Source organism: Micromonospora phaseoli (genome assembly GCF_900109115.1).
GTDB classification, from domain to species: Bacteria; Actinomycetota; Actinomycetes; order Mycobacteriales; family Micromonosporaceae; genus Micromonospora; species Micromonospora phaseoli.
The window spans coordinates 679,833-737,503 of the sequence record NZ_FNYV01000001.1 but is presented as its reverse complement, the minus strand read 5'-3'; the positions used below and the strand labels follow the sequence as shown (position 1 = coordinate 737,503).

Genomic DNA, 57,671 nt, shown 5'->3' with positions numbered 1-57,671 from the left:
CCGGCCGTGGCGTGGGCCCGACGAAGCTCGGCGTGTACCTCGACTTCACCGACGCCATCGACCGGCTGGGTCGAAAGGCCATCGAGGCCAAGTACGGCAACCTGTTCGAGATGTACGAGCGGATCACCGGCGAGGACCCGTACGAGGTGCCGATGCGGATCTACCCCGCCGTGCACTACACGATGGGCGGCCTCTGGGTCGACTACGACCTCCAGTCGACCATCCCCGGCCTGTTCGTGATCGGCGAGGCCAACTTCTCCGACCACGGCGCGAACCGGCTCGGCGCCTCGGCGCTCATGCAGGGCCTCGCCGACGGCTACTTCGTGCTGCCCAACACGGTCGCCAACTACCTCTCCGCCGGTCCGTTCGAGAAGATCGACGGCAGCCACCCGGCGGCGGTCGAGGCCCGTCGGGACGTCGAGGACCGCATCCAGCGGCTGCTCGCCGTCGACGGCGACCGGACCGTGGACTCGTTCCACCGCGAGCTGGGCCAGATCATGTGGGAGCACTGCGGCATGGAGCGCTCCGAGGCCGGGCTACGCAAGGCGATCGACGAGATCCGCGCCCTGCGTGACCAGTTCTGGCAGCGGGTACGGGTGCCCGGCGACGGCGAGGGGCTCAACCAGTCGCTGGAGAAGGCCGGTCGGGTGGCTGACTTCTTCGAACTGGCCGAGTTGATGTGCATCGACGCCCTGCACCGGGAGGAGTCCTGCGGCGGCCACTTCCGGGCCGAGCACCAGAGCCCCGACGGCGAGGCGCAGCGCGACGACGAGCACTTCGCGTACGTCGCGGCCTGGGAGTTCACCGCCACCGGCGAGCCCTCGGTGCTGCACAAGGAAGACCTGAACTTCGAATACGTCCACCCCACGCAGCGGAGCTACAAGTGAACCTGACCCTGCGCATCTGGCGCCAGTCCGGCCCCGAGGACAAGGGTCGGATGGTGAAGTACCAGGTCGACGACGTCTCACCGGACATGTCGTTCCTGGAGATGCTCGACGTGCTCAACGAGCGGCTCATCCTCGCCGGCGAGGAGCCGGTCGCCTTCGACCACGACTGCCGCGAGGGCATCTGCGGCATGTGCGGCCTGATGATCAACGGCGACGCGCACGGCCCGCAGCGCGGTACCACCGCCTGCCAGCTGCACATGCGGCAGTTCTCCGACGGTGAGACGATCGACATCGAGCCCTGGCGGGCACGCGCCTTCCCGGTCATCAAGGACCTGGTGGTCAACCGCAACGCCTTCGACAAGATCATCGCTGCCGGCGGATACATCACCGCACCCACCGGCAGCGCACCGGAGGCGCACTCCGTGCCGGTCGCCAAGGCCAACGCGGACTCCGCCTTCGAATCCGCCGCCTGCATCGGCTGCGGCGCCTGCGTGGCCGCCTGCCCGAACGGCTCCGGCATGCTGTTCACCGCCGCCAAGGTCACCCAGCTCTCGCTGCTGCCGCAGGGCCAGCCCGAGCGCTACACCCGGGTGATCGGCATGGTCGACGCGCACGACGAGGCCGGCTTCGGTGGCTGCACCAACGCCGGCGAGTGCACCGCGGTCTGCCCGAAGGGCATCCCGCTGACCACCATCGGTCGGCTGAACCGCGACTACCTGGCGGCGACCACCAAGCAGGGCGACACCCCGGGCACCTGAACGCCCGCGACCTCCGACCCACGGGCCGGCCGCCGCCCGAGCGGGCCCGGCGGCCGGCCCGCCCACCCTCCGGCGGACCCGCCGCCGGCCACCCTCACCCACCACCACCACCGCGTGGTAGGCCGGTCCGTGGCCGGTTCAAGCGCTCGGAGACGGGTAGCAGTCGAGCTACCGGACATCGGAGGAGGGGTCGGCATGCGGGCATTGACCTGGCAGGGTAAACGGGACGTACGGGTCGAGGAGGTGCCCGATCCCCGGATCGAGGAGCCGACCGACGCGATCGTGCGGGTCACCTCCACCGCCATCTGCGGCTCCGACCTGCACCTGTACGAGGTGCTCGGGCCGTACCTCAAGCCGGGCGACGTCCTCGGCCACGAGCCGATGGGGGTGGTCGAGGAGGTCGGCCCGGGGGTGACCCGACTCAAGCCCGGCGATCGGGTGGTGGTGCCGTTCAACATCTCCTGCGGATCATGCTGGATGTGCCAGCGGCAGCTGTACGCGCAGTGCGAAACCACTCAGGTCACCGCGGAGGGCAAGGGCGCCGCCCTGTTCGGCTACACCTCCCTCTACGGCTCGGTGGCCGGCGGGCAGGCGGAGTACCTGCGGGTGCCGTACGCCGAGTTCGGCCCGATCAAGGTGCCCGACGACGGCCCGGACGAGCGGTGGCTCTACCTCTCCGACATCCTCCCCACCGCCTGGCAGGCGGTGAAGTACGCCGACACCCCGCCCGGCGGAACCCTCGCGGTCCTCGGGCTCGGCCCGGTGGGCCAGTTCTGCGCCCGCATCGGTCGGCACCTCGGCGCGGAGCGGGTGATCGGGCTGGACCTGGTGCCGGAGAGACTGGCGATGGCTCGCCGGCACGGCGTGGAGGTGCTCGACATCTCCCAGCTCGACGACGTGCCCGGCACGCTGATCGACCTGGTGGACGGGCGCGGGCCGGACGCGGTGATCGACGCCGTCGGCATGGAGTCACACGGCGCGCCGCTGGGCAAGGTCGCCCAGGCCGCTGCCGGGCTGCTGCCCGACAAGCTGGCCCAGCCGATGATCGACAAGGTCGGGGTGGACCGGCTGGTCGCGCTCAAGGCCGCGGTCAAGGGTGTCCGGCGTGGTGGCACCGTCTCCATCTCCGGTGTGTACGGCGGCGAGGTCGACCCGCTGCCGCTGATGGAGATGTTCGACCGGGGCATCCAGCTGCGGATGGGCCAGTGTCACGTACGCCGCTGGACCGACGACATCATTCCGCTGCTCACCGACGAGGACCCGCTCGGCGTGGCGGACCTGCGGACCCACCGGTTGCCACTGGACCAGGCGCCGCAGGCGTACCAGATGTTCCAGCGCAAGGAGGACGGCTGCGTCAAGGTCGTACTCGCCCCGTGAACGCATCGACGGGATCACACGCCTCGATGAGTCGGCCTAAGGTGTCCGGAGGACACGCTCGGCGACCGACGGGAGAGACGAGTGACCATCCGGATGAACCGCAGGGCAGCGCTCGGCCTGGGCACCATCGCGACGGCCGGGACTGTGCTCGGCACAGCGGTGCCGGCCGGCGCTGACCCCGGGCGCGAGGCGGCGGCCGAGGTCGGCGCGGCCACCGACGACCGTGCCCGGGTCGCGTCGCGGATCGCCGGGGTGTACGAGCGACTGAGCGGCCAGGCTGGCGGGAACTGGCAGTCGTACGTCAGCCTCGCCGGCCAGGGCGGCGCCGCTCCCCTGGTCGCGGTGAGCGAGTCGGCGGACCAACGGATCGAGGCGTACAGCGTCAACAAGATCGCGGTGGCCGCCGCGGTGTTGGACAAGGTCGACCGGGGCCTGCTCACCCTCGACCAGCAGGTGGAGGTGACCGACGCGATCGTGGTGCCCGGCGGCGACGGCATCTTCAGCCTGGACGGCGCGTACCCCAGCCTGGTCACTCTCGGCCACGCGTTGGCGAACCTGCTCACCGTCTCCGACGACACCGCGGTCCGGCTCTGCGGGCTGGTCTGCCCGGCCGCCGAGATCAACCAGATCCTGGTGGCGAAGGGCTTCCCCAACACGCAGGTGCAGCCGGTGGCCAACCCGAACCGGTTCTTCCTGGGCACCAGCACCCCGAGGGAGACCCACGACCTGCTGCGCGCCCTGGTCGGCGGCGTGCTGCTCTCCGCCGCCTCCACCGAGTTCGTGCTGCGGCTGCTGCGCTCGCCGGTGGCCTTCACCGACGGCGTACGGCGGGAGATGTCCTCGGCCGAGCGGGCCCGGATCGCCACCAAGGCCGGCTGGTTCGCCGACGCCCGGCACGAGGCCGGCGTGATCTTCGACACCACCGGGGCGCCCCTGGTGACGTACGCGCTCTTCGCCGACGGCCAGTCCGGCGCGGACGACTTCGGCGCCACCCACCCCGCGGTGCAGGCACGGGCCCGGTTCGGCCGCCGCGTTCTCGGTCTCACCGACGGTCTCGGCGGCAGCGGCACCGCTCACCGCGAGCATCTGTACCGCCCCAGCAACGGCGGCTGAACCAGCCAGCGGCGGCTAGCGTGGACCCCGGGGATCAGGTAGAGGGGGGACCATGCGGGCATCGAAGGAGCCGACCGGTCCGGCCACTGGCCGGCGGATCAGCGGATCGGCGGCCAGCCTGGCCGCGTTGGCCGCGTTGGCCGGGCTGGCCGGGCTCGCCTGGGCCGCGCGGAACATACCCGCCGCCCTCGGCGGTCGACTGGCCGGCGCGCGAGCCGAACGGGCCGCCCGGTCGCCCCAGTTCCGTGACGGCACGTTCCACAACCGCGCGGGTACCCGGACGATGGTTCCCGCGCCCGACCGCAACCTGTTCCAGGAGCTGATCTTCGGTAAGCAGAAGCGACGGCCGACCGCACCGGTGCCGCTGGTCCGACCCGCCGCCGAGACCGGCATCGAGCCGACCCGCGAACTGAACGTCGTCTGGTACGGCCACGCGTCCACCCTGATCGAGATCGAGGGGCGGCGGGTGCTGCTCGACCCGGTGTGGAGCGACCGGTGCTCTCCGTCGGCGGCGGTCGGTCCGCGCCGGCTGCACGAGCCGCCGGTACGCCTCGACGAGCTCCCCCGCGTCGACGCGATCCTGATCTCGCACGACCACTACGACCACCTCGACATGGCCACCGTGCGGGAGCTGACCGCCCGGCAGTCGGCGCCGTTCCTGGTGCCGCTCGGGGTGGGCGCCCACCTCGACCGGTGGGGTGTGCCGGCGGAGCGGATCATCGAGTTGGACTGGTCGCAGACCCACCGGGTGGCCGACCTGGAGATCACCTGCACCGCCGCCCAGCACTTCTCCGGTCGTGGCCTGCGTCGCAACGGCACCCTGTGGAGCTCCTGGGTGGTGGCCGGAGAGCATCGGAAGGTCTACTACACCGGTGACTCCGGCTACTTCGGCGGGTACGCCGAGATCGGCGCGGAGCACGGGCCGTTCGACGTGACGCTGATGCAGATCGGCGCGTACGACCGCTCCTGGCCGAGCATCCACATGTTCCCCGAGGAAGCCGTCACCGCCCACCTGGACCTGCGTGGCGGGCTGTTCGTACCGGTGCACTGGGCGACGTTCAACCTCGCCCTGCACGACTGGTCCGAGCCGGTGGACCGGCTGTGGGCCGAGGCCAAGGCACGCGACGTCCGGCTGGCCGTGCCACGCCCCGGCGAGCGGGTGGTGGTGGACGACCCGCACCCGGTCGACGGCTGGTGGCAGGGCGTCGCCTGACGCTCGCATCTCAGAGCACGAAGGCGTCGGTCCAGAGGGCGCCGGAGCGGCCGGAGAGTGCGTCGAGCATCGCCACCGCCTGCCCGTCGGTCAGCTGCGCCACGAAGTCAACGATGGCCCGGCCACGGGCCTTGCCGAGCCGGTCCACGGCACGCGGGTGCAGCTCCGCCTCGGCCAGCTCCACCAGGTCGTGCAGTCGCCGGGGCAGCCGGGACTCCTCCTCCGGGTCGAGCAGCCACTCCAGCAGCGCCTCGACCAGGGTGCCGAGCAGCCGGGCCTGGCCCCGCTGGTGCAGCGCCAGGTCGGGGCGGGCCAGCACGAACCGGTGGTGGACGAACTTGAGCACCTGCACCTCGTGCCACTGGGCCGGGGCCAGCAGCACATGCCCGGAGCGCACCGCCGGCTGCTCCACCACCGTGATCGAGTCGACGAAGCGGGTGGTCCACCGCGCGGAGAAGCGCGCCACGTACTGCTCTGCCTCGATCGAGCCGTCGAACGGCAGGGCGAGCAGGCCTTCGACCAGCTCCTCCCGGACGTGCTCGACGGCGGCGGCGAACGCGTCGTCGTCGGCGACCCAGCCGTCCTTGTGGTGCAGTTGGCGGCGCAGCCGCTCGATGGCCGTGCCGGGCCGGCGGGCCGAGGTGTGCAGCGCCGCGTCGGTGATGGCCCGCAGGTGGCCGCCCTCGCGCTGCCAGGCCATCAGCTCGGCGGCCACCGCGCCCTGCTGGAGCACCCCGACCCGGTAGAAGTCCTCCACGTCGTGGATGGCGTAGGCGATGTCGTCGGCGGTGTCCATCACCGACGCCTCGACGGTCTGCTGCCAGTCGGCGATCCGGCCGGCGAACGGCGCCCGGGCCTGCCGCAGGTCGTCCAGCTCGGTGCGGTACGCCCCGAACTTCACCGAGCCGCTGTCCGGGTCGGCCGGCGGTGGGGTCGCCCCGCGCGGCGGCGGGTCCATCAGGCGGGGGTGCGGGTCGGGATGGTCGAGCCGGGTCCACGGATATTTCAGCATCGCCGCCCGCACCGCCGCGGTCAGGTCCAGGCCGGTGGTCGCCGCGCCGCGGATCTCGGTCGAGGTGACGATGCGGTACGACTGCGCGTTGCCCTCGAACCCGTCGGTCAGGCCGAGCCGGTGTCGGGCCAACCGGTCCAGCACCCGCTCCCCCAGGTGCCCGAAGGGCGGATGGCCGAGGTCGTGGGCGAGCGCGGCGGCCTCCACCACGTCCGGGTCGCAGCCGCCCAGCTTCTCCACCAGGTCACGCTGCCACCCGTCGGCGGTGAGCCGCTCGGCGATCGCCCGGGCCACCTGGGCGACCTTGAGACTGTGGGTGAGCCGGTTGTGCACCAGCAGCCCGGACCCACCCGGGCTGACCACCTGGGTGACGCCGCCCAGCCGGGTGAAGAACGGCGAGGAGACGATCCGGTCCCGGTCGGCCCGAAACGGGCTGGTCGCGAGGTCGCCGAGGGCCCGGGCGCTGCCGCCGAAGAGCCGACGCGCCCGAGGCTCCACAGGTGCTTCCATGATCGCCACGCTAGCCGGGCACAATGCAGGGCGGAACCCACTCCCGAAGGCGGACCTAGATCGTGACCCTCTCTGTTCATCAGCGGATCGCCGAGGAGCTCGGCGTCGCCGAGCGCCAGGTACGCGCAGCCGTGGAGCTGCTCGACGGCGGCGCCACCGTGCCGTTCATCGCGCGCTACCGCAAGGAGGCCACCGGCCTGCTCGACGACACCCAGCTGCGCACCTTGGAGGAACGCCTGCGGTACCTGCGCGAGCTCGACGAGCGGCGGGCGGCGGTGCTGGAGTCCATCCGTAGCCAGGGCAAGCTCGACGAGGCCCTGGAAGCGCAGATCATGGCGGCCGACTCGAAGTCCCGGCTGGAGGACATCTACCTGCCGTACAAGCCGAAGCGGCGGACCCGGGCGCAGATCGCCCGCGAAGCCGGCCTGGAGCCCCTCGCCGAAGGGCTGCTCAGCGATCCGACACAGGACCCGAAGGCGGCGGCGGCTTCTTTCGTCGACGCCGACAGGGGCGTGGCCGACGCCGCCGCCGCGCTGGACGGGGCGCGGGCCATCCTGATCGAACGGTTCGCCGAGGACGCCGACCTGATCGGCACGCTGCGCGAGCAGATGTGGTCGCGGGGCCGGCTGGTGTCCCGGGTACGCGAGGGACAGGAGAGCGCCGGAGCGAAGTTCGCCGACTACTTCGACTTCGCCGAGCCGTACCCGAGGCTGCCCTCGCACCGCATCCTGGCCATGTTCCGGGGCGAGAAGGAGGGCGTGCTCGACCTGACCATGGATCCGGAGGCCGACGGTGACGCCGACGCGCCGGTCACCGGCCCCACCCGGTACGAGGCCGCGATCGCCGGCCGGTTCGGGGTCAGCGAGGCCGGTCGGCCCGCCGACCGCTGGCTCGCCGACACGGTGCGCTGGGCGTGGCGTACCCGCATCCTCATCCACCTCGGCGCGGACCTACGAATGCGGTTGTGGCAGGCGGCCGAGGATGAGGCGGTACGGGTCTTCGCCACCAACCTGCGTGACCTGCTGCTCGCCGCGCCGGCCGGAGCCCGGCCCACCATGGGGCTGGACCCGGGCCTGCGTACCGGGGTGAAGGTTGCCGTGGTCGACGCCACCGGCAAGGTGGTCGCCACCGACACCATCTACCCGCACGAGCCGCGCCGGCAGTGGGACGCCTCGATCGAGACCCTCGCGCGGCTGGCCGCCGCACACCAGGTCGAGCTGGTGGCGATCGGCAACGGCACGGCCAGCCGGGAGACCGACAAGCTCGCCGGTGAACTGATCAAGCGCTTCCCGCAGCTGAAGCTGACCAAGGTGGTGGTCTCCGAGGCTGGCGCGTCGGTCTACTCCGCCTCCGCGTACGCCGCACAGGAGCTGCCCGGGATGGATGTGTCACTGCGCGGCGCGGTCTCCATCGCCCGCCGCCTGCAGGACCCGCTCGCCGAGCTGGTCAAGATCGATCCGCGTTCCATCGGTGTCGGGCAGTACCAGCACGATCTGTCCGAGGTGAAGCTGTCCCGGTCGCTGGACGCGGTGGTGGAGGACTGCGTCAACGGTGTCGGGGTGGACGTCAACACCGCCTCCGCGCCGCTGCTGACCCGGGTCTCCGGCATCGGCGCGGGGCTGGCCGAGAACATCGTGCTGCACCGGGACGCCAACGGGCCGTTCCGCACCCGGGCCGCGCTGAAGAAGGTGGCCCGACTGGGCCCGAAGGCGTTCGAGCAGTGCGCGGGTTTCCTGCGCATCCCCGACGGCGACGACCCATTGGACTCCTCCAGCGTGCACCCGGAGGCGTACCCGGTGGTGCGCCGGATCCTCGCCACCAGCGGTCAGGAGCTGCGTTCGCTGATCGGGAAGTCGGCCATCCTGCGTGGCCTGCGCGCGACCGACTTCGTCGACGACACGTTCGGCCTGCCCACCGTCACCGACATCCTCGCCGAACTGGAGAAGCCGGGCCGGGACCCGCGCCCGGAGTTCAAGACGGCGACCTTCGTCGACGGCGTGGAGAAGATCGGCGACCTCACGCCCGGCATGGTCCTGGAGGGCGTGGTCACGAACGTCGCGGCGTTCGGCGCCTTCGTGGACGTCGGGGTGCACCAGGACGGCCTGGTACACGTGTCGGCGATGTCCCGCACCTTCGTCAAGGATCCCCACGAGGTGGTGAAGTCCGGCGACGTGGTGAAGGTCAAGGTGCTCGACGTCGACGTGCCGCGCAAGCGGATCTCACTGACCCTGCGGCTGGACGACGAGCCCCCGACCGGAGGACGCCCGCAGGGCGAGGGTGGCAGGCGCGAGCACAGTGGCCAAGGCGGCGGGGCGCAGGGCGGTCAGGGCGCGGCGGGACGCGGTGAACGCGGCTCGCGAGGCGGCCCCCGGCAGGGGCGCGGCGGAACGCCACCGCCGGCCAGCGGCCCGATGGCGGATGCGCTACGCCGCGCCGGCCTGGCCTGAGCGACGCCCGTGACGTCCGGCTCTTCCACCTGCGGAGGGCCGGACGCTCGTCACCGTCCGGATCAGGCAACGCCACCCGCGTGCGAGCGTCTGACCCGCGTACGGTGGCGGACATGACGGACGACGGTCTGGATTGGCGGGAACGGCAGCGGCACGCGGTTCGAGCCCACGCCGAGGCCGACGCGCGGCAGCGTGCGGCGGAGCACGCTGAAGCGGCCGAGCTGGTGTCGTGGTTCGTCGCCGAGGCGACCCGGCGCGGGCTGCCCACCACCCGGTTGGTCGCCCACTCCTACGACGGCCGCTCGCGCTACCGCACCAGGCTCACCGGCTGGTACGTGGATCGGGCATGCACCCGGGCGGTCGACGTCGAGGGACGTTTCCATCTGCTGACCGTGCCGGCGAGCTTGCAGTCCCGCCTGTTCGGCGCGGATCCGCAGCCCGGCCCAGCGCCGCTCGTCATCGGCCGCGGCGGCCGGGACGGGGAGTCGATTCCCTTGCGCGACCTGCTCACCCGCCGTCTGGCCGCCGGTGACAACTGGAGCTGAGAAGCATCGCCACCCGGCACGGAGGGCAGTGCTACCAACGACACCGCGCGTGCCGCGAAGGCAGTTGACGCGAGCCGGAGACATGAGCCGGAATACCATCCTCGACGTGGGCAAAACCGACGTCTCGCTGCATCGTTGACCCTCTCGAATACTGCGGGAGGCCTGCCTCCCGACGACGACGGGGGCTACAGATGGCCGTACGTGAACAGCCCGCCGATTCGCCTTCGATGGACGGCACGGCAGACCGGATCCTGCTCTCGCCACCGGACGTCGGGCCGCTGGAGGAGTCATACCTGTTGCGCGCGCTGCGATCCGGCTGGGTAGCCCCGGTCGGCCCCGAGGTCGAGGCGTTCGAGCGCGAAGTTGCGGCAAGAGTGGGCCGCTCGCACGCGGTGGCACTCTCCTCCGGCACCGCCGGCCTGCACCTGGCCCTGATCGCGCTCGGCACGCGACCCGGGGACGCGGTGGTGGTGCCCACGTTGACCTTCGTCGCGACCGCCAACGCCGTGGTCTACACCGGTGCCGAGCCGGTCCTGGTCGACTGTGATCCGGAGTCCGGCAACCTGGACCCGGCTCTGCTGGAACGGACGCTGGACGAGTTGCGTCGGGCCGGACGGCGGGTGGCAGCCGTGCTGCCAGTGGACATGTTCGGTTCCTGCGCCGACTACGACCGAATCCTGCCGATCTGCGCGGCGGCGGGCGTACCCGTCATCGAGGATGCCGCAGAGGCGCTCGGCGCGGTCCGCGACGGCCGGCCGGCCGCCTCCTTCGGTCAGGCCGCCGTGCTGTCGTTCAACGGAAACAAGATCATCACCACCTCCGGCGGCGGGATGCTCGTCTCAGACGATCATGACCTTGTTGCGCACTGTCGCTACCTGTCCACCCAGGCCCGTCAACCGGTCCGGCACTACGAACACACCGACACCGGATACAACTACCGGCTGAGTAACCTGCTCGCCGCGCTCGGCCGGGCACAGCTGCGTCGGCTGGACGGCATGCTGGCTCGGCGTCGCGCCCACCGGGAGCGGTACGCCAAGCTCTTCGCCGCCACGCCCGGCGTACGGCTACTGGGAAGTGGCGACATCGGCGCCAACTGCTGGTTGACCAGCATCGTGGTCGATCGAGCGGCGGCCGGATGGCAGGCCGCAGAGCTCGCCCGCCACATGGACGCCCACGAGATCGAGACCCGACCGATCTGGAAGCCCATGCATCTGCAGCCGGTCTTCGCCTCGGCTCGCACCGTGTTGAGCGGGGCCGCCGAGCGGCTGTTCGCCAGCGGCCTGACTCTGCCCAGCGGCTCCGCCATGACTGACCAACAGCTAGACCGGGTGGCCGCCACGATCGCGGACTTCCTCGACCGCCGATGACCGGATCCGCCCCGACCCCAGGTGGCTGTCGATGAGACTCGAGATTTGGGATGCCCGAAACCCGAGCGACGAGGCACGTTGGCGGGCCGTGCACGAGGGGTGGGCCGACCGCGAGGTGTGCGCCCACCCCAGCTACGTGCGACTCTTCGCCGGCCAGGCCGAGCAGCCGCTCGCCGCGTATGCGCGCACCCGCCACGGCTTCGTCCTCTACCCGTTTCTGTTGCGCCCCATCGACGCCCCGCACCTGCGGGACGCCGCGGCGCAGAGCTTCGACATCACCAGCCCGTACGGCAACGGCACCGGTGGCGCCTTCCAGGTGGGGGTGGACGACGTCGAGGCGAAGCAGTTCTGGTTGGCCTTCGACGAGTTCTGCCGATCCAATCGGGTGGTCAGCGAGTTCTGCCGGCTGCACGTCTTCGCCGAGCAGCGTCTGGCATACCCGGGACGCATCGAGCCACGGCTGGTCACCGTGGTGCGCGACCTTGCCACCACGCCGGAACAGATGTGGCGAGAGTTCGAGCACAAGGTCCGCAAGAACGTCAACAGGGCCCGGCGCAGCGGAGTCACCATCGAGGTCGACGAGGCGGGCACGGACCTCGCTGAGTTCCTCCGGATCTACGGGTCGACGATGCGGCGACGGAACGCAGCCGAGGCGTACCACTTTCCCGACGCTCTCTTCGCCGCACTGCTGGCAGAGCTCCCGGGCCAGGCGGTTCTGTTCCACGCTCGACACGAGGGCCGGGTCGTCTCGACCGAACTCGTGCTGGTCTCCGGCCGGAACATGTACTCCTTCCTCGGTGGCACCGACGAGGACGCGTTCCACCACCGCCCGAACGACCTCCTGAAGTACGAGATCTTCCAGTGGGGTCGGGAGCACGATCGCCGATGGTTCCTGCTCGGCGGCGGATACGCCCCGGACGACGGCATCTTCCGCTACAAGCGCGCCTTCGCGCCGCACAGCCTGCTGACGTACTCCACCGGCACCCGGGTGTTCGATCCGGCCCGCTACGACGCGTTGGTCCAGGCGCACCACGCCGAATCACGCCGCCACGATCCGAACTGGCGCCCTCAAGCAGCCTTCTTCCCGGAATATCGCCAGCCTCCCCAACCAAAGTGACGTTGGCACCCCCAAAGCGTTCGTGGTTAGTCCCGATAGGAAGCAACGATGTCTGAAGTCCTGCAAAGAGGAGCAAAACGAGTGCTCGACATCGTCGTCGCTCTCCTACTCCTCACCCTGTCGGTGCCCATCCTGGCCATCGCCGCGCTGCTCGTCCGGATCCAGCTGGGTTCGCCGGTCTTCTTCGTCCAGGAACGCACCGGCCTCGGACAACGGCCGTTTCCCATCGTGAAACTGCGCACCATGTCCAACGAGCGCAACGCCGGCGGCAACCTGCTGCCTGACGGGGTCAGGTGCCGCGGTGTGGGCCGCGTACTGCGCCGACTGAGCATCGACGAGTTACCTCAACTGGTGAACGTGCTCCGGGGCCAACTCAGCCTGGTCGGTCCGCGGCCGTTGCTGCCCCGCTACGACGCCTGGTACACCGAACGGGAACGACGCCGGTTCGATGTGCGGCCGGGAATCACCGGGCTGGCCCAGATCAGCGGACGCAACGGCGTCCCATGGGAGGAACGTCTCGCCCTCGACGTACGGTACGTCGAGCAGTGGAGCCTCTGGTTGGACCTGCGGATCCTCGCCGCCACCGCCGGCAAGGTGTTCCAGGGCAGCGGCGTCGCGGTCGACCCCGCGGCCCAGATGCTCGACCTGGACAAGGAACGGCAGACGACGTGCGTCTCTTCCTGACCGCCGCCGAGATCGAGACGCTCGACGATCCACAGGACCCCGCGCTCGGCGACACCGCCGACCTGCTGGCCACCTCCGTTCCGCCGGGGTGCGCGGGACTGGTGGCATACCATGCCGACGGCTACCAATCGTTCCTTGCCGCAGCGGTGACACCTCCGCGTACCGCTCGCACCCTGATCCTGCGCGCGATACGCGGCCCCGGGGGCCTGCGCGCCGTCGCGGACTGGCGGCTGCTACCCGGACAGCTGTTCCTCAACGGAATCGCGGTACGCGGCGACGAACGCGGACAGGGCCTGGGCAGTCGGCTGCTCCACGACGGACAGGAACTCGCCCGGCGGCTGGGCTGCCGGGCCATGCTGCTCGACGTGTCCCTCGACAACCCGGCCGCCCACCGGCTATACCTGCGCCACGGCTTCACGGAGGTATCCCGCTCCAGGTGGCACGAGGTCGTCGGGGCGAGGACCTCGGGGCCGATCAGCATCCGGTTGGTGAACTGGCCGGCCTTCGCCGCGCACCATACCGCGTACGGCTTCGGTGATCTCACCGTCCGCACCACCTCGGGAGAGGAGTTCGGCATCAGGGTGGTCGGCACCGCGGTCCGCGTGCCAGCCGAGCCCGTCGCGGGGCCCCTCGCCGCCGCCGTGAGCCCACTCCTTGGCAGCGACAGGTGCTTCTGGGCAGAGGCCGTCACGGATCAATGCCCGACGAGCACCGCGCCGGGGCTGGCGGAATTCGTCAGGATGCGTCGCGAACTGGCAGACACGTCGGGATGACCGTCCCGCTACCCGGGCCCCCGTACACCGATCAGGACAGCGGTCACCGACCACTGCCCCGGGGCCGGCCGGCGATCTTGTGCAGCATGTCCTCGATCTGGTCGACGCCGGCGGACAGCGACATGCGCTCCTGGTAGACCTGCCGGGCCCGAGCGCCCATCGCGGCACGCTCCGATTCCGGCAGGTCCGCCGCAGCCGCGAAGGTCTCGGCCAGCGCACGCCAGTCCTCTGGCGGGCACGACAGCCCGATCCGATGAGCGTCGACCAACCGAACCACGTCGCCGGGCGCGGCGGCCACCACCGGCCGGGCACAGGCCAGAGCGGCTTGCAGCTTCGACGGCATCGTGCCCCGCAGGGCCGGCAGGTCACGCAGGCACACCAGCTGGAAATCCGCCACCGCGTAAAGTGCCGCCATCTCCTCCGGAGGGTGCCGATCGAGAAACCGTACGTTCGTCGCACCGAGATCCTCGGCTATCCGCCGGGCTCGTGGCTCCTCCACGCCGGAGCCGGCCAGCACCAAGTCGATGCGGTCCGGGACTGCGGCGGCGGCCCGGACGGCCGTCTCGATCCGTTGGAAGGGACCCATGTTGCCGGCGAACATCACCAGGCAGCGACCCCGATGCCCGAGAAGCGCGCGCGCCTGCGGGGTCACCGGGACCGGCCGGAAAAGGTTCTCCTCGGTCCAGTTGAAGACCACCCGTACCGCGCCCGGGTCGGCACCGCGCTCGACCACCAGCTCAGCCATTGACGGTGAGAGCACGGCGATCGCGTCGGAGGCCTGGTAGACGCGCCGCATGGCGGCCGAGAGGACGCGATCCAGCAGACTGCCCACCAACCCGTCGGAGATCATCGCCGATGCCGTGACGGACTCGGGCCAGATGTCCTGCACATGAAGAAGCACGGGGGTACGGCGCAGCAGGCGCGGCAGCACGGCGGCCGTGAACGCCGTCGCGGGAGGATGGTAGACGTAGATGGCGTCCAGCCCGGACAGAAAGCGGATCGCGGCAAGCGAGCTGCTGGTGGCGTACGAGACGTAGTTGAGCACGCGGCCGACGGCGGAGCTGTCATGGCTGGGATAGACCGGCACCCGGCGGACCTGGCACCCCGCGTGGTTCTCCACGGCTCGCCACCGTTGCCGGTAGCCGGGATAGATGCGGCCGCCCGGGAAGTTCGGGAAGGCGGTGAGCACCCGCACTTCATGGCCACGCGCGGCAAGTTGGGTAGCCAGGCCACCGGTGAGGAATGCCGGCTCCGGTGGGAACCACTGCGAAACGATGCCGATCCTCACGCGCCCACCGCTACCCGGCTCGGGCCCACCTCCACCGGCTCCGGATAGGTGTCCGGGCGCTCGGGGTCGAAGATCTCGTTGGTCCAGAACATCGTGAGCAACTCCTCCGGACCCGTGTTGACGATCCGGTGCGCCCACATCGTCGGCATATCCACCGCAACCGGGTCGGCACCGTCGACGGCAAACCGGGTCACGCCCTGTTCGCCGATTCGCCGCAGGCTGATCTCCGCCCGGCCCCGAAGCACCACGAAGCGCTCGACCTTGGCCAGATGGAAGTGCTCACCCCGGACGACGCCGGGGTGGGTGGTGGAGCAGAAGGTCTGACCGGGACCGGCGTGGGCCTTCACCGACTCCACCAGTTCGCCGCGATGGTCCGCACGCCGTGGCAGGGGAATCAGAGAACGCTGCGGGAAGCAGTGCGAGCGGTATGTGTTGAACAGCCGCACGGCGTGGCGATCGTCGAGGGCGGGGATCTCCCCCCGGCGGTAGGTGGCCGCGTATCCGGCGAGCCGATCCGCCAGCTCGCCGACTTTGGTGTGCAGCGCCGGCATTCCACTGTCCCAGACCCCGGTGGCCGGCGCGCCCACCAGTGCGGCAGCCGCGTCGGTGACATGGACCAGGCTGAGGTCGCGGTCCTCGTGAATGTCGGGCGCGCCGTCGTCGGCCAACAGCCGGCAGAAGGTCCCGACGACCGAGTTGTAGTGCGGACGACCGTGCTCCCCGTACAGGTTGGGCAGACGCAGATCGACCAGTCCGAGGCCGACATCGGCCAGTGTGGCCGCCGCGGACGCCTTCGAGTCGCCGTAGGGCGTGCCGTTGCCGGCCTGGACGGAATTGGCGAAGACGATCCCAGCCGGCGGATTCGGACTCCGGCGCAGGCCCCGGGCAACGGCCGCAGCGAGTTGGACGTTCCCCGCTGCCACGTCGGCCGGGTCGCCGCGGTTGACCCCGGCCAGGTGCAACACCCGGTCGACGCCGGTCACCCGATCCGCCACGGTGGCCGGATCGGTCAGATCGTGCGCGGTGATCCGGACTGGCTCCGGCCAGCCGAGGGCCCGCAGCAGCACTCGGACGTGCCAACCGAGGAAGCCGCCGGCACCGGTGATCGCCAGCCTCAGCACGCCAACACCGGGTCGCGCAGCGCCAGCTCCGCCCGTACCTCTGGCAGGGCCAGCAGAACATCCATGATCTGGGGTACGTCCAGCTGCGGCGCGTTCGACGAGTCGAAGTCCTCCGTCGGCGCCTCGACCACGTCGCCCTCGGACACATAGGCCGCGTAGTTCAGGTTGCGGGAGTCAACCGGCACGCGGAAGTAGTTCCCGAAGTCGTCGGCTCGGGCGAGCTCCTCACGACTGGCCAGCGTCTCGTGACGCTTCTCGCCGTGCCGCATTCCGATCACATCCAGCTTCACCGGCGCGTCGAATAGCCGGCAGACCGCCTCGGCCAGGTCGCTGACCGTACTGGCCGGGGCCTTGCGGATGAAGATGTCGCCCGGGCGGGCGTGCACGAAGGCATGTTCGACCAGCTCAACGGAATCGGTGAGAGACATGAGAAAGCGGGTCATGCCCGGATCGGTGACCGTCGGGGCCCGTCCCGCCTTGATCTGCTCGATGAAGAGCGGAATGACCGATCCGCGGGAGTACATGACGTTGCCGTACCGGACACAGGACACCACGGTGCGGCCACCAAGATCGCTGCGTGCGTGCGCTTGAGCGACCTTCTCCATCAGGGCCTTGCTGATCCCCATGGCGTTGACCGGAAAGACGGCCTTGTCGGTGCTCAACAGCACCACCGAGCGGACTCCGTTCCGCTCGGCCGCCTCGATGACGTTGGCGCTGCCGAGAATGTTGGTCCGGACCGCCTCGAGCGGAAAGAACTCACAGGACGGCACCTGCTTCAGCGCGGCGGCATGGAAGACATGGTCGACGCCATGAGCCGCACGCATCAGCGAGTCGCGATCCCGGACGTCGCCGACGTGATAGCGGACCCGCTCGTCGCCGATCGCCCGACGCATGCTGTCCTGCTTGGCCTCGTCACGACTGAATACCCGCACCTCGGCCACATCGCCGTCGAGCAGGCGGCGCACCATCGTCTGACCAAACGAGCCGGTCCCACCGGTGATCAGAACCCGGCGCCCGGCGGCCACGTGAGTCACGGACACCATTCCTCTCGCTGCGCGTACGATCTCTTGGGCCTAACGACGCAAATAACCCGAAGATTCGCTAAATACGTATAAAGCACGCTATGCGCGCAAGACGGCGCGGCATCAGCGGCGGATGCCCGCCCAGTCGTGGTGTCGGCGGACGGTGGACAACACAAAGTCGACCACCCGGCGCGAGGTGTCCGGCAGCAGATAGTCCGCCGGGCAGGGCACCCCGTGGGCGACGAACTGGTCGACGACGACCCGGACGGCCTCCACCACGCCTGCCGGGTCGAGACCGGTCATGATGATGCCGCCGGCGTCCAACGCCTCCGGGCGTTCGATCGACTCACGCAACGTCACTGCGGGGAAGCCCATGATGGCCGCCTCCTCGCTGATCGTGCCGCTGTCGGACAGCGTGCAGTACGCCATCGTCTGCAGATGCACGTAGTCGAACAATCCGAACGGCTCGCTGAAGACGATTCCCTCCAGCGCGGTCGCGTCCGGAGCCAGCGCCTCAAGCCGCTTGCGAGTACGCGGGTGCGTCGAGACCAGCACCGGGAAGTTCCAGCGATCGCGTACCGCACGTAGGCAGTCCAGCAGCCGGGCAAGCCGATCGGGACGGTCGACGTTCTCCTCCCGGTGCGCGCTGACCAGGAAGTAGCGGCGCGGGGTCAGCTCCAGTTGTCGCAGGATCGTGGAGGAAGCGATGTCTGACCGGTAGTGCTCCAGCACCTCCCGCATCGGCGAGCCGGTGTGCAGGATCCGTCGAGGGTGCAATCCCTCCGCCAGCAGGTTCCGCCGGGCATGCTCGGTGTAGACCAGGTTGAAGTCCGCGACGTGGTCGACCAGGCGACGGTTCGTCTCCTCCGGCACGTTGAGGTCGAAGCAGCGATTGCCGGCCTCCATGTGGTAGACCGGCACCCGCATCCGGCGCGCCATCAGTGCTGCGATGGCGCTGTTGGTATCCCCGAGCACCAACAGCGCGTCGGGCCGGCTCTCCTCGATCGCGGCTTCCATGCCGACCAGAACGCCGCCGAGCACGCGGCCGAGCGAGGACGTGTCGACCCGGAGAAACCGGTCCGGCCTGCGTAGCCGCAACTCGGTGAAGAACACGTCGGACAGCGCGGTGTCCCAGTTCTGCCCGGTGTGCACCAGCAGGTGGTCCACCGTCTCGTCGAGTCGGGCGATGACCCGGGACAGCCGAATAATCTCGGGTCGGGTGCCGACCACCGTCATGATCCGGGTCATGCCCGTCCTTTCCCGTTCTGGACAGCATTCGGACAGCATTCGGAGCAACGAGCGAGACCAACCTCCAGAGACGTCAGAAAAGCGGGTTTCGTGGCGAAACAGCGGGAACTACGCTGCGATCAGCGGGAAGCGGTATTCCCGCCTGATGCTCGCCGGCCGCCGTCGCGGGCAGGGCGCCGCAGAGGCGGGCCAACTGGTCGATGACCCTCTCGGGCTCGTCGAACGGGTCCAGCTCGCCGAGCTCCGGGGGATCCAGTACGGGCACGGTGACGTGCGAGATCAGCGGATGCAGCGGGCGGTGGTCTGATTCGCCCTGCCCCAGCAGGTCCTCGTGCAGCTTCTCACCCGGCCGCAGTCCGGTGTAGAGGATCTGGACCGGGCTGCTCGCCTGGGCGACCAGGCGGCGCGCCAGGTCGTCGATGCGGACCGGTTCACCCATGTCCAGCACCAGGGCCTCCCCGTCGCGGCCGATCTGCGCCGCCTGGAGCACCAAGTGCACCGCTTCCTGGACCGTCATCAGGTACCTGGTCACGTCGGGGTGAGTGACCGTCAACGGCTGGCCGGACTCGATCTGCCGCTGGAACGCGGTCACCACCGAACCGCGGCTGCTCAGCACGTTGCCGAACCGGACGCTGAGAAACGTGCCCGGGTAGTTGGCCGCCGCGTGCGCGGTGAGCATCTCCGTGATGCGTTTCGAGTAGCCGAGCACACTGATCGGGTTCGCGGCCTTGTCGGTCGAGATATTGACGAAGCGGGCGACATCTCGACAGGCGTCGAGGACGGTCAGGGTTCCCCACACGTTCGTCTTGATCGCCTCCCCCGGATGCCGCTGAAGCAAAGTCAGGTGCTTCAGCGCCGCAGCGTGAAAGACGATCTCCGGCTGGCGTTCCTGCATGATGCGCCGGATGCCCTCATCGTCACGCAGGTCGGCGAGGATCAGTTCGGGGCCGTCCAGCAACGCACGCCCGGTCAGCGACATCTGGAGGCCGTGGAGGGCGGATTCATCCCGGTCGAGCATCATCAGCTCGGCGGGGTTGGCCCGCATGATCTGGCGACACAGCTCCGAGCCGATCGAGCCCCCGGCACCGGTGACCAGGATGCGCCGGCCGGTGAGTCCGTTGTCGTCCAGCGTCAGGTCGCCAACGACCTGGCGTCGGCCGAGCAGATCGCCGATCTGAACATCCCGCACGTCGTTGACGGTGATTCGATGATCCACCAACTCTCGGACCGGCGGAAGAATCTTGAATGCGGCGCTGGCGCGGAGGGTGGCCTCCCGGATCTCGCGGATCAGCGTGGCGTTCGCATTCGCCACAGACAGAATCACGGTGGTCGCCCCGGTACGGCGGACGGCATTGCCTAGCTCCTCCCGGCTGCCCAGCACCGGCACGCCGGCGATGCGTAGGTCACGCTTACCCGGGTCGTCGTCGAGCGCGCCGACCGGCAGGTACCGGCCTTTCGGGTCGCTCAGCATCGCGCGCACCAGGCCCTGACCGGCCTCGCCGAGACCGAAGAGCAGTACGGGGGCCGCCGAACGGGCGTCCGGACGCAGGGCCCGGTCGCGCCGGTGCCGGTGCAGAAGACGGAGGCTGAGCATCAGCAGCAGGGCCAGGGCGCCGCCGATCACGGGGGCGCTGGCGGGCAGGGGCCGCTCGTCAAGCGCGAGAATGGTGAGCAGTACTGCGGCTGCCGTGACCACCGTGGTCCCCGCCAACCCTCGAACCTCCTCGATACTGCCGAGCGGAGGTCGCCCGGACCGGATTCGGCGTACCGCGCTGACGCCGACGTGCAGGACCGCAGCCGCACCGCCGAGCACAGCAGCATTGAAAGCCTGCTCGACGGTCACCCCGAGCTCGTACCTCGCCCAACTGGCGACGATGAAACCCCCGACCCAGGCCGACGCGTCGGCGACCAGGTACATGATGGTTCGACGGTTCGCCCTGACCCGCTCGGTGGCAGTGCCCGCTGGTGGTACACGCTGTAGTTCCGGCGACATGTCTTACTCCCTGTCCCGTCGTAGCCTGCGTTGACCAATGGCAGGTCAGGGCCACGTTCGCTCCCGAACTGCTTATCGAAGGAGCGGGCCGCACGCCCAGGTTTTCGATTTTTTGGCAGAAATTTGACTATTCAACGTGGACGAGGGGCTTGAATCTCATAGCATCTCACCGAGGTTAATAACATTCACTTCATCCCGAGTAACGTGAGGAATGAAGGCCGCTCGCAATCCACTCGGACCGAGTCCGGGCGGGAATTGTCGACCTCGCCCCACGGAGGACTGCCCTGACCGCGAGAAGCTCGCCTCCACGGTGGTGCAGAAGTTCCACTCGGCACGGCTGCGGACATGCTGGCCGTAGCCGACCGCGCCGCGACCGACGGCTGGCCAGCAGTGCGCCAGGCAAGGATCTCAGGCAGACAGGTGAGGGTCTGCCCCAGCGCCGTGATCGTGTCGGGTTCGCCATGCCCGGTCGGACGAGTGTCCCGCCACCGCAGAGGATCGTTGTCCCCTCCGTGCGGGATTTTCACTTCTCTCCGGTCAACAGGAGAATGAATGAATGAATGGGCCTGTCCCGCTGGTGATACGGAGAAACAGAAACGTGATCGTGTTTGCCTGAACGCTTCGGGCCGACCATTGCACCGACGCAGCGGGCTCACCCGGGCAGTCCGCTCCCAGGCGCGGCCCCGACGAGCGGGCACCTTCCGCGATACAGAGGTCGTCGCGACGGCGGTGCGGGACACGTTCGCGAGTCATCCGAAACACCTGTAGTGCCGACGCTGCGGGCCCTGACTCATTGCGAGCCGGGGCCGGAGCGTCGATCGGAAAGAGATTCATAATTCGACCGAGGATTCAGAGCGATCTTTCAAATCAGATATGTTGAGTTCGACAATTCTCAGCCAAGGTTTCGTGGTTGCATCGATGCGGCGACAGGGACGACGGGAGTGCGATGACTCTGAGCGGCACGGAAACACACACGGGCAATGACGGCGTGGTGCGCACCATGCGGCGGGGCGTAGCACTGCTTGATGAACATTCGCGGCGGCACTACGTCCTCGCGGCACCGGCAGCCCTCATCATCATGATCCTCGAGCTTGTCGGCTTCATCGCGCTGGCCGCCGTGGTCCAGGTGCTGACCACGCCCGCGCTGCTGACCAGCGCCGGGCCGAGGAGCCTTATCGGCCTCACTCAGGGCGTCGTGGGGGCGAAGTCACCCACGACGTACGTCGCCGTCGTAGGTGCGTTCGCGGTTGGCCTGCTCATCGCCCGGGGCGCGTTCGCGTCGGTCGTGGCGTGGTGGCAGGCCGGCGTGCTCGCACGGGCGGAGGCGGCCCTGTCGACACGGTTGTTCCGGACGTTCGTCACCGCCGACTACGGGTTTCACCTGGAGCACCACTCGGCCGACCTCACCCGGACGGTCGCCCAGTCCGTCCGGTTGCTCATGGCCCGAGTCCTGCTGCCCGGGACCAGCGTCGTCATCGAGGGCGCCCTCATTGTGGGGCTCGGCGCTGCGCTCCTGGCCATGGAGCCGTTGCCCGCGCTGACCTCGATGACCACGCTGGGCCTTGCGATGGCCCTCTACCTGGCGGTGGTCCGACGCAAGTCACGGCGCATCGGTATGGACGACGAGCGTCTCGGCGCGCAGGACCAGCGCATCATCCAAGAGGGTCTCGGTGCGGTCAAGGTGCTCACCATCCTCGAGCGGCGCCGGCACGTCGTCGCCCGCTTCGACGTGTCCCGCCACCAGCACACCCAGGCCCTGCGCGGTCTGCTCTTCATGTCAAGTCTCTCGCGCTACTACCTGGAAGCCGTCGTCCTCGTCGTGGCCGCCGCGATCGCCATGGCGGCACTCTCCGACGGCAAGGCCGGGGCACTCGGATCCATCGGCGTCATACTCGCCGGGTCCATGCGCCTGCTGCCATCGGTCCAACGGCTGTTGGTGGCGCTGAACAACATCAGAGCTGGCGCCAGCAGCATCGACACGATCGAAAGGGACCTGTCGCTGGCCGCGGCCGATGAACCCGACGAGCCGCAGAGAACGCCGTCAACAGCCGTCCCATTCCACGACCGCATCGAGTTTCGCGACCTGACATACCGGTATCCGTCCGCGTCGACACCGGCGTTGCACACCATCAATCTGGTCATCCGGTATGGCGAATCAGTGGGCATCACCGGAACGTCTGGCTCGGGCAAGACAACCCTCGTCGACGTGCTCACCGGCCTCCTGACGCCCGCCGACGGCGGCGGGATCTACGTGGACGGCGTGAAAATCACCCGGGCGAACCTGGCTTCCTGGCGTACTCAGATCGGCTACGTTCCGCAGGAAACCGTCATCGTGGACGACAGCATTCGGCGAAACGTCGCGCTGGGGCTCGATGACGAGGACATCGACGACCAGGCGGTGTGGCGGGCGCTGGAGCAGGCACAGTTGCGGGGCCTGGTCGAAGGGCTTGCGGACGGATTGGACAGCCGGCTCGGCGAACGCGGCGTGCGTATGTCGGGCGGACAGCGGCAACGCATCGGGATCGCCCGTGCCCTCTACCACAGCCCGCGCGTTCTGGTGCTCGACGAGGCGACCGCCGCACTTGACGACACGACGGAAGGCCAGATCGTCTCCACCATCGAACGCCTGCACGGCAAGGTCACCATCGTCATGATCGCGCATCGACTCAGCACCGTCGAGCGCTGTGACGCGCTCGTGCTGCTTGAACACGGGCGGGTCGAGACGATCCGTACCTTGCCCGCGTCGGCGTCACACCCGTCACCGCACCATGCCCTGACCAGAGCCCCCGCGACCAGCTGAGAGTGAGCGGTACTCGTGAGTTCAGATATTGCCACCGGCCGCCCGATGACGGTCGCGGTCGTCACCCCCTGGTATCCCGAACCAGACCGGCCGTGGGAGGGCACCTTCATCGCCAACCCGTGCCATGCGCTTCGGAAACTCGGCGTACGTATGCGGGTGTTCAAGCTGACCGGGCGCCCCCCTGCGGTGAGAGTGAACGAGATCGACCCGGATACCGGGAGGGCCATCGCTCCGTCCGGAATCCTGATTCGCAGTTCGCGCCACCTCGCGTCTGTCATCAACAGTGGCTGGTTGTGGTCCGAATCCTGCGACGTCGTCCTGGTCGAAGAGGTGTGGACGAGCATCTTGCTGCGCAAGGCCAGGACGCCACCGCAGGTGGTAGTACTGCACGGCCGGCAGCCGATGACCACTTCGGGCGCCCGTACCGACCCGATCCGCCGAAGCATCATCGCTGCCTCCCTTCGACGTGCGTCGGCGCTGATCGCCGTCGGCGCCGGCATTCTCGAAGATCTGCCCCCCGACCTGCGGCAGGTCTGCACCGTCGTACCGAACGGAGTACTGCTCGACGCCTTTCCCCGGCGCGCCGTGTCAGCGTCCGAGCGGGTACGGGCCGCCGACTTCCCCCGCCTCGTCACGGTTGGGAACGTGGACTCGAACAAGAACCAGGAAACCGTGCTGCGGGCCTTCGCCTCGATCCGGGACACCTGGCCTACGGCCAGTTGGTCGGTGGTTGGCGACGGGCCCGAGCGGCGCCGTCTGGAAGGACTGCGCGACCAATTGGGCCACCACGACCGGATCCGCTTCACCGGTCGGGCCGCACCCGCGCAGGTGGCGGCGATATTGAACCGGTCGGATCTGTTCGTGATGCCATCACGCATCGAGTCGTTCGGCTGCGCCTACCTGGAGGCAATGGCCGTGGGCGTGCCCACGATCGTGCCCCGATCTGCCGGCCTTGCCGCCCTCATCGATGACGACCGGTACCTGCATGATCCAGACAACGGTGCGGAGATCGTCGCAAAGGCCAACGCGATCCTGTCGAGTCCGACACAGTACGAACAGGCAGTCGCCTTCGGTCTGGCGCTCGCCGAGCGGTGGACCTGGCAAGCCCACGCCGAATCCCTGGCCGACGTGCTCAGAAAATCCGTGGCGGTAAGAGAGGCGGTGCCGACACCATGATGCTCACCGTATTCGGACCCGGCAGCCGACTTGCCGAGAGCACGACAGTGCGTCGCGCGGCATCCGACACGGCCCCGGCCAACACGCACGAGGCCATCAATGGATAGTGGCGTTGGCTTCGCCTGGGACATTGCGCTGGCGGGCGCAATCGCGCTCTTCACACTCAGTCTGCTGCACATACCGGCCACGGCAACAGTCAGCATATCGGTCCTTCTTCTTCTGTCCTCGTCGACATCCTTTGATCCCGGCGACAACGCCGGACTGTCCGCGGCAGTCCGGATCGCCAGCGTCCTCTTGCTGGCGCGGTTCATGTGGAGTTCGGTCGCCGCCCAGGTGCGGGCCGAGGAAGTCAGCGTGCTCGACAGATGCAACCGCTTTGTCGGCGTGCTGGCCGCCGCGATCTTCGCCTACCTGGCGTACGCGACCCTCGGACACGGAATGTACCTGGAGCCACTGCTCTACGGTGCGGGCGTGTTGCTGGCCGTGGTGTACGGGAAGACGCTCGCTCAGCGGATCGCCGGGCCAGACCTCCGTAACGGGATCCTCCTCGCGCTCCTCGTCGCCGTGTTGGGCAGCGTCGCCCTCGGGCTCGTTGGGGCGGGCGACAGCATCATCGGCGACCGGCTCAGAGGGATCGCCGGCAATCCGAACCTGCTCGGGTTCTACACGATTCTCGTCCTCGCGCTCCTCCTGTCGTACCGGAGACTCGGCCTCTGGATGCTCCCCTTGGGCGCGGTGACCATTGCGGCGCTGGTCTGGTCGGGAAGCCGAGCGGCACTCGTAGCGGCGGTACTCGTGGTGACGATGAACTTCGCGCTTCGGCAGAGCCCACTGCGGACCCTATGGATCCTGCTCGGAGCGACGACCCTCGTGCTCGCACTGATCAACCCGGATTGGATGACGGGCATCGACCTGCCGATCTTCCGGACCAACAACTCACGGCAAAGCTCGTACGAGTACACCTTGCAGGTGCTGGCAGACACCAGGTGGCACGGCGTTGGCTTCAAGGCTGAGGCCACGGAGGTGGCGAGCACGCCACTGCGTGCCCTGACCCATGCCGGGCTCGTCGGTGGCGCCGCAGTTCTGATGATGTACGCGGTGATCCTCTACTACTCGGCAAAGATCGGCCGGCGGACCCTGGTGTTCGGCGGCGCGATGGTCGTGCACAGCCTGTTCGAGGGCTGGCTCCTGTCGCCTGTCGGACCGATGACTATGTGCTTTGTGGCCACCTGGTGCGCGTTGGCGAAGTGCGAAGCGCGCTCGTCCACACCCGGCCAAGAGGCGCGCTCGCCGGTACCGGTTTCGGAGGAACATCTTCATGTCGTCACGTGACACAATTGTCTTCTGGCAGAACGTGCCGTCTATACACCAGGCACCGCTGATGCGTACGCTCGCCCAGCACGCCCCCGGTCCGGTCGTCGTCATCACCGAGTTCGACCTGCCACCCCAGCGCGAGAAGTCGGGATGGCACCGGCCAGATTACGGTCCGGCGACACTGATCGCCGCACCGAGCGTGGCCGAGCGCGAGCGACTCGAAGCGAGCCTGGCCGGCGGCGTTCACATCTTCTCCGGCGTTGGCGCCTATCGCGCGACCACAGGTTCCCTGCTTTCGATACGGAGCCGTGGCGGTGCCCTCGTCGGTGTCTACACCGAGCCCTGGAATCCGGTGAGCTGGCGAGGTTGGCTGCGGTCGCTGCGCACCCGGATGGCGGCACGGCGTCTACTCGGAGACGTCGATTTCCTGCTCACCACCGGGCCGGTCGGAGAGCGGCAGTACGTCCGGATCGGCTTCCCCGCCACCCGCGTATTCCGCTTCGGGTACTTCGTCGACCCCCACGAGCGGGTGGACGCGGATGTCACTGGATCGACGGAAGGCGGACCGATCCGTCTTGTCTTCGTAGGCTCGGTGGACCGGAGAAAGCAGCCGGAGTTGCTGCTCACCGCCCTGTCCCGGTGTGAGCGCGACTGGACCCTCGACGTGGTCGGTAATGGGCCGCTGCTCCACCGCGCTATGACGCTCGCCAACAGGCTCGGCATCGACAGCCGAGTTCACTGGCAGGGGCACCTGAGCAACACCGCGGCACGGGACGTCATCGCGGCAGGTGACATCCTCGTCCTTCCAAGCCGGCACGACGGGTGGGGCGCGGTGGTGAACGAAGCGCTCATGGCGGGCACCCGGGTCGTGGTCAGCGACCGCTGCGGCGCCCAGGATCTCGCCGTCTCCGACAGTCTCAGCCGGCTGTTCGATGGCACCGACGTGACCTCGCTGACCCGCGCGCTGTCCGCGACGATGTCGTATGGACGGGTCGGGGCTGACGAGCGAGCCGCCCGGGTCCGCTGGGCAGCGGCGCACCTCGCTCCGGAACGAGGTGCAAAGTACCTGCTCGACCTCGTCGCCCACGTGCGGGACGGATCACCGAGGCCGGCGCCGCCCTGGAACAGCACCGGCGCTGGCGCGGAAAAGACTGCTCAGTAGGTGCGGGTGTCCGCCGATCCGCTGACCCTGGCTCGACGGTGGTACATGGTGAGGTGTTCGGCCACTGCAGCGTCCAGGGAGAACACACTGCTCTCGAACCGAGCGACCGCGCCGGCCCGGTCGTGCGTCCCGGACGTGCCGAGCACGACGCGGACGGCTGTGGCCCACACCTGTGCTGCCGCGTCCTGGTCGATGAGGGTGATCCCGGGCAGTCGGTCAGCGATGAACCGTGCTCCGGGAAGGTCGGTCGAGACCACCGGCGTACCGACGGCGGCCGCCTCCAGAACGGATCCCGGCAGACCCTCCAAGATTGAAGGAGCGAGGACGACGTCCGCCTGACGTAGCAGCCCTCCGATGTCCTCGCGCGGGCCGAGCTGGTGAATACGATGGCTCACCGCGAGCCTGTCCGCCTCGGTGTGCACCAGAGTGTCGGCGGCAGCATGTGACGGTCCCACCAGTACGGCATGGGCATCGATGCCCGCCTGTAGCAGTGCCACGATCACCGACGGTAGGAAGTGTGTCCTCTTCTCCCTGGAGGCCCGCCCCACGGTCAGGCAGATGACCGCGTCGCGCCCGGCGCCGATGGCCGCGCGCAGATCGAGGTCGGACGGACGGAGTAAACGATCGAGATCGAGTCCGTTAAGGACCACCCGACACCGCGGATCACTCGGCCAGGACGGAGAGTATCCGCAGGACAGGGCGCTGGGCGAGACTCCCAGCACATCGGTCGCGGACATGTCGACCAGCCGACGGAGGAGTACCCGTTGCATGCGCCGGCGAGGGGAACGCCGCCAGGTGTCGTCGCCTCGAAAGTGGGCTACCCGGGTCGGCACCCCGGCGACCGCCGCGAGAGCGAGCAGCGCCCCGGAGAAATTCCCGAGGTCGGCGTGCACCGCCGTCGGGCGTAGTTGTCGAAGCAGCCGCAGGAAGCGACGGGGGAATCGCCGATCCAGGGCAAGCGGGTACACGCTGCCGCCGTACCGTCGGACCGTGGGCGCGAGCGGTCCGGGGCCGACGTTCTCGCAGAGGGTCACCAGGTCGACCACGATGCCGGCGTCCGCCAGACGCGGCAGCAGTTCGACGGTGCGCATTTCCGCGCCGCCGAAGTTCAGCATGCCGACGACACGGATGACGCGGATTACCGGCGGGCGCCCCCGGGTGGCCCGGAAGATGTGCTGTTGGTGGTGGGACATCGTCTTCCCCCGATCGTCACCGGCTCGGCATGGTCACCATCACGGGCCAGCCGGCGCGGGCTGCGGAGCTTCCTCTACGGTGGCCGGACGCAACCCGAGCAATCGGGTGAAATAGGCTCCGCGTTCGAACGCATGCGGTTCGGGGACAACATCCCGGTTCAGCCCGTCGAGCGCGTCGGTGAGACTGTCGATGTCGGAGAGTCGGTACGGCACGAGCGCGTCGCCGGCGATCTCACGCGTCTGACCGGTCTCCGGAGCCAGCACCGGCAGCCCATACACGCGCGCTTCCGCCAAGGCGTAGCCAAACGACTCCAGAACACACGGGAAGAAGACGCCCGTCGCTCGTCGCCAGTGCTCGGTGAGTTCATGGTGGGGCAGCCGCCCCAACAGGTCGAGGCGCGGATGACCCACCAGGTCGGCCGGAAGTTCGTGGGCGTACGCGGTCAACTTCACCCGCTGCGGCGCTGCGCGCCGATCGAGCGCTGCGAGCAGCACTCGAAGCTCGCTCGCCACGTTCTTGTAAGGCGACAGCACGACCGGGACCAGAATCGAGGGCTCGCCGCCTGGAACACGCGGGCCGACCGGACTGACGGGATTGCCGAGGACCAGCAGACGGTCGCGTACCGCCGGTACCCGGGCGCTCACCCGTTCTGCCATCGCGGAACACGGAACGACGATCACGTCGGCCCGGCGTAGCATCCGTCGTACGACGGGAATCTGCATCCGGAGCGACCGGGGCGCCAGGGCCAGCGATCCCTGCTCGGCGGGGCTCAGGAAGTGAAGGGCATTGTGCACCAGCACCCGGCGCTCGGTCCCACGCCAGGCGAACGCGACGTTGTTCAGCGAGACCGTCACGGGTACCGGACCGGCGTGCGCCTCTCGAAGCATCAGCCATGTCGGCGTCAGATATCGGTCTCGTCCGATAACGCGTACGGGCAGGTGACGGTCGACCAGAAAGGCTTCGAGTTCGACCTTCAACCTTCCCGTACCGCCCTGCATACCACCGGCGGAATCAATCACAATCCGCACTTCATCCACCGAACTTCTCCAATGTGCTCGCAGGTGGTGGTTGTCGCCGCCGGGGGCGACGACCGGTGGTCATCGGTCTCGCGATGGTCGACCAGCCATCCATTCCGCGGTGATCCGAAGCCCTTGGCACCGGTCGACCGGTGCCAGGTCCGGAAACAGCTCACGCAGGGTGCTGTTGTCGGCGAGTGAGTGCGGCACGTCGCCGGTCCGGGACGGACCGAACTGGCGCTCGATCGGCCGGCCGAGCACCTCGGCGAGTTCGTCGAGCACTTGCAGCAGGTTCACCCGGGCACCAAAGGCGAGGTTGACCGGATGCGGGTGGTGCACCTTCCGGCGTAGCGCGTCGAGGATCACCTGGCAGACCGTTCCCACGTAGGTGAAATCCCGGGACTGTGTGCCGTCGCCGTGTACCAGAACGGGTTGACGATGCAGCGCCGCGTGGACGAACCGGGGTATGACGGCGGCGTAGGCGTGGTCGTGTCGCTGCCCCGGGCCGAACACGTTGAAGAAGCGGAAGGCCAGCGTGGGTAGACCGAACGACGCCTGGTACGCCAGGGCATAGGCCTCGCTGGCGAGCTTGCTGGCGGCATACGGGCTCATCGGACGGGTCCAGGTGAGTTCAGGTTTCGGCAGTGCAGGGTTCATGCCGTAGACCGACGAAGAGGAGGCGACCAGAATGTGGCCGACGTCGTGCCGCCGCGCCGCATCGAGCACCATGAGCGTTCCGGTGGCGTTCGCGTGATGGGAGGCCACCGGGTCGTCCAGTGAGCGGGGCACGCTGGGCAGAGCTGCCAGATGGACGACGGCATCCCGACCGGCCATGGCGCGGTCCAAGGCGCCCGGATCGAGGACTGAGCCCTCGATGAACTCGACGTCCAGTCCTTCGAGGTTGCCGAGCAGCCCGATGGACAGGTCATCGAACACGGTCACCTCCTTGACCGTTGAGTCGAGCAACGCGGACCGGGCGAGATTGCTACCGATAAACCCGGCTCCACCGGTGATGAGGATGCGCGACACAATGCCCCCCGCTGTGTTTGACTCAACCACCTGTACATCGACTGAGGGCCCCCCGCCGTGACGGGACCTTCCGCCGAATCGGGCCGAGGAACTAGAAACAACCGAAAGGTCAGGGGCCTATTACGACTCGACCGTGATTTGATCTTTGGTCTGGCGGTGAGGCCACCCAGACGGCGACACGAACGCCACTATCCATTGAGGGCTTCGTATGCTTCGAGTGCCGCGACGCCGATTGCCGTACGACGCTGCGTCACATGCGCAGCGAGTGTCTTGATAGCTGTCTCTCGCTCATCGTAGAGGTGGCCCGTCATGGCGGCGAGGCCGTCACTGGTGACCTCCGATGTGCGGATCGTCCAGCGTCTGGCCCCGACCGACTCCTGGAAATCTCGACACTTCGGACGGTATTCGAGGGCGATCGATGGTGTTGCCACGCACGCAGCGCCGACGACGGCGTGCAGCTTCTGCGCGACAAGAACATCGATTTCCTTCATCAGCCGCCGCAATTCGGCGGCGGTACGCAACTGCGGAGCCAGGATGGCGGGACATCCAAGCTCGTTGGCGACCGATGTGGTAAGCGCGTCGTCGCGGTCCCACACCGAGATGAGCACCATCTGCAGGCCACGCTTGCGCATCAGATGGCCGTACTCCACCACAGTACGGACCAGCTCAGCGGGGTTGCGCTGCCACTGGTTACCGGTGAAGCCGAGGTTGATGCCGATCCTCCCCACGGCGGGCCGGTGACGCAGGTCGGCGTCGAGCGCGAACAGCAGAACCGGATCACCGCTTATCTCTGCCTCGACGCCGGCCTCGCGGAGCAGCTGCTGGGAGAGAGGCCCGCGCACCCACACCTTCGGCATGCTACGCAACAGGGGTATCCACGCCCGCAGCTCACTCTTGTCACCGGGGGTGCCGGTGGACGGCATGACGGGATCGTCGACGCCGGTGCCGATGTTGACCACGGGGCGTCCGCGCAGCAGGGCCATGGTCGATTCGAGACCACGCCGGAAGGCGGAGGACCCGATCAAAGTGCCGCCGCCCAGCACGGTCCCGCGCAACTGCCGACGCCGCACGGTGCCGGACCCGAGGATCGCGGGGAAGGAATGCACCTGTCGTAGCGGAATGTCGGGCAGGGAGTGCTGGTGCGCCCAGTACAGGAGGTTGTCGCCGAGGTTGAGGTTTCCCGGCACCCGCGGACCGACGTACACGCCGGTGCCGGTATCGGCCGTGCTGATCCGCACCGTGTCATGCGCATACGTGATGAAATCGCGGCCCATTCTACGTACGGTCCGTGTCACGGCGCCTGCACCGCCCTCTCGCGCGATCGACAGTTGAGCAGGGCTCTGGCCTGTTGTGGAGTGTGCACCACGCTATCGCTGACGGTATGGGGCTCTCTGCTGCTCAGAGTCATCGCACTCCTCGCCTTCTCCCCACACGACCCGAAATGAGAGATATTCTCCGATCCAGGGTATTCTTATGCCTTGACGCCCCGTCAGCGCGAAGCCACATCCCTCAATCTCGTCGACCAGATCGTTGATCGAACTCCACGATGTTGCCGCCCACTCGTCGAAGCGAACCTCCGAGGCCCCCTGTTGGGCGTCGACGAGAAGCATGCCGTCCCGCTTGAGCACTCGACGGATCTCGCTCAGTGTCTGCTTGAGATCCAGAGCATGGTCGAACGAATTGCAGTAGATAGCGTCGACCGATTCTGCCGGGAAGACGAGTTGATGAAAGTCCCCAGGAAGCACCCACCGGTTCTCGGGGCCGGGGTTGAGATCGATGCCCACCGCGAACGCACCCAGGTCGTGGAATGCCTTGACCTCGGTGCCGATCCGGGCGGCCAGACAGAGCACGGAGCGCCCAGCCCACTCTTCTCCCGCCAAGCGCTCCGCAAGTGCGGGGCGGAATACCTGTTCATAGCTGGTGAGATCCAACAGCGCCAACTTGCTGCGCTGGTGAGTCAGGTACGAATCGTAGGACCGGTAGCGTCGGCTTACGAGTGACTGCTGCGGATCGAGTGGCTGACGACCGCTCCGGTGCAGCAGAAACCAATACCAGCCAGACCAGCCTTCACGGTCGAGCAATATCCGAGCGGTGCGTCTCGGCTGCAGTACGGCTTTGCTGATAATTTTCGTGATTACCTGAGGCATGTTCGCCTTCCCGCGCCACCACTCCGGCCTCTAACCGCTGCGGCCTTTACACACTAGCCACAGCCGATGTCGAATCTATCAGCAAACCCAACGAAGCGCCCTGACTTCAGGCAGGGCGCGCCAGGCGACGATGGATCTGAAACCGATTCACCAGCACGCTGAAACCATTTCTGAATTTCTTACATCCGCGCGGCTGAACAATTCATCCGTGGCCGACCAGACCTGCCCCTCAGGAGCCGGCGAGCACCGTGGAAACCAGGTCCTTCGCCTCCTGTTGGAGGCGGGCCAGATGCTCTGGCCCCTGGAACGACTCGGCGTAGATCTTGTAGACGTCCTCCGTGCCGGACGGGCGGGCGGCGAACCAGCCGCTCTCCGTGGTGACCTTGAGTCCGCCGATCGGCGCGCCGTTGCCGGGCGCGGTGGTGAGGGTCGCGGTGATCGGCTCGCCGGCCAGTTCGGTCGCGGTGACCTGCTCCGGGGAGAGCTTGCCGAGCACGGCCTTCTGCTCCCGGGTGGCCGGTGCGTCGATCCGGGCGTACGCGGGCGCGCCGAAGCGCTCGGCCAACTCGGCCCAGTGCTCGCTCGGGGTCCGCCCGGTCACCCCGATGATCTCGGCGGCGAGCAGGCAGAGCAGGATGCCGTCCTTGTCGGTGGTCCAGGTGCCGCCGTCGCGGCGCAGGAAGGACGCGCCGGCGCTCTCCTCGCCGCCGAAGCCGACCGCGCCGTCGAGCAGCCCGGGCACGAACCACTTGAAGCCCACCGGCACCTCCAGCAGCGGACGCCCGAGGTCGGCGGCGACCCGGTCGATCATGGAGGAGGAGACCAGGGTCTTGCCGATCGCGGCGTCCGGTCCCCACTGCGTGCGGGTCCGGAACAGGTGGGCGATCGCCACCGCGAGGTAGTGGTTCGGGTTCATCAGCCCGGCGTCGGGGGTGACGATGCCGTGCCGGTCGGCGTCGGCGTCGTTTCCGGTGGCGACCTGGTAGTCGGCGCGCATGGCGATCAGCGAGGCCATCGCGTTCGGCGAGGAGCAGTCCATCCGGATCTTGCCGTCGCCGTCGAGGGTCATGAACCGCCAGGTCGGGTCGACGGTCGGGTTGACCACGGTCAGGTCGAGCCGGTGCCGCTGGGCGATCTCACCCCAGTAGTCGACGCTGGCGCCGCCGAGCGGGTCGGCGCCGATGCGGACCCCGGCGGCGCGGATCGCGTCGATGTCGATCGCCGCCGGCAGGTCGTCGACGTAGCGGCCGAGGAAGTCGTACGTGTCGGTGGTGTCGGCGACCCGGGCGCGCGCGTACGGAATGCGGCGCACCTCCTTGAGCCCGGCGGCGAGGATCGCGTTCGCGCGTTCCTGGATCCACTTCGTGACGTCGGAGTCGGCCGGTCCGCCGTGGGTGGGGTTGTACTTGAATCCGCCGTCGTCCGGCGGGTTGTGCGACGGGGTTATCACGACGCCGTCAGCCAGCCCGGTGGTGCGGCCCCGGTTGTGGGTGAGGATGGCGTGCGAGACCGCCGGGGTGGGGGTGTAGCCGTCCCGGCTGTCCAGCAGCACGGTGACGTCGTTGGCGGCGAGCACCTCCAGGGCGTCCACGGTCGCCGGCACGGAGAGCGCGTGGGTGTCCCGGCCGAGGAAGAGCGGGCCGTCGACGCCCTGCTCCCGCCGGTAGTCGCAGAGCGCCTGGGTGACCGCGAGGATGTGGTCGGAGTTGAAGGCGTTGCGCAGGCTCGACCCGCGGTGCCCGGAGGTGCCGAAGGAAACCTGCTGCGCCGGGTCGGCCGGGTCGGGGTGCTCGGCGTAGTAGGCGGTCACCAGCCGCGGTACGTCGACCAGGTCGGCGGGCTCGGCCGGCTGGCCGGCGCGGGGATGACTGCTCACGGTTCCACCTTCTGTCCCTTGCCGATGACCACGATGCCGTTGTCGGAGACGGTGTAGCGCTGCCGGTCCCGTTCCAGGTCCACACCGATCTCGGCGCCCTCGGGCACCTGGACGTTCTTGTCCAGGATGGCCCGCCGGACCACGGCGTGCCGGCCGATGTCGACGCCCTCCATCAGTACCGAGCCGTCCACGTGCGCCCAGGAGTGGACCTTCACCTTCGGTGAGACGATCGAGTTCTCCACCAGCGAACCGGAGATCACCGCGCCGGGCGAGACCATCGAGGCGACCGCCCGGCCGACCCGCTCGCCCCACTGGTGGACGAACTTGGCCGGCGGGAACGGCGGCTGCTCGGTGTAGATCGGCCAGTCGAAGTTGTAGAGGTTGAACACCGGGTGGACGTTGATCAGATCCATGTGGGCGTCGTAGAAGGAGTCGAGGGTTCCCACGTCCCGCCAGTAGCCGCGGTCCCGGTCGGTGCTGCCCGGCACCTCGTTGTCACGGAAGTCGTAGACGTTCGCCTCGCCGCGCTCGACCAGCGCCGGGATGATGCTGCCGCCCATGTCGTGCTTGCTGGTCTTGTCCTCCGCGTCGCGTTCGACAACGTCGACCAGCGCCCGGGTGGTGAAGACGTAGTTGCCCATCGAGGCGTAGATCTCGTCGGGCGCGTCGGGCAGGCCCACCGCGTCGGTGGGCTTCTCCCGGAAGGCCCGGATCCGCCGGCCGTCCTCGCCGACCTCGATGACACCGAACTGGTCGGCGGTGGCCAGCGGCTGCCGGATGCCCGCCACCGTGACCGAGGCACCGGAGGCGATGTGGTCCTCCACCATCTGGCGCGGGTCCATCCGGTAGATGTGGTCGGCACCAAAGACGATCACGTAGTCGGGCTGCTCGTCGTAGATCAGGTTGAAGCTCTGGTAGATCGCGTCGGCCGAGCCGGCGAACCACCAGGGGCCACGACGCTGCTGCGCGGGCACCGGGGTGACGTAGTTGCCCAGCAGGGTCGACATCCGCCATGTCTTGGTGATGTGCCGGTCGAGGGAGTGGGACTTGTACTGGGTCAACACGACGATCTTCAGATAGCCGGCGTTGGCCAGGTTGGAGAGGACGAAGTCGACCATGCGGTACATCCCGCCGAACGGGACGGCCGGCTTGGCCCGGTCCGTGGTCAGCGGCATCAGGCGCTTGCCCTCTCCGCCGGCCAGGACGATCGCGAGCACCTTGGCAGCCATGAGCAGACGCTATCCATACCGGTGCCGGTTCACCACTCGTACGGGCACAGTTCCGCAGCCGGTGCGGCGCTCGGTTCTGCACTAGGGTGCCGGACATGACCGACTCCGCCCCGCTACGCGTCGACCTGCTCACCCGCGAATACCCGCCGGAGGTCTACGGCGGCGCCGGAGTGCACGTCGAGTACCTGGCCCGGGAGCTGCGCCGGATCACCCACGTGCGGGTGCACTGCTTCGGCGCGCCGCGCACCGAGCCGGGGGTGCGGGCGTACCCCGAGCCGGCGGCCCTGGCCGGCGCGAACGCCGCGCTGCGGACGATGGGGGTGGACCTGGAGATGGCCGCCGGATGCGCCGGCGCGGACGTGGTGCACAGCCACACCTGGTACGCCAACCTGGCCGGGCACACCGCGAAGCTGCTGTACGGGGTGCCGCACGTGGTGACGGCGCACAGCCTGGAGCCGCTGCGGCCGTGGAAGGCGGAGCAGCTCGGCGGCGGCTACGCGCTCTCCTCCTGGTGCGAGCGCACCGCCTACGAGTCGGCCGACGCGATCGTGGCGGTCAGCGCGGGGATGCGCCGCGACGTGCTGGCCGCGTACCCGTCGGTCGACCCGGACCGGGTACACGTGATCTACAACGGCATCGACACCGCGCAGTACGCCCCCGATCCGGGCACCGACGTGCTGGCGCGCCTGGGTATCGACCCGGCCCTGCCCAGCGTGGTCTACGTCGGCCGGATCACCCACCAGAAGGGCCTGCCGCACCTGCTGCGCGCCGCCCGGGAGCTGCCGCCGGAGACCCAGTTGGTGCTGCTGGCCGGCGCACCGGACACCCCGGAGATCGCCGCCGAGGTGGAGGGTCTGGTCGCCGAGTTGCGGGCTACCCGCTCCGGGGTGGTCTGGGTGGCCGAGATGCTGCCCAAGTCCGAGGTGATCCAGGTCCTCACCCACGCCACCATCTTCGTCTGCCCGTCGGTCTACGAGCCGATGGGCATCGTCAACCTGGAGGCGATGGCCTGCGAGACGGCGGTGGTGGCCACCGCCACCGGCGGCATCCCGGAGGTGGTCGCCGACGGCGAGACCGGCCTGCTGGTGCCGATCGAGCAGGCCGCCGACGGGTCTGGCCGTCCGCTGGATCCGGAGCGCTTCGAGGCCGACCTGGCGACCCGACTGAACACGCTGCTGGCCGACCCGGAGCGCGCTGCCGCCCTCGGCCGGGCCGGACGACGGCGCGCGGTCGAGCACTTCTCCTGGGACGCGATCGCCGCCCGCACCCTCGACCTCTACCGCTCGCTGCTCAGCCGTTCGGTGTGATCAACTCGAGCTGCGGCAAGTAGGTCGCCACGCAGCAGCTCCATCAGTCACCTTGACGCCGTCTGACGTCAGGGCCGGTCACGAGTTGCGGCAGGTCGGGCCATCAGCCGGCCGGGAAGGCGCAACATGCCGCAAGTCGCGACGGGCAGCCTGTCGGGAGGCGGGCGGTCAGCCGAGCGCGAGGGGATCTCGGGCAGTAGGTTGAACCGGTGAGTGGACGGTTCCCGATCGAAGACGTCTCCCCCGCCGTCTCCTGCGGTCGCTACCCGGCCCGCGCTGTCGTCGGCGAGCTGGTACCGGTGTCGGCGCGGGCGTACCGCGAGGGGCATGACGCGCTCGGCTGCAACGTGGTCTGGCTCGGCCCCGACGGTCGGGCTCGCCCGTTCACCCGGATGCGGCCGGGTGAGCCAGGCCAGGACCGGTGGCACGCCACCATCGCACCGGACGCGGTCGGCGAGTGGATCTTCACCGTCGAGGCGTTCAGCGACCCGTATCTGACCTGGCACAACGCGGTGACCAAGAAGATCGCCGCCGGCCAGGGCGCGGTGGAGCTGGCCAACGACCTGGCCGACGGCGTACGCGTGCTGACCGCCGCCACCAAACTGGTGCCGAAAGCCGACCGGGTTCGCCTCCGGAATGCCGTGAAGGCGCTGCGCGACACCGCCCGGCCGCTGCCTGAGCGGGTGAGTCCGGCGCTGGAGCTGGCCGAGCTGCTCTGGGAGCATCCGGTGCGGGAGCTGGTCACCACCGGCGAGGAGTACCGCATCTGGGTGGACCGTGAGCGGGCTCTCTTCTCCGCCTGGTACGAATTCTTCCCCCGCTCGGAGGGGGCGATCCCGGCGACCGTCGACGCGCCGGCCCGGTCCGGCACCTTCGCCACCGCCACCGAGCGGCTGCCGGGCGTCGCGGCGATGGGCTTCGACGTGCTCTACCTGCCGCCGATCCACCCGATCGGCCGGGTCAACCGCAAGGGCCCCAACAACAGCCTGGTCGCCGGGCCGGACGACGTGGGCTCGCCGTGGGCGATCGGCGCCGAGGAGGGCGGGCACGACGCCATCCACCCCGACCTGGGTACGCCGGCGGACTTCCGCGACTTCGTCGTCGCCGCCGCCGAGCACGGCCTGGAGGTGGCGATGGACCTGGCGTTGCAGTGCGCGCCGGACCACCCCTGGGTGACCGAGCACCCGGAGTGGTTCACCACCCGGGCCGACGGCAGCATCGGGTACGCGGAGAACCCGCCGAAGAAGTACCAGGACATCTACCCGCTGAACTTCGACAACGACCCCGACGGCATCCGCGCCGAGATGCTGCGGGTGGTGCTGCACTGGGTCGGCGAGGGCGTGAAGATCTTCCGGGTCGACAACCCGCACACCAAGCCGGTCGACTTCTGGCACTGGCTGATCTGGGCGGTCAAGCTGGTCGACCCGGACGTGCTCTTCCTCGCCGAGGCGTTCACCCGGCCGGCGATGATGCACGGGCTGGCCAAGGTCGGGTTCACCCAGTCGTACACGTACTTCACCTGGCGGACCTCGGCGGCGCAGCTGCGCGGGTACTGCGAGGAGCTGGTGGCGGCGGCCGACTACATGCGGCCGAACTTCTGGCCCAACACCCCCGACATCCTGCACGAGACCCTCCAGCACGGCGGCCCGCCGATGTTCAAGATCCGGGCGGTGCTGGCCGCGCTGCTCTCCCCCTCCTGGGGCATGTACGCCGGCTACGAGCTGTTCGAGCACGTCGCCCGCCCCGGCGCCGAGGAGTACCTGGACAACGAGAAGTACCAGCTGCGCCCCCGGGACTGGGCCGGCGCGCTGGCGCGCGGGCGCTCGCTGGCGCCGTTCATCACCACCCTCAACCGGGTCCGCCGGGACAATCCGGCCCTGCACCGGCTGCGGAACCTGGTCTTCCACGACATCGACAACCCGGCGCTGCTGTGCTGGTCCAAGCGCGACACGGCCACCGGCAACACGGTGCTGGTGATCTGCTCGTTCGACTCGCACACCGTGCAGTGGGGCAACACCACGCTGGACATGCCGGCGCTGGGCCTGGACTGGCACGACCGGTTCACCGTGCACGACGAGCTGACCGGCGCCAGTTACGACTGGGGGCAGCGCAACGCGGTCCGGCTCGACCCGTACCTGCAACCGGCGCACGTGCTCACCCTGCGCCGCCCGGCCGCGCCCGGGCCGGCCGACGCCGGGTCACCGGGTCAGGCCGGTACCGAGCCGGCCACCCTGACCGTCCAGGACGTGCCCGCCGACCTGTCCGGCACCGCACCGACCGCTCCCGCCCAGAAGGACGACGCCCGATGGACCAGCTGATTTCCGGGGAGATCCACGACCCGCACGCCGTGCTCGGCGCGCACCCGGCCGGCGGGCGTACGGTGATCCGCACCCTGCGCCGGGGCGCTGGCGACGTGAGCGTGCTGGTCGGCGACGAGCGGCACCCGATGAAGCGGGTACACGACGTCGGCGTGTTCGAGGCGACCGTCCCCGGCGAGGTGCTCGACTACCGGGTGGACGTCGACGGCCGACTGGACGACGACCCGTACCGGCACCCGCCGGTCCTCGGTGAGCTGGACCTGCACCTGATCGGCGAGGGCCGGCACGAGCGGCTGTGGGAGGCGCTCGGCGCCCGGGTCCTCGACGGCGGGGTCGCGTTCGCGGTGTGGGCGCCCAACGCCCGGGGTGTGCGGGTCATCGGCGACTTCACCGGCTGGGCGCCCGACGACGGTTGGCCGATGCGCTCGCTCGGCTCGACCGGGGTGTGGGAGATCTTCGTGCCGGGGGCCTCGGCCGGCAGCCGGTACAAGTACCGCGTCCTCGGTGCCGACGGGTACTGGCGGGACAAGGCCGACCCCCTCGCGGCGTACGCGGAGGTGGCGCCGGCCAATGCCTCGGTGGTGCACCGCTCGACCTACCAGTGGGGCGACGCCGACTGGCTGGCCCGGCGGTCCCAGCGGCAGCCGCACCAGGAGCCGATGAGCGTGTACGAGGTGCACCTCGGCTCGTGGCGGCCCGGCCTGGGCTACCGGGAGCTGGCCGAGCAGTTGACCGCGTACGTGGTGGAGCTGGGCTTCACCCACGTGGAGTTCCTGCCGGTGATGGAGCACCCGTTCGGCGGCTCCTGGGGCTACCAGGTCACCGGCTACTACGCCCCGACGGCCCGGTTCGGCAACCCCGACGACTTCCGGTACCTGGTGGACCGGCTGCACGCCGCCGGCATCGGGGTGATCCTGGACTGGGTGCCGGCGCACTTCCCGAAGGACGACTGGGCGCTGGCCCGCTTCGACGGCACCCCGCTCTACGAGCACCCCGACCCGCGCCGGGGCGAGCACCCGGACTGGGGCACGTACGTCTTCGACTTCGGTCGCCGGGAGGTACGCAACTTCCTGGTCGCCAACGCGCTCTACTGGCTCGACGAGTTCCACGTCGACGGGTTGCGGGTGGACGCGGTCGCCTCGATGCTCTACCTGGACTACTCCCGGTCCGATGGGCAGTGGGCGCCGAACGTGCACGGCGGCCGGGAAAACCTTGAGGCCCTCGCGTTCCTGCAGGAGGTCAACGCGACGGTCTACAAGCAGCACGCCGGGGTGGTGATGATCGCCGAGGAGTCGACGGCCTGGCCGGGGGTCACCCGGTCGACCGGCGACGGCGGGCTGGGCTTCGGGTTCAAGTGGAACATGGGCTGGATGCACGACACCCTGCTCTACACCTCGAAGGACCCGATCTACCGGCAGCACCACCACCATCAGCTCACCTTCTCCCTGGCGTACGCCTGGAGCGAGAACTACGTGCTGCCGATCAGCCACGACGAGGTGGTGCACGGCAAGGGTTCACTGCTCAGCAAGATGCCCGGTGACATGTGGCAACGGCTGGCCAACGTACGCGTACTGCTGGCGTACATGTGGGCGCACCCGGGCAAGCAGCTGCTCTTCATGGGCTGCGAGCTGGCCGACGACCGCGAGTGGAGCGAGGAACGCGGCCTCGACTGGTACCTCCCGCACGACCCGGCCCGGGCCGGCGTACAACGCCTGGTCGGCGACCTGAACCGGATCTACCGGGAGACTCCCCCGCTCTGGGCGCAGGACACCTCGCCGGCCGGGTTCCGCTGGCTGGCCGGTGACGACGTCGCCAACAACGCCATCTCGTTCGTCCGGATCGCGCCCGACGGGGCGACCCTGGTCTGCGTGGCCAACTTCTCCGCCCTGCCGCTGGAGGACTACCGGGTCGGCCTACCGGCCGCCGGCGCCTGGGCGGAGGTCCTCAACACCGACGCCCACCACTACGGCGGCTCCGGCGTCGGCAACCTCGGCACCGTGCACGCCGAGGACATCCCCTGGCACGGCCTGCCCGCCTCGGCCGCGCTGCGCGTCCCCCCGCTGGGCGCCCTCTGGCTCCACCTGGCTTGAAAGGAAGGGCCGGGGATGTACACCGCTGAGGCGAACGGGACCAACACCCACCGGATGGTGAACCGTCGAGCATCCACGTCCGGATGACTGGGGCATCGTGGATCACGAGGCGGAGGAACTGCCCTTTGGCCTTGAACAGGCGCAAGGTCAGGAACGGCAAGCTCGGGGCCTCACATGCCCGGACACTGCGGAAGCTGACCGACTTCGCCGCCCTGGCTACCCTGACCAACTGCCTCCAGCGCAGTGCGTACGACTAGCGACGGGCCTCAACGAACAGGCCCTCCGGCCGATGCTCAACCTCGGCCAAGCCGGGCAGGTCGCCGACCATGAACTCGCGGGACTGAGGATCGGCAAATCCGGCCTCCCGCATCATGTTGATCACGAGTGCGGAGGTTGGCTGCCACCGGTGTGGCGACGCTCCGACGAACTGGGTCAGCTTCTGGCGTCGGTTCGGCTTGTGTAGCGGACCCGCATTCAGCAGCTGGGTGAACTTGAGACCGGCAGCGGCGGCTTCGTCCTCTGTCGCGCTCAGCAGTTGGCGGGCGAATACGCGGACGTCCGGCAGGGCCACCCGAAGGATTCCGTCCGGCTGCAACACCCGGTGGCATTCGCCGAGCAGCGCGAGCGCCTGGTCGAAATAGATATGCTCGAGCATGTGGGAGGAGTAGATAGCGGCCACCGTACCGGTGGGATAGGGCAGCGCTTTCGTGACATCCGCCAGCTTGATGCTTCTTGGCCACGTGACCATGTGAGCGTCGGCGAGCAGCCCGATGCGGTACAGCACGGACTTCGCTCCCGGCAACCGGTCGAGGATTAGGCCCGGTGACCTGTCGATGTTGGTCCAGCCGGCGGGAGCCTGGAGTCCACAGCCGAGGTTGAGGCGGAGCGTGCCGCCCACGCCGTTAGACCCGCGTTGGCGAACGGTTCGGTATTTCGTCCGGAACATAACCGGATGATACAAGCACTCGATGGACTTAATGCCAGTTGACACCAGATCGCGCGTCTCTGAATATCGGTCGCATTTCAGCGCTGCTTTTGCCGACAGTACGGCGCCGTTATCCGGCGACAAGTAGGCGACTCACGAACCGCTTCTCGGCAGCCGTTGCCTCCGTCACGGCACGGCCGACTGCACCGACGGAGATGCGAAAATCTATTTGTTGTGACCGGGGCGATCGAGCTGACAAGCCGATCCAGCGCATCTGCGACACCGGTCAACACCGGGCAGGCTGATCGCAGGTGGCAGGCCGCGCCGCCGCACGAGAAGCGGTCAGACCAGACCGGCGCCGCGCAGCAGGGTCCAGAGGCCGGCGCCGTCGGGCGCGGAGAGCCACTTCTGCCCCACCGGCCCGGTCGACGACTGGCCGGCCGGTGCCGGCAGGGTGCCGGCGAGCACCGCCTGGGTGGGCGAGAGCCGGCGGATCGCCACTCCGGCGACGTTGTCCGGGTTGGCGGCGGCGAACTCCCGGTAGATCTCCTGGTCGTGCTGGCCGTCGTCGCCGACGAGCAGCCACCGCACCTCGGGGAACTCCTTGGCCAGCCGGGCCAGGGTGGCCCGCTTGTGTTCCCGGCCGCTGCGGAACCAGCGGTCGTGGGTGGGCCCCCAGTTGGTCAACAGCAGCGGCCCGGCCGGGTAGAGGTGCCGGGACAGGAACCTGGTCAGCGTCGGGGCGACGTTCCACGCCCCGGTGGAGAGGTAGAACACCGGGGCACCGGGGTGGGCGGTGACCAGCCGCTCGTAGAGCACCGCCATGCCGGGCACCGCCGCCCGGGCATGCTCGTCGAGGACGAACGTGTTCCAGCCGGCGAGCAGCGGACGCGGCAGCGCCGTCACCATGACCGTGTCGTCGATGTCGGAGACGACCCCGAAGCGGACTTCCGGATCCAGGATGCGGACCGGAGCCTCGACCGGCTCGGCGTCCGGCACGGTGAGCCGCACGGAGCCCCAGCCGGGCGGCAGGTCCGCCTCGACCACGGTGTCGACGAAGCCGCTGCGGTCCGCCTGCGTCTCGTGGCGTACGCCGCCGGTCTCGATCGTGACGGTGACGTGTTTTGCCGGCAGGGTGGCGAAGCTGCGCCAGCCCCGGACCTTCTCCAGCCGACCCCGCTGGCGGGTGTCGGGGCGACCCAGCAGCACCCGACACATCACCCGTACCCATCCGGGCGCGCCGTAACCGGTGTAGGCGATGATGTTGATCCGCCAGCCGGTCCGTCGCAGCCTGCGCTCCACCAGGTGATGCACGGCGTCCTCGATCCGCGCGGCCCGGTGCAGGTTGGTCACGGCCAGTTGGCCGGCGGTAGTGGGTGGCACGGGTGCAACCCTGCCACAGACCGGCGGCCTCGGCCACGCGAGCTGAGCCGAACCGCCGCCGTCGCCGTCGCGACCGTGAAACACTCCGGTCGGGACGGCGACGGGGGCGATGGTCGTGCCACGAGCAGCAACAACGGGGTTCGCGCGGCAGCGTGGGCGGTGGTGGTCACGGCTGGACCGGCCGGCGTTCGTCGCGCTGTTGTTCGGAGTGGCCGGGGTCGGTTACCGGCTGGTCCTCGTGCTGGACACGGTACCGGTGTCCAACAGCGACGAGGCGACCTTCGGGCTGGCCGCGTTGCACATCGCGCAGGGCCGGGAGCACCCGGTCTTCCTCTACGGCCAGCGCTACATGGGCATGCTGCAGTCCTACCTGGCCGCACCGCTGATCGCGGTGACCGGCCCGAGCTGGCCCGTGCTGCGGCTGCCGGTGCTGGCGCTCTACGCGCTGTTCCTCTGGCTGATCCACCGGCTGACCCGGCGGATCGGCTCGCCCTGGTTCGCGACCGCGATCGTCGGGCTGCTGGCGCTCGGTTCCGAGCGGGTCGTCCGGGACCAGGTGACGACGGTCGGCGGGCGTCCGGAGGTCAAGGTCGCGGTGCTGGTGATGCTGCTGATCGTGGTGGGGCTGGCCCGGGGCACGGTGCGCCGCCGCCGGCTGGCCGTCGGCGCGTTCGGGCTGCTCGCCGGGGTGGCGCTCTGGTCGGACTGGCTGATCGTGCCGTACCTGGCGGTGGCCGGGCTGGCGCTGATCTGGGCGTTGCGTCGGGAACTGCTCGGCTGGGCGGGTCTGCTGCTGCTCGCCGGGTTCGCCGTCGGGGTCGGCCCGATGATCTGGGACAACCTGGTGGCCCCGCTCGGGCAGGACTCCCTGTCGGTGCTGCGCACCATCAGCGGCGAGACCGGGCCGGCGCCGCCCTGGCCGCAGCGGCTGGGGGGCGGGCTGCTGGAGGGGGTGCCGCTGGCCGCCGGGCTGTGCCCGATCGACGGCTGTGCCGGCTGGCAGGAGTGGTTCGGTCTGCTCTACCCGGCGCTGCTGGTCGTCGCGGCGGTGCTCGCCGTGCTCGGGTACCGACGGGCGGCCGACCGGTCCGACCGGGTCGCGCCGGTGGTGCACCTCGCGCTGCTCGCCGGCGCGGCGCTGACCCTGCTGGCGTACGTGCGCAGCTCGCTCGCCGCCGCGGACCCGCTGGGCAACGCCCGCTACCTGGCGGTGCTGCAACTGTCCCTGCCGGCGGTGCTGTGGCCGCTGTGGGTGGTGGCCGTGGCGGCCTGGCGTGGCACGGTCGGCGCGGCGGGTCGGCTGGCCGGTGCGGTGGCCGCCGCCGCGCTGGTCGCCCTGGCGGCGACCTCGCTGGTGGTCACGGTGCTCTTCGCCACCTCCGGCGCGGCACCCGGGCGCACCGAGGAGCGGCAGGCCCGCGAGTTGGCCGCGGCGGTCCGCACGGCGGGGCTTCGCGAGGTGTACGGCGAGTACTGGACGTGCAACCGGCTGATCTTCAACACCGCCGAGGCGGTGGTCTGCGGGGTGCTCGACGGCAGTCTGCACCCCGGGCAGAACCGCTATCCGGCGTACTGGTGGCGGCTGGCCCGGGCGCAGCGGCCCGGGTACGTGCTGGCGGCCGACGGGCCGGCCGACCGGCGGCTGCGGGAGCTGCTCGGCGGCCGGGCCGACACCGCGCTGCTGGCCGAGGTCGGCGGCTTTCGCGTGTACCACCCGCCGGAGCCGCTGCGACCGTGGCGTTAGAGTCACCCATGCTCATCCTGCTGCCGCCCTCGGAGGGCAAGGCCGACGCCGGCTCCGGTCGCCGGCTGGACCTGGCCCGGCTGTCCCTGCCGGAGTTGAACCCGGTGCGGGAGCAGGTGCTGACCGCGCTGATCGCGCTCAGCGCCGGGCCGCAGGAGGCGGCGCTGGCCGCGCTCGGACTCGGTGCCGGCCAGCACGGCGAGCTGCGGCGCAACGCCCGGCTGGCGCAGGCCGCCACCGCGCCCGCCGGCCGGATCTACACCGGCGTGCTCTACGAGGCGCTCGACCTGGCCACCCTCCCACCGCCGGCGCAGCGGGCGGCGCGGCGGCAGGTGCTGGTCAGCTCCGGCCTGTGGGGGGCGGTACGGCTGACCGACCGGATTCCGCCGTACCGCTGCCCGATCGGGGCCCGGCTGTCCGGCATCGGCGGCCTGCCGGCGCGATGGCGCCGGGCGCTGGAGCCGGCGCTGACCACGGCGGCCGGCAGCGGCCCGGTGCTGGACCTGCGGTCCGGGGCGTACGCCGCCGCCTGGACGCCGCGCGGCGAGCTGGCCGACCGCACGGTGACCGTGCGGGTGCTGCACGAACGGGAGGTCGACGGCGTTGTGGTGCGGTCGGTGGTCAGCCACTTCAACAAGGCCACCAAGGGCCGGCTGGTCCGTGACCTGCTGCTCGCCGACGTCCGCCCGAGCACCGCCGACGCGCTGCTGACCGCGCTGCGGGACCTGAAGTACCTGGTGTGCGAGCAGGCCACCGCGCCGGGCCGGCCTCGGCAGGTCGATCTGGTGGTTTCCGAGCTGTAACCAGGCGCAAGATTTCCTCAAGGCTGGACCGGATCGGTACCACCCGCCGGGGTGACGGGTCACCGTAGACAGACCCGACGCCACAAGGAGGCCCTCCGGTGGTTGCCGAACCGATCCTGCTCGACCAGCACCGCCCGCCGCCGGCCCTGCCGCCATCGGCCCTGCCGCCGTCCGCCCTGCTGCCGTCGGCACTCCCGCCGCTGGACTGGACGACCCTGGCCGACGCTTTCGAGACGGCCTGCCTGCTGCGCTGCATGCCGCCCCCGGCGGCACCCGGTCAACGGCACGCCGGGCAGCAGCCCGTCCGACCGACGACGATCGAGTTCAACCGGGAGGAGGCGGCGCGGCGGACCCGGCAGCTGCTCGACCGCCTCGACATCCCGGCCCGGCACGAGCTGGCCGTCGGTGGGCTGCGCCGCCGCTACGAGCTGCACCGGCTGCACGTACCGCGCGAGCACCGGCCGGCGTACGCGGCGATGGTGGAGAACGGTTGGCGCCGTGGCCGGCGGGAGTTGCTCGGCGGTCCGGTGCCCGGCGCGTCGACGGCGCGGCGGCTGTGGCGCACCCGGTTGGCCGCCGCTGCCTGGCGGGCCGCCCTGCTGGCGGGCGGCCGGCACGTGCGCCGGCACATCCTCGGAGTGCGGATCACCGACCGGGAACTCGCCGCCGTGCTGGTCCGTGGCGCCGCTCTGCTCGACGTGCCGGCGGTGCTGCGCCCCGGCACCGGCTGCTTCCTGGTCAGTGTGGCGCAGGGCCCCCACCGGGACCGAATCCTGCGGCACGCCGCCGAGGAGGCGGTGCACCGCCCGGTGGCCTGACCGCCGAGCGGTGCGAGGACCGCCACCGGGCTGCGCCGCCCCGGGGCTTGCGCCGCGGGGGTCCGGCGGCGCACAGTGCTGCCCGTGAGCCGTATCCGGTACAGCGCCCGAGCCCGGCGGCGCGGCACCCGCGTGGCGTTCGCGCTGACCGTGCTGCTGGCCCTGCCCGGCCTCGGCGCCTGCCGCGAAGATCACGACGAGCCGATGCTCATCCGCATCGCCACCGGCAGCCCCACCGCCGTCTATCACGCCTTCGGCGAGTCACTGGCCGCCATCCTCAACCGGGAGTTGCCCCAGGTGCGGGCCGAGGTGATGGTCACCGCCGCCTCCGCGGAGAACGTGCAGTTGCTCAACGCCGGCAAAGCCGAACTCGGCTTCACCCAGGCCGACGTGCTGCCCGCCGATCCGGGCCCGGACCCGTCGGTGGTGGCGGTCGCCCGGGTCTACGACGACCTGCTGCACCTGGTCACCACCGCCGACAGCCCGGTACGGAGCTTGGCCGACCTGCGCGGGCGGCGGGTCTCGGTCGGCGCGGCCGGCTCCGGGACCAAGATCACCGTGGACCGGCTGCTCTCCGTGGCCGGGCTGGGAAACGCCAAGGTGCAGCAGGAACAGCTCGGTCTGGACGACTCGGTGGCCGCGCTGCGGGCCGGCAGGATCGACGCCTTCTTCTTCTCCGGTGGGCTACCGGTACGCGCCGTCGCCCAGTTCGCCGAGCACACCCCCACCCGCATCGTCGGCCTCGGCGAGTGGACCATTCCGCTGCGCCAGAACCACTCGGAGGTGTACGTGCCGCGGGACATCCCCCGCTCGGTGTACGGCGTCGACCTGGTCACCACCGTGGCCAACCCCAACTACCTGGTGGTCCGGGCCGACCTGCCGGAGGCGCTGGTCCGCGAGGTGACCCGGCTGCTGATGGAGCGGCGTTCCGAGCTGGCCGCCGCTCATCCGGCGGCCGGTCGGATGAGCCCCCGCTCGGCCATCGCCACCCTGCCGCTGCCGCTGCACCCCGGCGCCGTGGACTACTACCGCGCCAGCAAACCCTGACGGCGGACCGCCCGGCAGGCGCGCTCAGAGCACCCGGGCGGGCGGTGCCGGCTCGGTGACCGGCTCGACGGGTGCGGAGGCCGGGTCGTCGGACGCGTCGGACGCCGGAAACCAAAGTGCGGCCACCAGGCCACGTGGCGAGTTCGGATGCATGGTGAGCCGACCGTCGGAGGCGTCGACCAGCACGGCGGCGATGGTCAGCCCCAGCCCGGCGCCGTCGACGTTCTGCACCTCCGGTGCCCGCCAGAACCGTTCGGTGGCCCGACCGAGCTGGCTGCGGGTCATCCCCGGGCCGGTGTCGAGCACCTCCAGCGCGATGCCGCCGTTGCGGGCCGCCACGGTCACCGTCACCTCGCCGCCCGCCCCGCTGAACTTCACCGCGTTGTCGATCAACGCGTCGAGTGCCTGGTCGATCGCGGTCGGCACGGTCAGGGCGTACACCGGACCCGGGTCGGCCGACAGGCGCAGCGTGACCGACCGGTGGCGAGCCAGCGGCTCCCAGGCCGCGACCCGGGAAGCCGCGGTGGCCCTCGCGTCGACGGTGACCCGCTGGTTCTCCCGACGTTCCGCCCGGGCCAGGGTGAGCAGCGCGTCGAGCAGCAGCGCCAGCCGGTCGGTCTCCTCCAGTGCCAGTTGGTGCTCGGCGCGGCCCTGCTCGTCGGCCACGCTCGGCCCCAACTCCTCCACCCGCAGCCGCAGCGCGGTCAGCGGATTGCGCAGTTGGTGGCTGGCGTGCGCGACGAAGGCGCGCTGCCGATCCATCACGTCGGAGACGACGTCGGCCATGTGGTTGAAGCTCGCCGCGAGGCGGCGCAGCTCCGGCGGGCCCAGCCGGTGCTGCACCCGGGCGCCACGGTCGCCCTCGGCGATCTCGTGGGTGACCGCGTCCAACTCGGTGACCGGGCGCAGCACCCAGCCGGCCAGCCCGAACGCGGTGAGCACGCAGGCCAGCACGGCGAGCAGTCCCAACGCGACGACCAGCGTCCACCAGGTGACGACGGTACGGCGGACCCCGTCCGACGGGCTTGCCGTGATCACCGCGCCGAGCACCTCGCCGCCGTCGTTGATCGGCACCGCCACCACGATCTGGCCGTCCAGCCACGGCCAGACCGCGTCGGGTCGGCTGGTCTGCTGGCCGGAGAGGGCGATCTCCAACGCCTCGCGGGTGCCCGGGGGCGGCTGCCAGCCCGGCGAGGGGGCCACCACCCGCCCGTCCCGGTCCACCACCGCCGCGCCGATGCCGTACAGCTCGTGGTAGCTGTCCAGTTCGTTGGTGAGCGGGCCGGTCGTGCCACCCCGCAACGCCGGCCCGGCCAGCGACGCGAAGCGGGTGGCGTCGGCGAGCCGGTCGGCGCGCACCCGCTCGGTCTCCCGGGTGGTCAGCGTCACCGCCAACGGCGTACCCAGGGCCACCACCACCAGCACCATCAGCAGCAGATAGCTGATCACCAGGCGCCGTCGCATCGGGTCCTCACCCGCCCCGGAGCCGGTACCCGACGCCCCGGACGGTCTCCACCAGTCGCGGGTCACCGAGCTTGCCGCGTAGCGACCCGACATGCACCTCGACGGTGTGCCGGTCGGTGAAGGTGGTACCCCAGGCGTCGAGCAGGATCCGATCGCGCGGCACCGCGACGCCGGGTTGCCGGGCCAGCGAGAGCAGGACGTCGAACTCCTTGCGGGTCAGCGAGACCGACCTGCCGGCCACGGTGACGGTGCGGGCGGCCACGTCGATGTGCACCGGCCCGGCCTCGATCAGGTTGCGCTCCGGCGCCGCGTGCGACGCCCGCCGCAGCACCGCCTCGATGCGGGCCTGCAGCTCCACCATCGAGAAGGGCTTGACCACGTAGTCGTCCGCGCCGAGCCGTAGGCCGAGCACCCGGTCCCGCTCCTCACCCCGGGCGGTCACCGCGATGATGCCGAGCTGGTTGCTGCGCCGGCGCAGCTCCCGGCACAGGTCGGTGCCGTCGCCGTCGGGCAGGGTCAGATCAAGCAGTACCAGGTCGCAGGGGGCGGCGGCGAGGGCGGCGGCGGCGGTGGCCGCGTGTTCCACCTCGTACCCGCGCCGGGTCAGCGCGGACGACAGCGCGGCGGCCACCCGACGGTCGTCCTCGACCAGCAGGATGCGCACCCGGCCTCCCCCGTTCGGTCTGCTCCGCTGTCGCTGGTGCGGCGTCGGAGAAACGTGCACCGGGCCGCACTAGATGGTGGCAGACAACCGGCGGGGGTGACAGGCCCGGGCGGGCTCAGAGCCCGAAGACCTCGTCCGAAGTGCTGTCCCGCACCCCGTCCACGAAGCCCTTGAAGGCGGGATCGTCGTGGCTGGCCGGCACGGTGGTGAACAATTCGCCGGTGGCCTGGGTGACCGCGTCGATCAGTGGCGGGAAGTCGATCTCGGCGTCCGCGAGGGTGTCGTCGTCGGCCTCCGCCATGTTGATCACGTGCTGGACGTCCTCGGACGGCGTGTCGGGGTCGTCGGCCCAGTCGGCGCCGGCGCGGTAGCACTCGTCGTAGAGCGCGCGCTGGCTGTCGGTCCAGTCCTCGTGATAGCTCTCCATGCCATCCCCCTCTCCGGCGGCCTGCCTCCCGAGCATGCCCGTCGAGGCTGCGGACCGGGCCGGTACGGGCCAAAAGCGCCCCCGGCGCGGCGCGGCCCGAGCAGTGCTGGCGCTCGGCGCCGCGCCGAGGGTCAGCGGTGGCAGAGCCGCCCGACCTCCTCGACGAACCGGTCGATCGGGTTCGCCTCGGCCGGACCGAGCAGGTAGGTCCGCAACTCCGTGCGGGCCGGGGCCATCGGGTCGTCACCGGCCGCCCGGCTCACCGCGACGATCTTCTCCAGTTCTCCGCAGTCGGCGGCGAGCAGGTAACCGGCCCGCGAGGTCGGGAAGGCACGCCGGAACTCGTCGTCGGGCCGGCCGGCAGGGTTGGTCACCACGTACGGCCGCTGACTCTGCAGGAAGTCGGAGACCACGCTGGACACGTCGCTGATCAGCAGCTCGCTCTGGTTGAAGCAGTCGAACAGCGCGGGCCCCGCCCCGGTGACCACCCGGTGTGCGGTCCCGTCCAGCGTGGTCGCGCCGACCTCCCCGCCGGCGCTGCGGATCCGCTGCACGATCCGTTCGTGCGCGGCCCTGGCCCGCCCGGACCGGCTTCCGGTCAGCGGGTGCGGCTTGTAGATCAGCCGGACCGCCGGCCGGGTGGCCAGCAGGCCGGCGACGATCCGTTCACCCATCAGCACCACCGAGGTGTGGTACGGGTCGTCGGCGAGCCAACCCTCCCAGGTCGGCGCGTAGAGCACGGTGAACGGGCGGTCGGTGGACTCCGTCTCGTAGGTCTGCACGCCGGCCAGTTGCGGCCGGCCGATCTCCACCACGTCGCGGTCGCGTACGCCGACCCCGGCCCGTGCGTACCGCTCGCGGCCGGCCGGGCCGGCGACCCATACCTCGTCGTAGACCTTGCTGTACGGGTTGGCGCTGGCCGCCTTGTCGCTGTCGCCGTGGCCGAGGAACACGTGCCTCATGCCCGGCTCGCGCAGCATGTGGATGTTCTCACCGGCGTTGGCCGGGTACAGCGCCACCCGGATGCCGCTCTTGTCGAGGTTCATGAAGTCGGCCCCGGACGGTACGCAGAGAACCGGTAGCCGGGTGTCCGCCAGCGCGGGCAGGGTCTCCGGGTTACGCAGGAAGACCACCGCCCGCCGGTCGAGCGCCTCGGTCGGGGTGAGCCACATGTTCGCCTGGTAGGCGTCCTTGGCCGGGCCGGCGAAGTAGAGCGCCACCTCCGGGCAGTAGCCGTCCAACCAGCGCTGCACGGCCGGCAGCCGGGTGCCGCGCCCTCTGCCGCGCAGCCAGGTCAGCGCGACGGTCCCGCCGACCAGCGCGGCCAGCCCGATGGCGACCGCGCCGGCCAGGTAGACGGGCGCCACCTCGCCGGCGACCGCCGCGGTCACCGCCGCCGGTACGAGCAGCACGTTCACCCAGGGCAGCCGGTCACCGGTGAGGCCACCGGCCCAGCTCGGCAGACCGGGTGCAGGAAGTTGTCCCAGGTCGACGTTGCGCAGCAGCACCCCACCGTCGCGCCGGTCGATGATCCGCCGGAACGCCCCGGCGAAGACGGCGATCAGCCACACCGTGGCGGGCAGCAGAAGCAGCAGGGTCAGCTCGCCGCCGGCCAGCGGCACCTGGGCGACGACCAGCAGCACCACCGACACGTCGCGGGCCAGCTGCCGGTAGCCGAGGCCGAGACCGGCCTTCTCCATCAGGGTGGCGGTGGCCGGTGACCACCGCTGCACGGCGACCTCGCCGAGCACCGCTGCCAGGCCGGCGATCGCGAAGACGGCCACCCAGCCGAGCGCTCCGCCGGCGAGCAGGAGCAGGTAGGTCAGGACCAACAAGGCCCCACGCGCGGCCACACCGACGCGCAAAGTCAACGTGCCCAACGGGGTAGCTCCCTAGCGAGATCGATGGCCGGCTGGATGGGCTCGGCGTCAGCGCAGCTGCGACCTTAACGCGAAACATCGACGGGACGACGCCCGGGTGGCGGGGCTACTCACGGCGCTACTCACGACGCAGGCAGACCACCACGTTCGGATGGACGGGAGGGTCGGCGAACTGCCCGGCGAACTCGACGTAGCCGAACCGCGCGCCGACCCGGCGGGCGAAGCGGTTCTGGCTGTAGACGCAGATCGTGCCCACGTCCAGCCGCTCCAGCGCCCCGGCCACCTCCTCAACGGTCGGCCGTTCCACGGCCGGGCCCCCGTTGGCGAACCGGGTCAGCAGCAACCGGTCCTGCGCGAACTGCGAGTTCAGGTCGTACTCGACCAGGAAGAAGTCCCGCGGCAGCACCACCCGTGTCTCGGTGGTGAGGATCGGGATGGTCCGCATGACGGTGGCCGGCGCGAGCACGAGGCCGTCCGGGTGGTCGAGGTCCACGATGAACTGCGCGATGGCGTGCTGCGGTGGCCGGAGCTTCCAGGTCGGCTCGCCGTGCACCAGCACGCCGCTGCGCTCGTCCCACATCGGGATGGCGTAGTTGGCGAACGAGGTCACGATCGCCGCGGCCAGCACCACACCGACCAGCGCCCGCACGGTCCGTAGCCGGGTGGGCAGCCAGATGGTGCAGAGCAGTCCGATCAGCGCCGGCACCGCGAGCAGCCAGGGCACCCGCCAGAGCACCACCGAGATGCCGGTGAGCGCGCCGAGCCACTCCAGCACCCCGGGCACCAGCAGCACGCTCAGCGTCAGCGCACCGCCGGCCGCGAGCAGCGCCGGGGTGCGGCGGCGGGCCAGTAGCGGACCACACCAGAGGGCGAGCCCGCCGATCACACCCACGATGCCGATCTCGAACGTCCGCCGATAGGTGTGCGCGGCGTCGTAGAAGGTGACGTCCGCGGCGGCCTCGCTGGCCGAGCCGACGAGCAGTTGGCTGACCGCGATCGCGCCCACCGGGTACGCCAGCGCGGCGACGCCGGCGACGAGCGCCGACCTCCAGCGGCCCACCAGCAGCATCATCAGCGCCGCCCCGCCGACCAGCAGCGGCAGCACGATCGCCGCCGTGCTGGTCAGCCCGGTCGCCGCGATCGACAGGGCGACCACCAGCACCAGCCGGCGGCCGGACCGGCCGTCGAACCAGCGGGTCAGGTAGAGCCACATCAACGGCACGGCCGCGGAGACGAACATTCCCTTGCCCTGGTACAGCCGGGGTAGGTGGAAGTTGCCCAGGGCCGCGTCCGGGCCACAGACCAGCGCGAGGAAGGCCACTGCGACGGTGAAGGCGAGCACCGGACGTCGCGGCGCCCAGGCCTGCACGAGCCGCCAGAGGGCCAGCACGGCGAGCACCGCCATGATCGGCAGCAGCACGTACCAGGTCGCCGAGGCGGCGGGGATGCCGAAGAAGCGGGCGAGCGCACCGGCGAGGACCTCGATGCTGGCGATCGGGGGCTGCGAGGCCATCGCCGGAAGAACGTTCTCGCTGAACAGGAAGTCGTTGAGCGGGACGAGGTCCCGCTCCGCCACCCATACCGACCGGCCCACGTAGTAGATGTCGTCGGGGGTGTTGCGGGCGAGGTAGAGCGAGGCGACCGCGGCAACCCCGGCGATCAGCAACGCGTACGCCGACTGCCAGGCGGTGGGGGCCGGCGCCACTGGACCGTTCGACGCGGCCGGACCGGGTACCGCCGTGCCCCGCCAGCTTCGCCAGGTCAGCAGCGCCATCCCGACGGCCGCCGTGGCCCCGGCCGAGGCCGGTACCCACCAGGACAGGCCGGCGCCGGCCGGCGTCCCCGCCACGCCGGCGGTGATCGCCGCGCCGGCGCCGATCAGCAGGACCAGCGCCGTCAACCAGCGCTGGGCGACCGGCATCCGGTCGGCGCGGGGCGTGGACCCGCCGTCCGGGGCCGCCTCGTCCACCACCGCGGCGGCCTCGGTGGCAGTGGCCTCGTCGGGCGCGGTGGCCTCGTCGGGCGCGGTGGCCTCGTCGGGCGCGGTGACCGCAGTGGCCTCGTCGGGCGCGGTGGCCTGGGTCGCCCGGCGGCGTCGCCACCGGAGCGCGAGCCGGGTCAGCAGGGCGAGCAGTGCCAGCGCCGGACCGACCACCAGCCAGATCCGCAGGGTGAGTGACGGGGCGAGACCCAGCGGCAGGGCGGCGTGGTAGAGCAGCGTCCAGAGCGCGAAGGCCAGCACGGCACCGTCGGTCAGCACTGCGGGCACCCTGGCGACACCCGACCCGATGCGGACGGGCACCGCGCGCAACCGGCGAAGACCGGTGTGGACCCGGCCGGCCGGGTCGTCGGCCGTCGCCGGCGCGGCGGCGGTGACGGTCTGTTCGGTCATCGAGACGGGAGTCCTTGTCCTAGGAGCGGGTGCGGCCAGGACACGCGTTCCACACGTGACGTTTCTCGTGCCGCACGATCCTCACCGAGAGTGATAGCTGGCCCGGGGTGCCGAGTCGAGCCGACGCGCAGAGCGGTGACGGGCCGAACCGGCTGCCGGGGCTCGCCCACCCGGCCCGCGTCGCCGACCAGGGGTCGGGACTGCGCGGCGACGCGGTGATCGCGCGGCCCGACACGAGGTCGGTACGCTACGCCAAGTTCCACGCCCGCGCGACACGATGTGACCCATACGACCCGATCTGACCCGTTCGACCCGAGGTGAGTTGAAGGATGACCGACCAGAACTCCCCGTCCGTCTTCGTCCATCCGACCGCCGACGTCGAGGAGGGGGCCCTCGTCGGCGACGGGACCAAGGTCTGGCGGCTGGCCCACATCCGGTCGTCCGCGCAGGTGGGCGCCGGCTGTGTCATCGGGCGTAACGTGTTCATCGACGCGGGCGTGACGGTCGGCGACCTCGTGAAGATCCAGAACAATGTCTCGGTCTACCAGGGGGTGACCCTGGAGAACGAGGTGTTCGTCGGCCCGAGCGCGGTCTTCACCAACGACTTCCGGCCCCGTGCCCAGAACCCCGACTGGAAGATCACTCCCACCGTCGTGCGCCGGGGCGCCTCGATCGGCGCGAACGCCACCCTGGTCTGCGGTGTCGAGGTCGGCGAGTACGCGATGATCGCCGCGGGTTCGGTGGTGACCCGGGACGTCGCGCCGTACCAGTTGGTGGCGGGCAACCCGGCCCGACCGAAGGGTTGGGTCGACAAGCAGGGCGAGGTCGTCTCGCGCGACGCGGACAACCCGCCCCAGCAGAACTGACCCGTACCCACACAAATCGGGCGTCGGCTCGGCCAGGTTGTCGCGCGTGCCGGGTACGCCGAGGATCACCTCTGGCTGCTCCGCACGGCCGTGTCGCTCTCGGCGCAGGCGACCCGCAGGGCGGCCACGGCGGCCTCCGCCATCCGGGGAAGCTCGGCTGGCTCCAACGGAACCCGGGCGATGGCCAGCCGCCAGTAGACCGGCCCGACGATCAGGTCGGCCGCTGCCCGCGGGTCGGCACCGGCGGGCAACTCCCCCCGCTCGACCGCCCGGCCGACGACGATCTCGCCGATGCGCTCCTGGTAGTCGTTCAGCGCGCCCTGCAACGTCCCGGCGATCTGCGGGTTGCGGGCCGCCTCGGCGAGCAGGTCGGGGATGATCTGCGACGCCAACGGGTGACCCAGCGCCCCGGTCACGACCAGCAGCAGCAGCCGCACGTCGCCGTCGAGGGTGCCCGTGTCCAGCAGTGGTAGCTTGCGACCCGCGACGGCCGAGACCACGTCCAGCACGAGGTCGAGCTTGGAACTCCACCGGCGGTAGATCGCGGTCTTGCTGACCCCGGCCCGGCGGGCCACCGCCTCGATGGAGAGTCGGCCGTAACCGGCCGCGGCGAGCTCCTGCATGAGCGCCCGGCGGATGGCGGTGGTGATCTCCCCCCGGAGCACGGCGGCACCAGCGGGGGGGCGCTTCTCGGCCGTCACCTGGGACTCTTCTCGGCTGTCACAGGGACCAGAGTAGCGCAAGGACGCTACGGTTGCGTCCCGACGTAATTCGGACTACTGTCCACCAAGCGACGCAGCGGCGCTCCACGCACTGGCCACGCTATTTTGATCGTCGCGAACAACCCGCCCCGCACGACAGATCGGAGCGCCGATCCCCATGGCCAACCTGCTGGCCGACCCCGACTCCGGCCTCACCCCGGCCCAACTGGCCGCCCGACACGGGCTGCGGGTGGCCGGTCAGCGGCCCTCGCTGGGCCGCTACAGCGGCCAACTGTGGCACTACCGGCACTTCATCTCCGCGTACGCCCACGCCAAGCTGACCGCCTCGTTCAGCAACGCCCGGCTCGGGCAGCTGTGGCAGGTGCTCACCCCGCTGACCAACGCGGCGGTCTACTACCTGATCTTCGGTCTGGTGCTCGAACAAGACCGCGGCATGAACAACTTCATCGCCTACCTCACCACCGGGCTGTTCATCTTCAACTTCACCCAGACCAGCGTGCAGCAGGGCACCCAGGCGATCAGCGGCAGTCTCGGCCTGATCCGTGCCCTGCACTTCCCCCGCGCCTGCCTGCCGCTGGCCATCACCGCCACCCAGTTCCAGCAGCTGCTCGGCTCGATGGTGGTGCTGCTCGGCATCGTGGTGGCCACCGGGGAGCCGATCACCCTGATGTGGCTGATGCTGGTGCCGGCGGTGCTGCTCCAGACCGTCTTCAACGCCGGGCTGACCATGGCGGTGGCCCGCCTCGGCGCGAAGGCCACCGACCTCAAGCAGGTCATGCCCTTCATCCTGCGTACCTGGATGTACAGCTCCGGGGTGCTCTACAGCGTCACCCTGTTCTCCGAGAACCTGCCGGGCTGGGCTACCGCGATCGTGCAGTACAACCCCATGCTGGTCTACATCGAGCTGGCCCGGATCGCGCTGCTGGAGGACACCCACCTGCTCAACGACTCTCTGCCCCTGACCTGGCTGATCGCGGTCGGCTGGTCGCTCCTGGCGGGCCTCGGAGGGTATCTCTACTTCTGGCGCGGCGAACAGGAGTACGGCCGTGGTTAACCTTGAAATGTCCAATGATGTGACGGTGACCCTTCCCCGGATCCAGGAACGGATCCCGACCGTGGTGGTGGACGACGCGCACGTCGTCTACCGGGTCTACAAGGGCGCCGCCGGCAACACCAGCCCGGTGGCCGCCTTCAAGCGGATGGTCACCCGCACCTCCGCGCCGAACGTCCGCGAGGTGCACGCGGTCCGCGGGGTCAGCTTCACCGCGTACCGCGGCGAGGCGATCGGGCTGATCGGCAGCAACGGCTCCGGCAAGTCGACCCTGCTGCGGGCCATCGCCGGGCTGCTGCCGGTGGAGCGCGGCGCGGTCTACACCCAGGGGCAGCCCTCGCTGCTCGGGGTG

General features: G+C 70.0%; 47 protein-coding genes (2 of these 47 cut by a window edge). 26 read left to right on the top strand and 21 right to left on the bottom strand.

Translation table 11 applies throughout. From position 1 onward, the window contains the following. From BMY89_RS03385 to BMY89_RS03365, 5 genes are all read left to right on the top strand, one after another. Positions 1–887, top strand: the 3' portion of a protein-coding gene (locus BMY89_RS03385) for a fumarate reductase/succinate dehydrogenase flavoprotein subunit (protein WP_092374570.1). 1,051 nt of this gene lie to the left of the window's left edge; 887 of the gene's 1,938 nt are visible here — the last part of the coding sequence; its start codon lies beyond the left edge, outside the window; its stop codon occupies positions 885–887. Continuing rightward, positions 884–1,645 (top strand): succinate dehydrogenase/fumarate reductase iron-sulfur subunit, encoded by a 762-nt coding sequence (locus BMY89_RS03380; RefSeq protein ID WP_092374567.1) that lies wholly within the window; start codon positions 884–886, stop codon positions 1,643–1,645. The genes BMY89_RS03385 and BMY89_RS03380 overlap by 4 nt, the downstream gene beginning before the upstream one ends. A gap of 195 nt (positions 1,646–1,840) precedes the next feature. Next, positions 1,841–3,022, top strand: coding sequence for a zinc-dependent alcohol dehydrogenase (locus tag BMY89_RS03375; RefSeq protein ID WP_092374565.1), 1,182 nt, complete (start codon positions 1,841–1,843; stop codon positions 3,020–3,022). 81 nt (positions 3,023–3,103) lie between these two features. Next, positions 3,104–4,135: a serine hydrolase gene (locus tag BMY89_RS03370; protein WP_232521028.1), complete on the top strand. Its 1,032-nt coding sequence runs from the start codon at positions 3,104–3,106 to the stop codon at positions 4,133–4,135. A gap of 52 nt (positions 4,136–4,187) precedes the next feature. After that, entirely contained in the window at positions 4,188–5,348 is a 1,161-nt protein-coding gene (locus BMY89_RS03365; protein ID WP_092374562.1) for an MBL fold metallo-hydrolase, read from the top strand. Between the two features lie 10 nt (positions 5,349–5,358). Here the strand turns inward: BMY89_RS03365 and BMY89_RS03360 are convergent, their stop codons facing one another. After that, complete coding sequence (locus BMY89_RS03360; protein ID WP_092374559.1) at positions 5,359–6,870, bottom strand: deoxyguanosinetriphosphate triphosphohydrolase family protein; 1,512 nt, start codon at positions 6,868–6,870, stop codon at positions 5,359–5,361. Positions 6,871–6,932: 62 nt separating this feature from the next. Here BMY89_RS03360 and BMY89_RS03355 point away from each other — a divergent pair, with 62 nt between their 5' ends. The 6 genes from BMY89_RS03355 (at position 6,933) to BMY89_RS03330 (ending at position 13,803) form a co-directional block, all read left to right on the top strand. Beyond that, positions 6,933–9,317 (top strand): Tex family protein, encoded by a 2,385-nt coding sequence (locus BMY89_RS03355; RefSeq protein ID WP_092374556.1) that lies wholly within the window; start codon positions 6,933–6,935, stop codon positions 9,315–9,317. A 113-nt stretch (positions 9,318–9,430) separates the two neighbouring features. Continuing rightward, positions 9,431–9,862, top strand: coding sequence for a hypothetical protein (locus tag BMY89_RS03350; RefSeq protein WP_092374553.1), 432 nt, complete (start codon positions 9,431–9,433; stop codon positions 9,860–9,862). Positions 9,863–10,053: 191 nt separating this feature from the next. Further along, entirely contained in the window at positions 10,054–11,229 is a 1,176-nt protein-coding gene (locus tag BMY89_RS03345; RefSeq protein WP_092374550.1) for a DegT/DnrJ/EryC1/StrS family aminotransferase, read from the top strand. Between the two features lie 31 nt (positions 11,230–11,260). Further along, a complete protein-coding gene (locus BMY89_RS03340; protein ID WP_092374547.1) occupies positions 11,261–12,346 on the top strand; it encodes a GNAT family N-acetyltransferase in 1,086 nt (361 codons plus the stop codon). A gap of 81 nt (positions 12,347–12,427) precedes the next feature. Further along, positions 12,428–13,030 carry a sugar transferase gene (locus BMY89_RS03335; RefSeq protein WP_232521027.1) on the top strand — a complete coding sequence of 201 codons (603 nt, stop codon included), beginning with the start codon at positions 12,428–12,430 and terminating at the stop codon, positions 13,028–13,030. Beyond that, positions 13,015–13,803 (top strand): GNAT family N-acetyltransferase, encoded by a 789-nt coding sequence (locus BMY89_RS03330; protein WP_111313788.1) that lies wholly within the window; start codon positions 13,015–13,017, stop codon positions 13,801–13,803. The genes BMY89_RS03335 and BMY89_RS03330 overlap by 16 nt, the downstream gene beginning before the upstream one ends. A gap of 43 nt (positions 13,804–13,846) precedes the next feature. Here BMY89_RS03330 and BMY89_RS03325 read toward each other — a convergent pair whose 3' ends face one another. The 5 genes from BMY89_RS03325 to BMY89_RS03305 form a co-directional block, all read right to left on the bottom strand. Next, positions 13,847–15,091: a glycosyltransferase family 4 protein gene (locus BMY89_RS03325; RefSeq protein ID WP_092374544.1), complete on the bottom strand. Its 1,245-nt coding sequence runs from the start codon at positions 15,089–15,091 to the stop codon at positions 13,847–13,849. After that, a complete protein-coding gene (locus BMY89_RS03320; RefSeq protein WP_092374541.1) occupies positions 15,088–16,212 on the bottom strand; it encodes a polysaccharide biosynthesis C-terminal domain-containing protein in 1,125 nt (374 codons plus the stop codon). The genes BMY89_RS03325 and BMY89_RS03320 overlap by 4 nt, the downstream gene beginning before the upstream one ends. After that, on the bottom strand, positions 16,206–17,237 hold the full coding sequence (locus BMY89_RS03315) for a polysaccharide biosynthesis protein (protein ID WP_175510270.1): 1,032 nt from the start codon (positions 17,235–17,237) through the stop codon (positions 16,206–16,208). Before BMY89_RS03315 ends, BMY89_RS03320 begins: the two co-directional genes overlap by 7 nt. Before the next feature lie 120 nt (positions 17,238–17,357). After that, positions 17,358–18,482 carry a non-hydrolyzing UDP-N-acetylglucosamine 2-epimerase gene (gene wecB, locus BMY89_RS03310; protein ID WP_092374535.1) on the bottom strand — a complete coding sequence of 375 codons (1,125 nt, stop codon included), beginning with the start codon at positions 18,480–18,482 and terminating at the stop codon, positions 17,358–17,360. 73 nt (positions 18,483–18,555) lie between these two features. Continuing rightward, positions 18,556–20,475, bottom strand: a complete 1,920-nt coding sequence (locus tag BMY89_RS03305; RefSeq protein ID WP_092374532.1) for a polysaccharide biosynthesis protein — start codon at positions 20,473–20,475, stop codon at positions 18,556–18,558. Between the two features lie 946 nt (positions 20,476–21,421). On the opposite strand from BMY89_RS03305, the gene BMY89_RS03300 reads away from it, so the two are divergent. From BMY89_RS03300 to BMY89_RS03285, 4 genes are all read left to right on the top strand, one after another. Then, on the top strand, positions 21,422–23,275 hold the full coding sequence (locus BMY89_RS03300) for an ABC transporter ATP-binding protein (RefSeq protein ID WP_092374529.1): 1,854 nt from the start codon (positions 21,422–21,424) through the stop codon (positions 23,273–23,275). Between the two features lie 45 nt (positions 23,276–23,320). Then, positions 23,321–24,451, top strand: coding sequence for a glycosyltransferase family 4 protein (locus BMY89_RS03295; protein WP_092374526.1), 1,131 nt, complete (start codon positions 23,321–23,323; stop codon positions 24,449–24,451). A gap of 99 nt (positions 24,452–24,550) precedes the next feature. Continuing rightward, positions 24,551–25,783: an O-antigen ligase family protein gene (locus tag BMY89_RS03290; protein WP_092374523.1), complete on the top strand. Its 1,233-nt coding sequence runs from the start codon at positions 24,551–24,553 to the stop codon at positions 25,781–25,783. Further along, the gene (locus BMY89_RS03285; RefSeq protein WP_092374520.1) at positions 25,770–26,927 is read left to right on the top strand and encodes a glycosyltransferase; all 1,158 of its coding nucleotides are present in this window, start codon (positions 25,770–25,772) and stop codon (positions 26,925–26,927) included. The genes BMY89_RS03290 and BMY89_RS03285 overlap by 14 nt, the downstream gene beginning before the upstream one ends. Here BMY89_RS03285 and BMY89_RS03280 read toward each other — a convergent pair. The 7 genes from BMY89_RS03280 to glgC form a co-directional block, all read right to left on the bottom strand. After that, complete coding sequence (locus BMY89_RS03280; protein WP_092374517.1) at positions 26,921–28,120, bottom strand: glycosyltransferase family 4 protein; 1,200 nt, start codon at positions 28,118–28,120, stop codon at positions 26,921–26,923. The genes BMY89_RS03285 and BMY89_RS03280 overlap by 7 nt on opposite strands. Positions 28,121–28,159: 39 nt before the next feature. Then, positions 28,160–29,158: a glycosyltransferase gene (locus tag BMY89_RS03275; RefSeq protein ID WP_139217891.1), complete on the bottom strand. Its 999-nt coding sequence runs from the start codon at positions 29,156–29,158 to the stop codon at positions 28,160–28,162. A gap of 60 nt (positions 29,159–29,218) precedes the next feature. Continuing rightward, a complete protein-coding gene (locus tag BMY89_RS03270; RefSeq protein ID WP_092374511.1) occupies positions 29,219–30,166 on the bottom strand; it encodes an NAD-dependent epimerase/dehydratase family protein in 948 nt (315 codons plus the stop codon). 188 nt (positions 30,167–30,354) lie between these two features. Next, entirely contained in the window at positions 30,355–31,440 is a 1,086-nt protein-coding gene (locus tag BMY89_RS03265; RefSeq protein ID WP_092374508.1) for a polysaccharide pyruvyl transferase family protein, read from the bottom strand. 93 nt (positions 31,441–31,533) lie between these two features. Next, entirely contained in the window at positions 31,534–32,313 is a 780-nt protein-coding gene (locus BMY89_RS03260; RefSeq protein ID WP_092374504.1) for a class I SAM-dependent methyltransferase, read from the bottom strand. Positions 32,314–32,542: 229 nt separating this feature from the next. Then, entirely contained in the window at positions 32,543–34,189 is a 1,647-nt protein-coding gene (gene pgm, locus BMY89_RS03255; protein WP_092374500.1) for a phosphoglucomutase (alpha-D-glucose-1,6-bisphosphate-dependent), read from the bottom strand. Then, positions 34,186–35,418 (bottom strand): glucose-1-phosphate adenylyltransferase, encoded by a 1,233-nt coding sequence (gene glgC / locus BMY89_RS03250; RefSeq protein ID WP_092374497.1) that lies wholly within the window; start codon positions 35,416–35,418, stop codon positions 34,186–34,188. The genes pgm and glgC overlap by 4 nt, the downstream gene beginning before the upstream one ends. Before the next feature lie 95 nt (positions 35,419–35,513). On the opposite strand from glgC, the gene glgA reads away from it, so the two are divergent. From glgA to glgB, 3 genes are all read left to right on the top strand, one after another. Beyond that, entirely contained in the window at positions 35,514–36,725 is a 1,212-nt protein-coding gene (gene glgA / locus BMY89_RS03245) for a glycogen synthase (RefSeq protein ID WP_092374494.1), read from the top strand. Positions 36,726–36,934: 209 nt separating this feature from the next. Then, a complete protein-coding gene (locus BMY89_RS03240) occupies positions 36,935–39,043 on the top strand; it encodes an alpha-1,4-glucan--maltose-1-phosphate maltosyltransferase (RefSeq protein ID WP_092374491.1) in 2,109 nt (702 codons plus the stop codon). Further along, positions 39,031–41,133, top strand: a complete 2,103-nt coding sequence (gene glgB, locus BMY89_RS03235; RefSeq protein ID WP_092374488.1) for a 1,4-alpha-glucan branching protein GlgB — start codon at positions 39,031–39,033, stop codon at positions 41,131–41,133. The genes BMY89_RS03240 and glgB overlap by 13 nt, the downstream gene beginning before the upstream one ends. Positions 41,134–41,386: 253 nt before the next feature. Here glgB and BMY89_RS03230 read toward each other — a convergent pair whose 3' ends face one another. Both BMY89_RS03230 and BMY89_RS03225 read right to left on the bottom strand, forming a co-directional pair. Beyond that, a complete protein-coding gene (locus BMY89_RS03230) occupies positions 41,387–42,079 on the bottom strand; it encodes a class I SAM-dependent methyltransferase (RefSeq protein WP_139217890.1) in 693 nt (230 codons plus the stop codon). 321 nt (positions 42,080–42,400) lie between these two features. Further along, positions 42,401–43,441 carry an App1 family protein phosphatidate phosphatase gene (locus BMY89_RS03225; RefSeq protein ID WP_092374482.1) on the bottom strand — a complete coding sequence of 347 codons (1,041 nt, stop codon included), beginning with the start codon at positions 43,439–43,441 and terminating at the stop codon, positions 42,401–42,403. A gap of 115 nt (positions 43,442–43,556) precedes the next feature. Between BMY89_RS03225 and BMY89_RS03220 the strand changes: the two genes are divergently transcribed. The 4 genes from BMY89_RS03220 (at position 43,557) to BMY89_RS03205 (ending at position 47,853) form a co-directional block, all read left to right on the top strand. Continuing rightward, on the top strand, positions 43,557–45,185 hold the full coding sequence (locus tag BMY89_RS03220) for an ArnT family glycosyltransferase (RefSeq protein ID WP_232521025.1): 1,629 nt from the start codon (positions 43,557–43,559) through the stop codon (positions 45,183–45,185). Positions 45,186–45,193: 8 nt separating this feature from the next. Then, entirely contained in the window at positions 45,194–45,988 is a 795-nt protein-coding gene (gene yaaA / locus BMY89_RS03215; protein WP_092374475.1) for a peroxide stress protein YaaA, read from the top strand. 98 nt (positions 45,989–46,086) lie between these two features. Continuing rightward, on the top strand, positions 46,087–46,806 hold the full coding sequence (locus BMY89_RS03210) for a hypothetical protein (RefSeq protein WP_372433293.1): 720 nt from the start codon (positions 46,087–46,089) through the stop codon (positions 46,804–46,806). Between the two features lie 93 nt (positions 46,807–46,899). Further along, the gene (locus tag BMY89_RS03205; RefSeq protein ID WP_232521064.1) at positions 46,900–47,853 is read left to right on the top strand and encodes a TAXI family TRAP transporter solute-binding subunit; all 954 of its coding nucleotides are present in this window, start codon (positions 46,900–46,902) and stop codon (positions 47,851–47,853) included. A 24-nt stretch (positions 47,854–47,877) separates the two neighbouring features. Here BMY89_RS03205 and BMY89_RS03200 read toward each other — a convergent pair whose 3' ends face one another. The 5 genes from BMY89_RS03200 to BMY89_RS03180 all read right to left on the bottom strand — a co-directional run bounded on the left by BMY89_RS03200 (position 47,878) and on the right by BMY89_RS03180 (position 54,680). Continuing rightward, positions 47,878–49,317: a sensor histidine kinase gene (locus BMY89_RS03200; protein WP_092375490.1), complete on the bottom strand. Its 1,440-nt coding sequence runs from the start codon at positions 49,315–49,317 to the stop codon at positions 47,878–47,880. Positions 49,318–49,324: 7 nt separating this feature from the next. Continuing rightward, positions 49,325–49,981, bottom strand: coding sequence for a response regulator transcription factor (locus BMY89_RS03195; RefSeq protein WP_092374470.1), 657 nt, complete (start codon positions 49,979–49,981; stop codon positions 49,325–49,327). 115 nt (positions 49,982–50,096) lie between these two features. After that, on the bottom strand, positions 50,097–50,408 hold the full coding sequence (locus BMY89_RS03190; RefSeq protein WP_092374467.1) for a hypothetical protein: 312 nt from the start codon (positions 50,406–50,408) through the stop codon (positions 50,097–50,099). 131 nt (positions 50,409–50,539) lie between these two features. Next, complete coding sequence (locus BMY89_RS03185) at positions 50,540–52,288, bottom strand: CDP-glycerol glycerophosphotransferase family protein (RefSeq protein WP_092374464.1); 1,749 nt, start codon at positions 52,286–52,288, stop codon at positions 50,540–50,542. A 118-nt stretch (positions 52,289–52,406) separates the two neighbouring features. After that, positions 52,407–54,680 carry a DUF6077 domain-containing protein gene (locus tag BMY89_RS03180; RefSeq protein ID WP_092374461.1) on the bottom strand — a complete coding sequence of 758 codons (2,274 nt, stop codon included), beginning with the start codon at positions 54,678–54,680 and terminating at the stop codon, positions 52,407–52,409. 107 nt (positions 54,681–54,787) lie between these two features. On the opposite strand from BMY89_RS03180, the gene BMY89_RS03175 reads away from it, so the two are divergent. Together BMY89_RS03175 and BMY89_RS03170 are read left to right on the top strand one after the other, a co-directional pair. Next, positions 54,788–54,982 (top strand): hypothetical protein, encoded by a 195-nt coding sequence (locus tag BMY89_RS03175; protein ID WP_092374458.1) that lies wholly within the window; start codon positions 54,788–54,790, stop codon positions 54,980–54,982. Positions 54,983–55,009: 27 nt separating this feature from the next. Next, positions 55,010–55,546, top strand: a complete 537-nt coding sequence (locus tag BMY89_RS03170; RefSeq protein ID WP_092374455.1) for an acyltransferase — start codon at positions 55,010–55,012, stop codon at positions 55,544–55,546. A gap of 65 nt (positions 55,547–55,611) precedes the next feature. On the opposite strand, the gene BMY89_RS03165 is transcribed toward BMY89_RS03170, so the two are convergent. Beyond that, positions 55,612–56,247, bottom strand: a complete 636-nt coding sequence (locus tag BMY89_RS03165; RefSeq protein WP_232521024.1) for a TetR/AcrR family transcriptional regulator — start codon at positions 56,245–56,247, stop codon at positions 55,612–55,614. Between the two features lie 178 nt (positions 56,248–56,425). Here BMY89_RS03165 and BMY89_RS03160 point away from each other — a divergent pair, with 178 nt between their 5' ends. Beyond that, complete coding sequence (locus BMY89_RS03160; protein WP_092374452.1) at positions 56,426–57,322, top strand: ABC transporter permease; 897 nt, start codon at positions 56,426–56,428, stop codon at positions 57,320–57,322. 7 nt (positions 57,323–57,329) lie between these two features. After that, on the top strand, positions 57,330–57,671 hold the beginning of the coding sequence (locus BMY89_RS03155; protein ID WP_092374449.1) for an ABC transporter ATP-binding protein. The gene runs 459 nt beyond the window's last position; the window shows 342 of its 801 coding nt (coding positions 1–342); its start codon is at positions 57,330–57,332; the stop codon falls past the right edge of the window.

What these genes read in the sequence shown, in the direction of transcription:
- BMY89_RS03230 (WP_139217890.1), bottom strand. Translation starts at nt 42,079, where the DNA reads ATGTTCCGGACGAAATACCGAACCGTTCGCCAACGCGGGTCTAACGGC.
- yaaA (WP_092374475.1), top strand. Translation starts at nt 45,194, where the DNA reads ATGCTCATCCTGCTGCCGCCCTCGGAGGGCAAGGCCGACGCCGGCTCC.
- BMY89_RS03170 (WP_092374455.1), top strand. Translation starts at nt 55,010, where the DNA reads ATGACCGACCAGAACTCCCCGTCCGTCTTCGTCCATCCGACCGCCGAC.
- BMY89_RS03190 (WP_092374467.1), bottom strand. Translation starts at nt 50,408, where the DNA reads ATGGAGAGCTATCACGAGGACTGGACCGACAGCCAGCGCGCGCTCTAC.
- BMY89_RS03305 (WP_092374532.1), bottom strand. Translation starts at nt 20,475, where the DNA reads ATGTCGCCGGAACTACAGCGTGTACCACCAGCGGGCACTGCCACCGAG.
- BMY89_RS03290 (WP_092374523.1), top strand. Translation starts at nt 24,551, where the DNA reads ATGGATAGTGGCGTTGGCTTCGCCTGGGACATTGCGCTGGCGGGCGCA.
- BMY89_RS03265 (WP_092374508.1), bottom strand. Translation starts at nt 31,440, where the DNA reads ATGGGCCGCGATTTCATCACGTATGCGCATGACACGGTGCGGATCAGC.
- wecB (WP_092374535.1), bottom strand. Translation starts at nt 18,482, where the DNA reads ATGACCCGGATCATGACGGTGGTCGGCACCCGACCCGAGATTATTCGG.
- BMY89_RS03180 (WP_092374461.1), bottom strand. Translation starts at nt 54,680, where the DNA reads ATGACCGAACAGACCGTCACCGCCGCCGCGCCGGCGACGGCCGACGAC.
- glgC (WP_092374497.1), bottom strand. Translation starts at nt 35,418, where the DNA reads ATGGCTGCCAAGGTGCTCGCGATCGTCCTGGCCGGCGGAGAGGGCAAG.
- glgB (WP_092374488.1), top strand. Translation starts at nt 39,031, where the DNA reads ATGGACCAGCTGATTTCCGGGGAGATCCACGACCCGCACGCCGTGCTC.
- BMY89_RS03280 (WP_092374517.1), bottom strand. Translation starts at nt 28,120, where the DNA reads ATGTCCCACCACCAACAGCACATCTTCCGGGCCACCCGGGGGCGCCCG.
- glgA (WP_092374494.1), top strand. Translation starts at nt 35,514, where the DNA reads ATGACCGACTCCGCCCCGCTACGCGTCGACCTGCTCACCCGCGAATAC.
- BMY89_RS03260 (WP_092374504.1), bottom strand. Translation starts at nt 32,313, where the DNA reads ATGCCTCAGGTAATCACGAAAATTATCAGCAAAGCCGTACTGCAGCCG.
- BMY89_RS03345 (WP_092374550.1), top strand. Translation starts at nt 10,054, where the DNA reads ATGGCCGTACGTGAACAGCCCGCCGATTCGCCTTCGATGGACGGCACG.
- BMY89_RS03350 (WP_092374553.1), top strand. Translation starts at nt 9,431, where the DNA reads ATGACGGACGACGGTCTGGATTGGCGGGAACGGCAGCGGCACGCGGTT.
- BMY89_RS03160 (WP_092374452.1), top strand. Translation starts at nt 56,426, where the DNA reads ATGGCCAACCTGCTGGCCGACCCCGACTCCGGCCTCACCCCGGCCCAA.
- BMY89_RS03200 (WP_092375490.1), bottom strand. Translation starts at nt 49,317, where the DNA reads ATGCGACGGCGCCTGGTGATCAGCTATCTGCTGCTGATGGTGCTGGTG.
- BMY89_RS03340 (WP_092374547.1), top strand. Translation starts at nt 11,261, where the DNA reads ATGAGACTCGAGATTTGGGATGCCCGAAACCCGAGCGACGAGGCACGT.
- BMY89_RS03375 (WP_092374565.1), top strand. Translation starts at nt 1,841, where the DNA reads ATGCGGGCATTGACCTGGCAGGGTAAACGGGACGTACGGGTCGAGGAG.
- BMY89_RS03360 (WP_092374559.1), bottom strand. Translation starts at nt 6,870, where the DNA reads ATGGAAGCACCTGTGGAGCCTCGGGCGCGTCGGCTCTTCGGCGGCAGC.
- BMY89_RS03295 (WP_092374526.1), top strand. Translation starts at nt 23,321, where the DNA reads ATGACGGTCGCGGTCGTCACCCCCTGGTATCCCGAACCAGACCGGCCG.
- BMY89_RS03365 (WP_092374562.1), top strand. Translation starts at nt 4,188, where the DNA reads ATGCGGGCATCGAAGGAGCCGACCGGTCCGGCCACTGGCCGGCGGATC.
- BMY89_RS03285 (WP_092374520.1), top strand. Translation starts at nt 25,770, where the DNA reads ATGTCGTCACGTGACACAATTGTCTTCTGGCAGAACGTGCCGTCTATA.
- BMY89_RS03300 (WP_092374529.1), top strand. Translation starts at nt 21,422, where the DNA reads ATGACTCTGAGCGGCACGGAAACACACACGGGCAATGACGGCGTGGTG.